Below are 55,940 nucleotides of genomic sequence, written 5' to 3' on the forward strand. Positions count from 1 at the left end.
GGAGGGGCTAAGCGGCAATGCAAAGGGGCCCTTGGGTCCATCGCGGCAAGATGCTTTCGCGATGGACCCAAGGGCCCTCAAGTATTTGGAATAATGGTCGGGGAGAGAGGATTCGAACCTCCGGCCCCTGCCTCCCGAAGACAGTGCTCTACCAGGCTGAGCTACTCCCCGACCGATGCTGGAACGCCGAAGCGTCCCGGGGCAGGAGCGCGCCTATATAGGGCGATTCTTCAGGTGGCAAGGGCCGATTTCGACTTTATGCCGCGCGGCGCAACGAACCCAGGCTTTCCCCGCCTTCCTGGGCGGTAACGCGAAAGTGCGTGACGAGCCGCGCCATGGCTTCCGCCTCGCTGGAAAGGTGCCGCGCGGCTGCGGTTCCTTCCTCGACCATGGCCGCGTTCTGCTGCGTCGCCGAATCGAGACGCGCGACGCGCTCGTTGATTCGGCCGATTTCGGAGGCCTGGTCCTGTGAGACCGAGGCGATGCGTTCGATCGCCTCGTTGATCTCGGCGATGCCCGAAACGATCGTCATGAGCGATTCGCCCGATTGCCCGACCAGCTTGACGCCGCGCGAGACTTGCTCGGTGGATGTGCTGATCAAGGCCTTGATATCGTTCGCGGCGTCGGCCGAACGCTGGGCGAGAGCGCGCACTTCGGTGGCGACCACCGCAAAGCCCTTGCCTGCCTCGCCGGCCCGGGCCGCCTCGACGCCCGCGTTGAGCGCCAGCAGGTTGGTCTGGAAGGCGATGCCATCGATGAGCGCGATGATCTTGCCGATCTCGTCGGCCGAGCGCTCGATCTCGCTCATTGCGAAGACGGCGCTTTCGACGACCTCGCTTCCGGTGAGCGCGTCGCTGCGGGCCTTTGCGACGTTACCTTGCAGTTCGTTCGCCGAGGAGGCGTTGTCGGACACCGTGACGTTGAGTTGGCGCAGCGTATTGGCGATGTCCTCCAGGGTCGAGGCCTGTTGCTCGGTGCGCAGGGCCAGGTCGTCGGTCGCGGTCAGGATTTCGAGTGAACCGGTCTCGATCTGGTTGGCCGACTGGGTCACGTCGCGCACGATGCGGTCGAGGTCGGTGGCGGCGGTGTTGAAGTCGCCGCGCAATCGGTCGTAGCTGGGCGGGAAGGCGCTGGTGAGCCGCAAGGACAGGTCGCCGCTGGCCAGCGAGCGCAAACCCTGTCCGATCTGCTCGATCACCACGCGCTGGTTTTCGGCGGCGAGCCGGCGTTCCTCGGCGGTGATCTCCTCGGCGCGTTCGCGGGCATTCTGTGCGGCGGCCTGCTCGACGACCAGCACCTCGAAGTTGCGCGCGATCATGTAGAGGACGGCGGTCTCGGCCACCACGATCACCGCGTGGACGATGACCCGGCCGATGTCCGACCCGTCGGGGAACACCAGCGAAGGCGCGATCAGGTTGGTCGAGAGGTGATGGACGGCGGTGACGCCGGCGGCCAGGACGACCGGGCGCCAGTCCGCCAGCAACATGAGCATCGCGATCGCGGCGAAGAAGATCATGTGCAGGTCGAGCATCCAGTGATGTCCGGTCCACTGCCAGAGCATGATGGCCGGGTAGAGCGGGTAGGCGAAGCCGAGTGACAGGCGTGCCTGCAACCCTTCGGAGCCGCGAAAGGTCAGCATCGTGGGGACGATCGAGACCGCCACGGCCAGAACGAGAGGCAGAAAACCACTGCCGGCGAGAAACGTCGAAACGGCGATGAGGAAAACGCAGATCCATCCGATTGCGACCAGGCTTGCAGCGCCTTTGCGGCGCAATTCGTCGAGTTCATTCATGATCTTTGGGCCATCTTGTTCTTGGGAGGAGTACCGCAGAGAAATTCGGGAACGGCGAAGAGCAGCGCACCGCTGCGCAGGGCCGCGCCCGAAACGTTGTGATCGGGAAGGCGCAGGAAGAACGCGCCGCGATAGGGGCCGGGCGCGAGAAGTGCGGCCCCTTGCGCGCGCGCCCAGGCGATCGTCCCCGCCGCGCTCCTGGCGCCGATCGGAAGGTAGAGCGCCGTGCCGCCGTCGACCGGGGACAGGGCCATGAGCAGGACGCCCGTCGCGACGAACCCCTGGAGGGCCAGTGGCCCCTTAAGCCAATGTCGTATCGTCTTCGTGTCTCGAGCCTTCATGCGCGTCGTCTAGCGTACGGGGCACTTCAACGGCCCCAAAGGGCCGCTATGGGGCAACCCTTAGACCGCACGCGCGATTTGATGACGCGTCCGCCAATGCCCCGGTCGGGGCAAATGGGTGGCCCCGGACGAACGATGTTTGTAGGACCTGAGGCATGGAATCGATTCTCGCTCCCGCTTCGCCCACCGCCGCCGTTTCGACGCCGGACTCCGGATCACGGCATTGGGAGTGGCAATACCTCGATCTCATGCGGCACATCTGGGAAGCGGGCGATGAACGGATCGATCGCACCGGGGTGGGAACGCGTTCGGTGTTCGGCGCCACGATCCGTTTCGATCTCGCCGGCGACGCGATGCCCTTGCTCACCACCAAGCGGGTCTACTGGAAGACCGCGACGCGCGAGCTGCTCTGGTTCCTTACCGGTGACACCAACATCCGCGCGCTCTGCGCCCAGAACGTGCAGATATGGACCGACTGGCCGCTCGATCGCTACCGCCGCGAGACTGGCGAGGACATCAGTCGCGAGGCCTTCTCGCAGCGCATCGTGGAGGATGCGGCTTTCGCGAAAGCGTGGGGCGATCTGGGGCCTGTCTACGGCAAGCAGTGGGTCGACTGGCCGACGTACCAGGCGGTGGGCGAGGGTCTCTATCGGCAAGGGCCGGGGATCAACCAGGTTGCGCAGGTGGTCGAGAGTCTGCAATCCAATCCGGGTAGCCGGCGCCACATCATCGAGGGCTGGAACGTGGCCGAGCTCGACGCGATGGCACTGCCGCCCTGCCACAAGACCTACCAGTTCCACGTCGCCGACGGACGCCTCTCGTGCCTGCTCTACCAGCGCAGCTGTGACCTGGGCCTCGGCTTCGCCTTCAACATGTGGTCGCTCGCTGCGCTTACGCGAATGATGGCGCAGCAATGCAACCTTGAGCCCGGTCACGCCGTTTGGACGGGAGGTGATGTCCATCTTTACCTCAACCACGGCGAACTGGTGGAGGAGCAGTTGGCTCGCGAGCCCGAAGGCGGCGCCACACTGACTTTCGCGCGCAAGCCGGCTTCGATCTTCGACTATGGAATCGAGGATTTCCGGGTCGAAGGCTATGCGCCCCAGGGCCACATCGCGGCCCCGGTCGCGGTCTGAGCGGGAGCCTTACGAGGTCTGATTGACATTGCCACGGTTTGAAATATTATGACTTAACCGTGGAATTTTGATGCACTGCAGCGAATAAGCGCAGGCGCCTGTTCTCACGGTCCGTATTTGGCGGGAGAGAACACGATGGTCGATCACAAGGCATCAGGCAGCATGGCGCGCGGCAACCTGCCGCCGCTCGAGATGCACGTGCCCGAACCCCGCTTCCGGCCGGGCGATCCGGTCGATTATTCCTGGCTCGACATTCCGCCCGCCGGGGCCTTGCCGCGCTTCGACGAGGCTTGCGAGGCCCGCGACACGCTTCCCGCGACAATGGGCATGATCCGCGTGCTCGACGAGGAACACGCGGCGGTCGGCCCCTGGGACCCGCGTCTCGATGCGGAAACCTTGCGGCGGATCTTGCGCACGATGGCGCTGACCCGGGCCTTCGATGACCGGATGTACCGCGGCCAACGCCAGGGCAAGACGAGCTTCTACATGAAGTGCACGGGCGAGGAGGCGGTTTCGGTTGCCCACGCCTTCGCGCTCGCCGGCGATGACATGGTGTTTCCCAGCTATCGCCAGCAAGGCATTCTGATCGCGCGCGACTACCCGCTCGTGGAAATGGTCAACCAGATCTATTCGAACCGTGCGGACCGGCTGAAGGGGCGCCAGCTCCCGATCATGTACTCGGCGCGCGATTACGGCTTCTTCACTATCTCGGGCAATCTTGCGACGCAGTTTCCGCAAGCGGTCGGCTGGGCCATGGCGAGCGCGATCAAGGGCGACACCCGCATCGCGACGAGCTTCGTGGGCGAGGGTTCGAGCGCGGAAGGCGACTTTCACGCGGCCATGACCTTCGCGGCGGTCTACAACGCGCCGGTCGTCCTCAACGTCGTCAATAACCAGTGGGCGATCTCGAGCTTCTCCGGGTTCGCGGGCGCCGAGCGCTCGACGTTTGCGGCGCGCGCGGTGGGCTATGGCATCGCGGGGCTTCGCGTCGATGGCAACGACGCGCTCGCGGTCTATGCGGCGACGCAGTGGGCCGCCAACCGCGCGCGGGCCAACAAGGGTCCTACGCTTATCGAGCACTTCACCTACCGCGCCGAAGGGCATTCGACTTCGGACGATCCGGGCGCCTACCGCTCGGCGCACGAGCGCGAGGAATGGCCGCTCGGCGATCCGGTGATGCGCCTTGCACGCCATCTCATTGCGCTGGGTGAATGGGACGACGAACGCCACGCCGCGATGGACCGCGAAGTGGCCGAGGAGGTCCGCGCGGCGGCCAAGGAGGCGGAAAAGAACGGCATTCTCGGCCACGGCTTCCACCATCCGTTCCACACGATGTTCGAGGACGTCTTCGAGGAGCTGCCGTGGAACCTGCGCGAACAGGCCGAACAGGCCATTCGCGAGCGCGCGACGAAATGGCCCGATCGCGCGCCGCCAGGCACGGAGGAAAAGGCCAGGGAACGGGGAGAGGGCGCATGATCGAGGAAGAAGCGGTGAGCCTGCACGAGAGCCCGGCGCGCGCGATGAACATGATCGAGGCGATCAACGATGCGCTCGGCATCATGATGGGGCACGACCCCGACGTCGTCGTCTTCGGCGAGGACGTGGGCTATTTCGGCGGGGTGTTCCGCGCTACCGCCGGACTCCAGGCGAAGTACGGCAAGACCCGCGTGTTCGACACGCCGATCAACGAATGCGGCATCATCGGCGCGGCGGTGGGCATGGCGGCCTATGGCCTGCGCCCTGTGCCCGAGATCCAGTTCACCGACTATATCTATCCCGGGCTCGACCAGCTGATCTCCGAGGCGGCGCGGCTGCGCTACCGCTCGGCGGGCGAGTTCACCGCGCCGATCACGGTCCGCTCGCCGTTCGGGGGCGGCATCTTCGGCGGCCAGACGCACAGCCAGAGCCCCGAGGCGCTGTTCACCCATGTCTCGGGCCTCAAGACGGTGATCCCGTCCACCCCCCACGACGCCAAGGGCCTGCTCATCGCCGCGATCGAGGACAATGATCCGGTCATCTTCTTCGAGCCCAAGCGGATCTACAACGGGCCCTTCGACGGCTATTACGACCACCCGAGCAAGACCTGGAAGAACCACCCCGGCGGCCAGGTTCCCGAGGGCTACTATTCCATCCCGCTCGGCAAGGCGCGCAAGGTGCGCGAGGGGCAGGCCATGACCGTGCTGGTCTACGGCACCATGGTCCACGTCGCGGAGGCGGTGCTCGCAGAAAAGGGCGTCGATGCCGAGATCCTGGACCTTCGCACACTCTGGCCACTCGATATCGAGGCTGTGGAGAAGTCTGTCGAAAAGACGGGGAAATGTCTCGTGATCCACGAGGCGACCCGCACTTCGGGCTTCGGTGCCGAACTCGTCAGTCTCGTCCAGGAGCGCTGCTTCTACCACCTCGAAGCCCCGATCGAGCGCGTGACCGGTTTCGACACGCCTTATCCCCACAGTCTCGAATGGGCCTATTTCCCCGGCCCCGTACGCATCGGCGAAGCGGTCGATCGCCTGATGAAGGAGTGATCCCCATGGGACGTTACACATTCCGCCTGCCCGACATCGGGGAAGGCATCGCCGAAGCCGAGATCGTTGCCTGGCATGTTGCTGTGGGCGACCGGGTCGAGGAGGACGGTCGTCTCGCCGACATGATGACCGACAAGGCCACGGTCGAGATGGAAAGCCCGGTTTCGGGCGTCGTGGTCGAAGTGGCGGGTGAGACCGGCGATACGATCGCGATCGGCGCGCCGCTGGTCGTGATAGAAATCGAGGGGGAAGTTGAGGAAGACGACGCTCACATTGGGGCCGCGGATGCGGAGCCGGTGGCTGCGGTTGCGGTCGAGCCTGTCGCCACGCGCGACCCCGAAGTCGAATCGGTAGCCCCGACGCCGGCAACTCCGACGCCATCTGTCCCGGCATCACCAAAGGTTGCGCCGAGCCCTTCGTCCAGGGTCATGGCCAGCCCCGCCGTACGCAAGCGCGCGGCGGACCTGGGCATCGCCTTGTCCGAGGTGCGCCCCGCCAAGGATGGACGCGTGCGCCACGGCGATCTCGACGCCTTCCTGTCCTACAACGCGGGCGGCGGCTTCCAGCCGGTCGCGGCGAAGGGGGCGGACGAGCAGGTCCGGGTCATTGGCCTGCGCCGCCGGATCGCGGAGAACATGGCCGCGTCCAAGCGGCACATTCCGCACTTTGCCTATGTCGAGGAATACGACGTGACCGCGCTCGAGGAAACGCGGGCACAGCTCAACGAAGGGCGAGGGGACCGGCCAAGGCTGACCATGCTCCCGTTCCTGATCGCGGCGATCTGCAAGCTTCTTCCGCGCTACCCGATGCTCAACGCGCATTACGATGACGAGGCCGGTGTGGTGACGCGCTATGGATCGGTCCATTTGGGAATGGCCGCGCAGACGCCGTCGGGGCTCATGGTCCCGGTCATCCGTGACGCGCAGGGGCGCAACTTGTGGCAGCTCGCCGCCGAGATCCGGCGCCTTGGCGACGCCGCACGCGAGGGCAAGGCCACGTCGGCAGAGCTGTCGGGCTCGACGATCACGGTGACCTCACTCGGGCCGATGGGCGGCGTTGCGACGACGCCCGTGATCAACCGCCCCGAAGTCTGCATCATCGGCCCCAACCGCATCGTCGAACGGCCGATGTTCGTGAAAGGCGCCGACGGCGTCGAGCGGATCGAGAAGCGCAAGACGATGAACATCTCGATGTCCTGCGATCACCGGGTGGTCGATGGGTGGGACGCGGCGAGCTTCGCGCAGGATCTCAAGAAACTGATCGAGGCGCCTGCGCTGATTCTGGTCGGCTGAACCGGGAAAAATGCAGGCCGGAAAGGGCGCTCGGCACGGCGCGCGGGATGCCTGAACGGACCTGGCTGTGGATATCATGACGGATTTCTGCGGCTCTCGGGGGGAGGGGGAAGCAAAGGGCACAAAAAAATGAAGGTGTCCGTGCAATCCAGTTGACAGGCCCGGCTCCCTGTCATAGTTGCGCGGCTCCCAAGCGGACGCACCGCCCAAGTATGCGGGTGTAGCTCAGTTGGTTAGAGTGTCGGCCTGTCACGCCGAAGGTCGCGGGTTCGAGTCCCGTCACTCGCGCCACTTGGGAGATGCTTCGTTCCTGCCTCGTGCAGGACGGGGTTTTCCGGGAAACCGGAGGAAAATTAAGGGGTCGGTTCGCCGGCCTTTTTTAATCGCTGCGCGGGTGTAGCTCAGTTGGTTAGAGTGTCGGCCTGTCACGCCGAAGGTCGCGGGTTCGAGTCCCGTCACTCGCGCCACTTCCTCACCGAAGTGGCCATGCAACGCGCAAGAGGCCGGGGTAACACCCGGCCTTTTTCCTTTTCGGCCTGATATTTTCCGTTTCTGCAAGAGGATGCCCTGCGATGGCCTCGTTCGCGAATCAGACCCTGGGAATCGACTTCGGCACCACCAATTCGGTCATGGCGCTTTCGGGCAGCGAGACTTCGGCGCAGATGATCCGTTTCGCCGCGCCTTCGGGTGACAGCTCGGTGTTCCGCTCGGCCTTGTGCTTCTGGCAGGAGGAAGGTGTGCGCGGCGGCCTTGCGCATGAAGCGGGGCCCTGGGCGATCGAGGAATTCCTGGAATACCCGCAGGGTTCGCGCTTCATCCAGTCGTTCAAGTCGGTTGCCGCCAATCCCGCCTTCGAGACCGCGGGCATCTTCGAGAAGCGCTTCCGCTTCGAAGAAATGGGCGAAGTGTTCCTCCAGCATCTCCTGGGCCATGCGGGCGATGCCCTTGGCGAGTTGCCCGAGCAGGTCGTGGTTGGCCGTCCGGTGCGCTATGTCGGCGCGCGCGCCGACGCCGCGCTGGCGCGCACGCGCTACGATGCGATGTTCAAGGCGCTCGGCCGTCCGGTGCACTATGTCTACGAACCGGTCGGTGCCGCGTTCAGCTTCGCCTCGCGCCTGTCCGATCCCGCCACGCTGATGGTGGCCGACTTCGGCGGGGGTACCAGCGACTTCTCGATCGTGCGTGTCGAGGCGCCCGGAACCGCGCAGCGGTGCACGCCGCTTGCCGCGGCGGGGATCGGTCTTGCCGGCGATCGCTTCGACTTCCGGATTATGGATCACCTCGTTCTGCCGCAGCTGGGCAAGGGCGGTACTTACCGCTCGTTCGACAAGGTGCTCGAGATTCCGCCAGGCCACTTCACCGATTTCGGAGACTGGTCGCGGCTCGCCATGATGCGCAACAAGCGTACGCTCGAGCAACTCAACAAGCTGAAGCAGAGCGCGACTGACCCGGCCGCCATCGCGCGGATGATCGCGGTCGTCGAGAACGAGCTCGGTTTCGGACTTTACGAAGCGGTCGGCGCGCTCAAGAAGGCGCTGTCGGGTGACGAACATGCTACCCTCGATTTCGAGAGCGAGGACTTGCACATCCACGCCGAGGTCAGCCGCGCCGACTTCGAGAGCTGGATCGCGCCCGACCTCGCGCGCATCGGCGAAACCGTGGACGAAGCGCTAGCCAAGGCCGCGCTCGCGCCTTCGGACATCGATCACGTTTTTCTCACCGGTGGTTCGTCGCTGATTCCGGCCGTGCGCGCGCTGTTCGAGGCGCGTTTTGGCGAGGAGCGGCTGGCGAGCGGGGACGAGCTGACCTCGATCGCCCATGGTCTGGCGATGATCGGTCAGTCGGGCGATCTGGCGCAGTGGTCGGCGGACGATACGTCGGCGGGTTGATCCGTCCGGAGGGCCAGAACGGCGGCAGCTAGCCCCAGCGACCCGTTTCCATCCAGATAAGGTAGCGCTTGAGCGGGAAGATCCACACGATCCCGAGCACGATGTAGACTGGCATCTGCAGCAGAGCGTGCCACTGCGCGATCATGGGATGGACGTAGCGCGCGATGAGCAGGCCGTAGACCAGAAGCGCAGCGAAAAGCGCCAGCACGCCCACGGGAATGCGCCAGGTTGGTGTCTCGCGCATGTCAGTCCATTGCCCCATGATAGATGCGCGTGGGCGTGACCACGGCGCTCAGCGGCTGGTCGTGGCCCTCGATCGGAAGTTCCTCGGCCAACTGGCAATCCCAGGCAAGACCGATGGCGCGCGTGCCGGGGTGCGAGGCGAGCCAGCGGTCGTAATGCCCGCCACCTTGTCCGAGCCTATGGCCTTCCTGCGTAAAGGCGATGAGCGGGACGATCACGACTTCGGGCGCTGCGAAGTTGGCCATGCCGCTCGGCTGGAGCATGCGGTAGGGGCCTTCTTCCAGTTCGCCATCGTCGAAAGGGTTGTCCCAGGTCCGGAATTCCATCGCCGAACTGCGCGAGGCGAAGCGGGGCAGGGCGACCTCCCGGCCGTTCTCCGCAAGCCAGCGTGCCCAGCCGAGCGAAGGGGCCTCGGCTCCCAGCGGATAATAGAGGCCGACCGCGCTGCCGTGGGGGATCATCTCGACGACGGGGGCAGGTGGGCGATTGAGGATCAGCGCGCGCAAGTTCTGCGGCAGCGCATCGACATGCTCGGCCCGCGCCTCGCGGAAGGCCTTGCGCAAAAGCGCTTTCCTGCCGGTCAGGGAATTGGGGGGTGACGGGTCCACCATGGGTCGTTTTCCTAGAAATCCTCTGACGCCTCAACGTCAGGTGGGGACCATGTGCGTCGGACCACGGTCCGGGCAGGGACAGCCCCCTTGGATTGCTTATAGCCTCAGGGATGTTCGAACGGCTCGTGCCGGGCAGATCCCGTCATAGGCCTAATTAGAGATCGTTGGCCTCGCCCTCAAGTGGGCATTCAAGAAGCTGGGCAAGTTTTTCCATCGTTTCGGCGATACGCAGCAGGCGTTGGGTGTCCCGCGACGCGTCGGGCGCTGGCGCGGGCGGGGTCGGGGGCAGCTTGCCGGCGCGTTTCAATTCGTCGTTCTCGTCGGCGAGCAGCAGCGCTGCGAAGAGGAGCATGCGTGCCTCGGACAGGCCGCGCGCCTTGGCGGCGACCACTTTACTCTCGATGGCTTCGCCGAGCAGGCGGATGTGGTCTTCCTGGCCCGGCGTGCAGCCGACGACGAATTCGCGCCCGCCGATCGTGAGGCTGACGTTGTTCATGGCGCGCTGCGTGCAATGAGCGTGTCGAGTTCGCCGAGCGTGCTTTCGACCGTCGCGCGCAAGGCAAGGTGACGACGGGCAAGGGCGTCGTGCGTGTTGATCCGATGCTCGGCAGCAGCTTCGAGCCGGGTAAGCGCCGCCTCGAGCCGCGCGATGGCCGCCGCGTGCGGATCGGCGCCCTCGTCCTTGCCCCTGACGGGATCTGTCTCTTCCATGGATTTGTGGCTAGAGCACTGTCGTCATAACGCAATCGCCAAGGCCGAATTGTTCACAACGGCATAGATACACTGAAAGAGTAATCGGTCGGGTGGAGGCACCAATTCGCGGGAGCTGAACTTGACGCGAAGCGGGCTCGCCCTAAAGGGGGTCGGCAAGTTCGAATCACAGTGTAATAATCCGTTTTCCGGAGCCCGTCTGATGACCCTTGCCCCCGATCGTCTCGCCCCGATGGCCAACGCCATTCGCGCGCTTTCCATGGACGCGGTCCAGGCAGCGAATTCGGGCCACCCCGGCATGCCGATGGGCATGGCCGACGTGGCCACGGTTCTCTATGCCAAGTACCTCAAGTTCGACCCGAAGAGCCCCAAGTGGGCCGACCGCGACCGCTTCGTGCTGTCGGCGGGGCATGGCTCGATGCTGATGTACTCGCTGCTCTATCTGACCGGCTACGAGAGCCCGACGATCGACGACATCCGCAATTTCCGCCAGATGGGCAGCCCCTGTGCGGGCCACCCCGAGAACTTCCTGCTCGAAGGCGTCGAATGCACCACCGGCCCGCTGGGCCAGGGCGTGGCGATGGCGGTCGGCATGGCGATGGCCGAGCGCCAGCTCAATGCCACCTTCGGTGACGAACTCGTCGATCACAACACCTGGGTGATCGCGGGCGACGGCTGCCTCATGGAAGGCATCAACCACGAGGCCATCGGCCTTGCCGGCACGCTGGGGCTCGGCAAGCTCAAGGTCCTGTGGGACGACAACGACATCACCATCGACGGCAAGACCGGCCTGTCGACCTCGGAAGACATCCCTGCGCGCTACCGCGCCTCGGGCTGGGACGTGTTCTCGTGCGACGGTCATGATTTCGCCGACATCGAGCGCGCGCTGGGCGAAGCGGCCGCCTCGGACAAGCCCTCGCTCGTCGCCTGCAAGACGATCATCGGCAAGGGCGCGCCCAACAAGCAGGGCGGCTCGGGCGTCCACGGTTCCGCACTCGGTGATGCCGAAGTCGCTGCCGCCCGCGAATTCCTGGGCTGGAGCGCCGAGCCCTTCGTCGTGCCCGACGAGATCCTTGCCGACTGGCGCTCGCTGGGTGCCAAGGGTGCCGAGGCCCGCGAAGCCTGGGAAGCGCGCAAGGTGTCGCACCCCGAAGCTGCCGAATTCAGCCGTCGCATGGCTGGCGAGCTGCCCGAGTCCGACGATGTCGCCCAGACCTTCGCCGGCTGGCTTGAGGGTGACAGCAAGATCGCCACGCGCAAGGCTTCGGAAAACTGCCTCAACGTGCTGGCGCCCGCGCTGCCCGAGATGATCGGCGGCTCGGCCGACCTTACCGGCTCGAACAACACCAAGGCCAAGTGCCAGGAACCGTTCACGGCCGACAACTACGCGGGCCGCTACGTCTACTACGGCATTCGCGAGTTCGGCATGGCCGCGGCGATGAACGGCATGGCGCTGCACGGCGGCGTGATCCCCTACGGCGGGACGTTCCTGATCTTCTCGGACTACTGCCGCAACGCGATCCGTCTCTCGGCTCTGCAGCAGGTCCGCGCGATCTACGTGCTGACCCATGACAGCATCGGCCTTGGCGAGGACGGCCCGACCCACCAGCCGGTCGAGCAGGTCATGTCGCTGCGCCTGATCCCCAACCTCTACGTGTTCCGCCCGGCCGATGTGATCGAGACGGCGGAATGCTGGAACATCGCGGTGCAGAGCCAGGACACGCCTTCGGTCCTGGCGCTCAGCCGCCAGAACCTGCCGCAGCTGCGCACGTCGGGCGAAATGCTCTCGGCGCGCGGCGCCTACACGCTGCGCCACGCCAAGGCCGACCGCAAGGTCATCCTCATCGCCACCGGTTCCGAGGTCGAACTGGCCTGTGCGGTGCGCGACGAACTCGAAGCCCAGGGCATCGGCGCGGACGTCGTCTCGATGCCGTGCATGGAGCTCTTCGAGGCGCAGGAACAGGCCTACAAGCACGAGATCCTGCCGCACGACCCTTCGATCCTGAAAGTCTCGATCGAGGCGGGCTCGACGCTGGGGTGGGAACGCTACACCGCGATCAGCCGCAACGGCGGCCTCAACATCGGCCTGGACCGTTTCGGCGCGTCGGCCCCGGCCGAGGATCTTTTCGCACGCTTCGGCTTCTCGGCCGAATCCATCGTGCCCAAGATTCTCGATAAGCTCAGCGTCTAAGAGGAGATTTGCATATGGCGACCAAGGTTGCGATCAACGGTTTCGGACGTATTGGGCGGCTTGTCGCTCGCGCCATTCTCGAGCGCCCCGACTGCGGTCTGGAACTGGTCTCGATCAACGATCTGGCCGACACCAAGTCGAACGCTCTCCTCTTCGGCTTCGACACCACCCACGGCCGTTTCCCCGGCACCGTGGAAGCGGGTGAAGGCAAGATCACCGTCAACGGCAAGGACATCATCGTCACCGCCGAGCGCGATCCCGCCAAGCTGCCGCACGCCGCGCAGGGCATCGACATCGTTCTGGAATGCACCGGCATCTTCCAGTCGAAGGAAGCCTCGCAGCCGCACCTCGATGCCGGTGCCAAGCGCGTGCTGATCTCGGCTCCCGCCACCGGCGTCGACAACACCGTCGTCTTCGGCGTGAACCACGAGAGCCTGACCGCCGACCACATCGTCGTGTCGAACGCCTCGTGCACCACCAACTGCCTGGCGCCCGTCGCCAAGGTGCTGAACGACACCGTGGGCATCGAGCGTGGCTTCATGACCACGATCCACTCGTACACCAACGACCAGCGCATGCTCGACCAGATCCACAAGGACCTGCGTCGCGCCCGTGCGGGTGCGGCCAACATGATCCCGACCACCACGGGTGCTGCCCGTGCGGTCGGCCTCGTGCTGCCCGAACTCAAGGGGAAGCTCGACGGTTCGTCGGTGCGCGTGCCGACCCCCAACGTCAGTCTCGTCGACCTGTGCTTCGTCCCCAAGAAGGACACCACGGTCGAAGAGATCAACGCTGCGCTCAAGGCCGCTGCCGAAGGTCCGATGAAGGGCGTGCTCGCCTATACCGACCAGCCGCTGGTTTCCTCGGACTTCAACCACTACCCGGCCTCGTCGACCGTCGACAGCCTGGAAACGGCGGTCATGGAAGGCAAGTTCGTGCGCGTCGTCTCGTGGTACGACAACGAGTGGGGCTTCTCGAACCGCATGCTCGACACCGCTGGAGCGATGGCGAAGTTCCTCTGAACGTGAATGGGGCGACAGGCACTCTGGTGGGCATCGCGAGGCGGCTGAAGTCTCGCGCGCCGATGGAGCCATTGGAGTCTGTCGCCATTACGGTCGCCGCGGGAATCCAGGGGGATTTCCGCGGCGCTGTACGTCCGGGCAAAATTCCCAGGCGACAGGTCGCGCTGATCGAGGTGGAAAGCTGGCAGTCCGCGATGGACGAGCTGTCCCTCTTCGAGGGCACGGCTCTGCCCTGGTACGCGCGCCGTGCGAACTTGTGCGTGGAGGGGCTGCGCCTTCCGCGCGCCGCGGGATGCGTGATCGCGATCGGCGAAAGCTGCCGGATCGAGACGACCATGGAATGCGATCCGTGCAGCCGCATGGACGAATTGACGCCGGGCCTGATGGCCGCGCTGACGCCGGACTGGCGCGGCGGTGTGCTGGGCCGGGTACTGTGTGACGGACCCGTTTCCGTCGGTGACCAGGTGAGGATACTGTAATGACCGCTTTCAAGACGCTCGATGACCTTGGTGACGTGTCCGGCAAGGTCGCACTGGTGCGCGTGGACCTCAACCTGCCGATGAACGACGGCCAGGTGACCGACGACACGCGCATTCGCGCCGCCGTGCCCACCATCAACGACCTGTGCGCCAAGGGCGCCAAGGTCCTCCTGCTTGCCCACTTCGGCCGCCCCAAGGGTGAGCGCAACTCGATGATGTCGCTTTCGATGGTCGTCGGGGCGGTCGAGAAGGTGATCGGCAAGGAAGTGATGTTCGTGCCCGAGATCGCGGGCGACGTGGTCGCCCAGGCGATCGGCATTCTCAAGGGCAGCGATGTCGCCATCCTCGAGAACACCCGCTTCTGGAAGGGCGAGGAAAAGAACGACCCCGAACTGGTCAAGGCGATCGCCGCCAATGCCGATTTCTACGTCAACGATGCCTTTTCGGCCGCGCATCGCGCGCACGCCACGACCGAGGGCCTCGCACACGTTCTTCCGGCCTACGCGGGCCGCTCGATGCAGGCCGAGCTCGAGGCGCTTGACAAGGCGCTGGGCACCCCGGTGAAGCCGGTTGCGGCGCTCGTCGGCGGGGCCAAGGTCTCTTCCAAGCTCGACGTGCTGACCCACCTCGTGACCCAGGTCGATCATCTGATGATCGGCGGGGGCATGGCCAACACCTTCCTCGCGGCCAAGGGCGTGGACGTGGGCAAGTCGCTGTGCGAGCACGACCTTGTCGACACCGCCAACGCGATCCTCGCCAAGGCCGACGCGAGCGGCTGCACCGTGCACCTGCCCTACGAGGTCGTCGTCTCGAAGGAATTCGCGGCCAACCCTGACAGCCTTCGCACTTGCAACGTGCACGAGGTGGCATCGGACGAAATGATCCTCGACGCCGGGCCGCTGGCGGTCGAAGCTCTGGCCGACGCGCTCAAGACCTGCCGCACGCTGGTGTGGAATGGCCCGCTCGGCGCGTTCGAGATGGAGCCCTTCGACGCCGCGACCGTTTCGCTTGCGCGCACGGCCGCGGCGCTCACCATCGAGGGAACGCTGACTTCGGTCGCCGGAGGCGGGGATACCGTTGCCGCGCTCAACCATGCGGGTGTCGCCAAGGACTTTTCGTATATTTCGACGGCGGGCGGCGCCTTCCTCGAATGGATGGAAGGCAAGGAACTTCCCGGCGTCGCGGCGCTTTCGGTCTGATCGGACCGGCGCGGGCAGTACGCGTCCGGCCAGTCCCGAAAGGACGCCCCGAACAAAGTCGTCTGCGCCAGCCCGGCAATGTCTGGGGCGAACGCTGCGGGTGTGCGCTTCACCGCGCCAAGTGTTCGCGATGATGTATTCGCGAAGAGGCGAACTGTTGCTGCGGCAGAACGACCCGGGGGGCTTTTTGCCGCAGTTGCGAAATTCCCGGGTGGGCTCTAGCCTGCCTTTCACACGACGCATGACTTGAGGAGGAGTTTTATGCAGGTTTCGGAAATGACGGCCAAGATGGCCGACGGTGACGGTTTCATCGCCGCGCTGGACCAGAGCGGCGGGTCGACCCCCAAGGCGCTCAAGGGCTATGGTATCGAGGAGGGTGCCTGGTCGAGCGATGAGGAAATGTTCGGCCTGATCCACGAGATGCGCAGCCGCATCATCTCCTCGCCCGTGTTCACCGGCGAGAAGGTCATCGGGGCCATCCTGTTCGAACGCACGATGGACGGAACCGTTGGCGGCGTGCCCACGCCCGCCGCGCTGATCGCCAAGGGGATCGTGCCCTTCATCAAGATCGACAAGGGCCTGGAGGACGAGGCCAACGGCGTGCAGATGATGAAGCCGATGCCCACGCTCGACGCGCTGCTCGAGCGTTCGCGTGCGCTCGGCGTGTTCGGCACCAAGGAGCGTTCGGTTATCCATTCGGCCAACGCCGAAGGCATCGCCGCCGTGGTCAAGCAGCAGTTCGAAATCGGCGAGCAGGTGATCTCGCATGGCATGATGCCGATCATCGAACCCGAAGTGAACATCAAGAGCGAAACGCGCGCCGAGTGCGACACGATCCTCGCGGCCGAGATCCTCAAGTGCCTCGATGCCCTCGATGAGGGCAAGAAGGTCATGCTCAAGCTTTCGCTGCCGATCGTGCCGGGCACGTTCGACGCGCTCGTCGACCACCCCAAGGTCCTGCGCGTCGTCGCGCTGTCGGGCGGCTATTCGCGCGACGAGGCCTGCGAGGAGCTGGCCAAGAACAAGGGCATCATCGCCAGCTTCAGCCGTGCGCTGCTTAACGACCTGCGCGCGCAGATGAGCGATGCCGAGTTTGACGCCGCGCTCAGCGAAGCGATCGACGCGATCTACGCGGGTTCGACCCAGAAGGTCGCGGCTGCCGCGGCAGCCTGATCGCATTGCTAACGACGTGATCTGGCGGGGCGTCCTCGGGCAGAGGGCGCCCCGTTTGCTTTGTGCGCTTCCCATGGCCCGCGCTTTTTTCTAAGGCACACGCCATGAACGAAGAAGCCGACGTCGATCGCGAGCCCACGCTGCTCTATCTGATCTCCCCGCTCGAAGTGGGGGGCGACTTTCCCGCGCGTCTGGCGCGGGCTCTCGACGCGGGTGATGTCGCGGCCTTCCAATTTCGGGTGAAGGACGTGGACCAGCACGAGGCCGCACGGCTGGCCGAGCCGCTCCAGGCGATCTGCGCCGAGCGCGAGGTGGCCTTCATCGTCAACGACTCGATCAGCCTTGCCAAGCGCCTCAAGGCCGATGGCGTGCACCTGGGCCAGGACGACGGCACGGTCGAGGAAGCGCGCGAGGCGCTGGGCAAGGACGCGCAGATCGGCGTTACCTGCCACGACAGCCGCCATTTCGCGATGGAAGCGGGCGAGGCGGGAGCCGACTACGTGGCCTTTGGGGCCTTCTTCCCGACGACGACCAAGCAAACCAAGCACGTCGCAGGCACTGACCTGCTCGAGTGGTGGCAGGCGATCTTCGAGATTCCCTGCGTCGCGATCGGTGGGATTACGCCCGAGAACTGCGGGGATCTGGTGCGCGCAGGGGCCGACTTCATCGCGGTTTCGGGCGCGGTGTGGAACGGCGACGAGGCCGCCGCCGTCGCCGCCTTCAAGGCGGCCATCGCCGAGGCCATGGCCTGATTTGCGGGCTTTCGGTGGGGGTGGCTCAGGCCATGCCCGCCGTTCCCTCGAGCACGAGCCGGACCAGTTCAGCCTTACCGCGCACGCCCAGCTTGGCGTAAATGCGCTTGGAATAGTTGCGCGCGGTCTCGACGGTGAGGCCCATCGCCCGCGCGGCTTCGGCGATTGTCAGGCCTTGCGCGAGTTTCAGCGCCAATTCCGCTTCGCGCCGGGGCAGTTCGTGCACCGCGCGCAGCCTTTCGGCAGCTTGCTGTGACAAGTCGCGCGGCAGCGTGAACAGCGCCAGGAATTCGCCGGAAAGGCCGGCCGTGTGATCGTCCTGGGCACCGTCGGACGTGGATGGCGGCGGCGACAGGGGAACGAGCAGCGCCTCGATACGTGGCGTCTCGCTCAGCAGGCACGGCACACCCTGCTGAGCCGGGTCATGGTCGAACGATTGGATCGCGGACGACAGGGCTTTCTCACCCGTGCGAGACAGGCCCAGCAGGCGCTCGCCGGCGCGCGGGACGTGATCCTTGTGCTGGGACCACCATGCCGCCGTTTCCGGTGCGCAGGCGATGAGCCGCGCGTCGCGGTCGAATGCCATCCAGCCATTGCCCGAGCGGGCAAGGCCCGTGGCGCTGATCCGGGCGTTGCGTCGCTCCAGCTCCAGTTCGCTGGCCGAGCGCATCGCCTCGGCGACATAGGGCGCCAGGGTGGAGAGCAGGGCGCTGTCGCTGGCGCGGCAGGCGCTGGTGCGGGCAAGGACCAGCCAGACGTTGAGGCGCGGCTCGGCAAGCACGCGCACGATGCGTTCGTCGGCAAGGCCCAGCTCGCTCATCTGGCGGCGCCTTTCGGCGCGCAGCACCGGATCATGGTCGACCATTTCGCCGATTGCGTAGACGCGTCCCGGGCGCAAGCTGTCGTAGTCGGCGCGCTCGAGAGCGAAGAGGGTGGTCATCTTGCCTTGCAATTGCGCGTAGGCGAGTGGATCGCCGGCGCTGAACAGCGTCATTTCGCCCTGGCTCGCCTCGCCCCGGCGGACCAGCAGGGCGACGCAGCGTGCCTCGGTGCGGCGGCGAACCCGTTCAAGAAACGACGAAAATGGCGGATTTTCACGCATTCCGCTCAGGAGCGGAAGGATCAGGTCCGTTTCGTCGATGCTGGTGAGGGCCATACCCTCCCATATGGGAGGTTCGCGTCCCTGTCATCCCTGTAGTTTCACCCGTGTTCCGTTTGGAGACGCGGGAAACCGACCGACGCGCCGGCGCGCGAAGAGGGAGTTCGATGAAGAAACTTACGCATCTTGAGCGACTGGAAGCCGAAAGCATCCAGATCATTCGCGAAGTGGCCGCCGAGGCCGAAAAGCCCGTCATGCTCTATTCGGTCGGCAAGGACAGCGCGGTCATGCTGCACCTCGCGCGCAAGGCTTTCTACCCCTCGCCGCCGCCGTTCCCGCTGCTCCACGTCGACACGACCTGGAAGTTCAAGGCGATGTACGAGCTGCGCGACAAGATGGCCGAGATGTCGGGCATGGAACTGCTCGTCTACAACAACCCCGAAGCCAAGGAAAAGGGCATCAACCCCTTCGACCACGGCTCGCTCCACACCGACATGTGGAAGACCGAAGGCTTGAAGCAGGCGCTCGACAAGTACGGTTTCGACGCCGCCTTCGGCGGTGCCCGCCGCGACGAGGAGAAGAGCCGCGCCAAGGAGCGCATCTTCTCGTTCCGCACTTCCTCGCATGGCTGGGATCCCAAGAACCAGCGCCCCGAGCTGTGGAACCTCTACAACGCCAAGAAGGCGCGCGGCGAATCGATCCGCGTCTTCCCGATCTCGAACTGGACCGAGCTCGACGTGTGGCAGTACATCCGCCTCGAGAACATTCCCATCGTGCCGCTCTACTTTGCCGAAAAGCGCCCGACTTTCGAGTGGGAAGGGGGCCTGTTCATGGCCGATGATCCCGAGCGTCTCGAGAAGGTGCTGGGCTACATGCCCGAGATCACCGAGAAGTCGATCCGCTTCCGCACGCTCGGCTGCTTCCCGCTGACCGGTGCGGTGGAGAGCAAGGCGGCGACGCTGACCGACGTCATCCAGGAGACGCTCCTCACCACCACCAGCGAGCGTCAGGGCCGCGTGATCGACAAGGACGCCGGCGGTGCCGGCATGGAAGTCAAGAAGCAGCAGGGGTACTTCTGATGGCGACGATCGAAAACACCGAAGCCAACTACGTCGTCGACAAGCTGATCGCCGAGGACATCGACAGCTACCTCGACCAGCATGAGCACAAGACCATGCTGCGCTTCATCACCTGCGGCAGCGTGGACGACGGCAAGTCGACCCTGATCGGTCGCCTGCTCTACGATTCGAAGATGATCTTCGAGGACCAGCTCGACGCGCTGGCAAACGATTCCAAGAAGGTGGGCACGCAAGGCCAGGAGATCGACTTCGCGCTTCTCGTCGATGGCCTTGCGGCCGAGCGCGAGCAGGGCATCACCATCGACGTCGCCTACCGCTTCTTCAACACCGAGAAGCGCAAGTTCATTGTCGCCGACTGCCCGGGCCACGAGCAGTACACGCGCAACATGGTGACTGGCGCCTCGACCTCGGACCTCGCGGTCATCCTGATCGACGCGCGCAAGGGCGTGCTCGTCCAGACGCGCCGCCACAGCTACATCTGCAAGCTCTTGGGCGTGAAGAACATCGTCCTCGCGGTCAACAAGATGGACCTCGTCGACTACAGCCAGGAGGTCTTCGACAAGATCCTCGCCGACTACACCGAGTTTGCGGGCTCGATCGGGATCGAGAGCTTCACCGCGATGCCGATTTCGGGCTTCAAGGGCGACAACATCACCTCGCTCTCGCCCAACATGCCCTGGTACACCGCGCCCAAGTACGCGGGCGTGCCGCTCATCGAGCACCTCGAAACCGTCGAGGTCATGACCTCGGACGATGCCGACAAGCCCTTCCGCATGCAGGTGCAGTGGGTCAACCGTCCCAACCTCGACTTCCGTGGCTTCTCGGGCCAGATCGCGACGGGCGTGGTCAAACCGGGTGACAAGATCCGCGTCCTGCCCTCGGGCAAGACCAGCACGGTCAGCAAGATCGTGACCTTCGACGGCGATCTGGAAGAAGCGGTCGCTGGCCAGTCGGTCACGGTCTGCTTCGCGGACGAGATCGACTGTTCGCGCGGGTCGGTGATCTCCATCGCCGATGCGCCGCCGCAGACCGCCGACCAGTTCGAGGCGACGTTCGTGTGGATGGCCGACGAGGCGATGGTGCCCGGCCGCGCCTACTGGATGAAGATCGGCACGCAGATGGTCTCGGCCTCGGTTGCCGAGCCCAAGTACGAGATCAACGTCAACACGATGGACGAACTGGCGGCCAAGACGCTGGAACTGAACTCGATTGGCGTGGCCGAGCTGACCACCGACAAGCAGATCGTCTTCGAACCCTATGCCGAGAATCGGCAGCTTGGCGGGTTCATCCTGATCGACAAGATGACCAACGCCACGGTGGCGGCGGGCATGATCAATTTCTCGCTGCGCCGTTCGCAGAACGTGCATTGGCAGGCGGTCGACATCACCCGCTCTCAGCACGCCGGTCTCAAGAACCAGAAGCCGGCCGTGCTGTGGTTCACAGGGCTCTCGGGTTCGGGCAAGTCGACGATCGCCAACATGGTCGAGAAGAAGCTGCACCGGATGAACCGGCACACCTTCCTGCTCGATGGCGACAACGTGCGCCATGGCCTCAACAAGGATCTTGGCTTCACCGAGGCGGATCGCATCGAGAACATCCGCCGCGTGGGCGAAGTCTCCAAGCTGATGACCGATGCCGGCCTCATCGTGATCACCGCGTTCATCTCGCCCTTCCAGGCCGACCGCGAACTGGTGCGCTCGATGCTGCCCGAAGGCGAGTTCTTGGAGGTCTTCATCGACACCCCGCTCAAGGTGGCCGAGGCGCGGGACGTCAAGGGCCTCTACAAGAAGGCGCGTGCCGGCGAACTCAAGAACTTCACGGGTATCGACAGCCCCTACGAAGCGCCACGCAGTCCCGAGATCCGGATCGACACCACGCGGCTTTCGCCTGAGGAAGCGGCTGACCTGATCGTCGACACGCTGCTGGGAGACGTTTGATGACGATGGCGGACGGCGATCTCGCCGCTCACCTCGCGCACGTGGCGGGCAAGATCCTGCTCGAAGTGCGCGAGTCGGGCATGTTCGAGGGCAAGTCGCTGGGCAAGGCCGGCGACCAGACCGCGAACCAGTTCCTCGTCCACGCGCTGCGCCAGCAGCGCGCCGAGGACGGTCTGCTCTCCGAAGAGGAGAAGGACAACGCCGAGCGCCTTTCCAAGGAGCGGGTGTGGATCGTCGATCCGGTTGACGGCACCCGCGAATATGGCGAGGCGCGCGCGGACTGGGCGGTCCATGTCGGCATGGCGGTGAACGGCGCGCCGGTGCTGGGGGCGGTGGCGCTGCCTGGGGCGGGTGAGGTGCTGCGCTCGGACCAGCCGGGCGAAATCCCGCCCGCGCCGGAAAAGCTGCGCATGGTGGTCAGTCGCACCCGTCCGGCCAAGGAGGCGACGGGCGTGTGCGAGGCGATCGGCGGCGAACTGGTGCCGATGGGCTCGGCCGGGGCGAAAGCCATGGCCATCCTGCGCGGCGAGGCGGACATCTACCTGCACTCGGGCGGCCAGTACGAATGGGATAGTTGCGCACCGGCGGCCGTGGCGCTGGGCTGGGGCCTTCACGCCTCGCGCATCGACGGCAGCCCGCTCGTCTACAACCAGCAGGACGTCTATATGCCGGACCTGCTGATCTGCCGTAAGGAGCACGCCGAGATGGTGCTCGAGAAGGTCAAGGCCTTCCTCTGAGCCGCGACCTTGCGTCGCGACGCCAAACATAGACGCCGGCGAGGTCAGCCCTTGCCGGCGTTTGCATAGATGCGGTCGAGGAAGTCGCGCATCTGCTCGAGCTCCTCATGGCTGAAGCCCTTGAAGATCTTTTCCTCGCTCTCGGTCGCGATCTGGCCGATCGTTTCGAGGAGTGGGCGCGCGGCATCGGTGACGTGCACCGCGCGCGCACGGCGGTCGTCCTCGCGGTCGGCGCGTTCAAGCAGGCCCTCGGTGCACAGCTTGTCGATCAGCCGCCCGGCCGAGGCTTCCGAAATGCCCAGGTGTTCCGCCAGCGTGCGTTGCGTCGCACCGGGATAGCGCGCGGCGATGCCGATCATCGTCCATTGCGAGAGGCTGCCGTTGAGAGCGGAGACCTTGCGGTCGAAGTTGTTGCGCAGGAGGCGGGCCAGAACCGTCAACCGAATGGAGATCTGACGTTGGATGGTATCGCCCTTGAAGAAGAGCGATTTCATCGTCTTGCAGGTGCTCTGGCACATTGCGTCCGTCTTCAAGCAACTATCCTTGTCCAATGTCGCGCGCGGCCTCCGTTCGCCGGGCCCCGGCGCGTGGGGCTGCTTCGGTGCTCGCAAACGCCTGATTGCCTCTCCCGGTCAGCAAGCACAAGAGCGCTGGCAGGGACTGATCGGCTTGCACAGGCCTTCGACCTTGGCGCGCGAGGCGTCAAGCGGGTAGCCCCGGCTTGACGTTTTGTAACCGCCGCGCGTGCCGCACGGATCGAGGGGTGCGGCTCTACGGGGTGTTGGGCGCGTCGGGGCGGGGCTGGCTCGCCTGGTCCCCGCCGAGCACGCGGTAGAGCGTGATGCGGTTGGAGGCGAGCGCCAGGCGCGTGGCGATCTCGCTCTGGCGGGCGGTGTAGAGGCTGCGCTGGGCGTCGAGATTGTCGAGCGAACTGGCAATTCCGCGCTTGTAGGTGGCCTCGATCAGGTTCGCGTTGTCCTGCGTGACCTCGGTATAGGCCCGCGCGGAGCGCAGCCGTTCGGCAATCGTGCCCTGGTCGGCAAGCGCGTCGGCTACCTCGCTGAAGGCGGTCTGGATGGCCTTTTCGTAGGTCGCGAGCGCCGCGTCGCGCTGCGCCTTGGCGACTTCGACATTGGCCTTCTTTCCGCCTGCGTTGAAGATCGTCCAGTCGGCATCGCCGCCCAGCGTGGTCGTTTCCGAGGCGCTCTTGAAGAGGTCCGAGAGCGAGGTGCTGGCAAAGCCCAGGAGCGCGGTCAGCGAGATCGTCGGGAAAAGCTGCGCGCGCGCGACGCCGATGTCGGCGTTGGCGGCCCGCAGGTCATACTCGGCTTCGAGCACGTCCGGGCGATGCAGCAGGACGCGGGTGTCGGTGCCGGCCGGCACTTCACCCAGGCTCTCGTTCACGCGGGCGATGCTGGTGGGCAGCAGCGCAGGATCGATCTCGGCGCCGACGAGCAGGCGAAGCGCGTTGACGTCCTGCGCAAGCGCGGTCGTCTGCGAGGCCAGGTCGCTCTTTGCGGTCTCGAGCACCTGCTGGGCCTGGCGCAGCTCGGTGCGGGCCGCGACGCCGCCCTTGAGACGTGCTTCGGACAGGCGCACGCTATCTTGCGCATTGCTTGCCGTTTCCTGCGCAATGCGCAGAAGTTCGCTGTCCGCCGCGTAATTGGCCCAGGCTTGCGCAATGTCGGCCACGAGGCCAAGGCGCACGGTGCGCGCCGCCGCTTCGGTGGAAAGCGCGGTGGCGCGTTGCGCGGCGGTCGCGTTCGCGAGCTTGCCGAACAGGTCGAGCTCGAAGCTCGAGATGCCGCCCGTCAGCGAATAGGACCAGCCGTTGAGGCCGAAGCCGCCGCCGGTCTCGCTGTCGGTCGCCGAACCCGAAGTGCCGACCGTCGGGAACTGGTCGGCGCGGGTGACGCGCACTTGCGCACGCGCGGCCACGATGTTCGCCGCCGCGACGCGCACGTCGCGGTTGTTGACCAGCGCGCTCTCGATCAAACTCTGCAGGCGCGGATCCTGGAAGATGTCCTTGTAGGACACCACCGGAAGTCCGGCCTCGCTGTGCGCGAGATAAGCGTCGCCGCGCGGCCAGGAGGCGGGCACCGGGCTTTCGGGCTGGACGTACTTGGGAGCCATCGAACAGGCACCCAGCGCCAGGGCACAGGCGAGGCCGGTGCTGCGCTTCAGGCTCGCGAGGCGGTTCATGCGGCGTCTCCCGAGCGGTTGCCTTCGTTGCGGACGCGGCGCTCCTGGAGGTAGGTGCGCGCCTTGGCCAGACCATCGCGCACGCTGCGGCGCACGATCACGAAGAAGAGCGGAATGAAGAAGATGGCGAGCATCGTCGCGGTCAGCATGCCGCCGATCACCGCGGTGCCGATGGCGATGCGGCTGTTGGCGCCAGCGCCCGTGGCGGTGGCGAGCGGAAGCACGCCGAAGATGAACGCGAAGCTGGTCATCAGGATCGGGCGCAAGCGGATGCGGGCGGCTTCGATAGCTGCCTCGATCACGCGCATGCCCTGCTTCTCCGCCTGCTCGGCGAACTCGATCATGAGGATCGCGTTCTTGGCGGCGAGGCCCATCGTGGTGAGCAGGCCGATCTGGAGGTAGACGTCGTTCTCGAGGCCGCGCAGCGTGACGGCGAGGATCGCGCCGAGGAGGCCGAGCGGGATGATCATGATCACCGCGATCGGGATCGACCAGCTTTCATAGAGCGCGGCAAGGCACAGGAACACCACCAGCAGAGACAACGCGTAGAGCAAGGGCGCCTGCCCCGAGGAGAGGCGTTCCTGGTAGGACGATCCGGCCCAGGCCACGCCCACGCCGGGGATCTGGCTGGCGAGCGCCTCCATCACGTTCATCGCGGTGCCCGAGCTGACGCCCGAGGCCGCGCTGCCCGAGAATTCGTAAGCCATCAGGCCGTTGAAGCGCGAGGTCGAGCTGGGTGCGGTCGACCAGCTGGTGTGCGCGAAGGCGGAGAAGGGCACCATCTGGCTGTCGGAGCCGCGCACGAACCACTTGTAGAGGTCTTCGGGGCGCGAGCGGGCCGTGGCCTCGCCCTGCACGTAGACGCGCTTGACGCGGCCCTTGTCGATGAAGTCGTTGACGTACGTGCCGCCCCAGGCGGTCGCCAGCGTGGAATTGACGTTGGCGGGTGTCAGCCCGAAGGCGGTGAGGGCGCGGGTGTTGGTGTCGACCTTGAGCGTCGAGACGTCGGGAAGGTCGGACAGGCGCACGCTCGAGAGCTGGTCGTTGGTCGTCGCCGCTGCGAGCAGCGTGTCGCGTGCCTCCTCGAATTGCTCACGCGAGAGGCCGGACTGATTCTGCAGTTCCATCGTGAAACCCGATGACTGGCCAAGGCCGCGAATGGCGCCCGGGACGAGCACGAAGACCTGTGCGTTGCGCAAGGCGCTGAAAGCCTTGTTGGCGCGTTGCACGATGGCGTTCGCGGACTGGTCGGAGCGGGTGCGCATGTCCCAGTTGGTGAGACGCACGAAGCTGGAACCCGAGTTCTGGCCGGACCCACCCGGACCGCCGCCCGAGATCGTGAAGATGCCGTCGACGTTTTCCTTTTCCTGCGTGAGGAAGTACTTCTCCACCTCGCGCTGGACCTTTTCGGTCTCCGAGCGGGGCGTGCCCGCAGGCAGGCGCCACTGGACCATCACGTCGCCCTGGTCCTCGTTGGGAAGGAAGCCGGTGGGCAGGCGCACGAACAGCGCGTAGGTTGCGACGCAGGCCAGAAGGAACAGGCCCAGCCAGCGCCACTTGTGTTCGACGACCGTCTCGACCTTGCGGGCATAGGCGTTGCTGAGGCGCTCGAAGCCGCTGTTGAAGGAGGTGTGGAACTTTTCCCAGCCGCGCGCGACGACGGGAAGGCGGCGCTCGATGAACGTGCGCTTGCGATCGGGCGCGCGCGACTTGCCCTTGAGGAGTGTTGCGCACAGCGCCGGGCTCAAGACCAGCGCGACGAGGACGGAGAGCCCCATCGCGGCCACGATGGTGAGCGAGAACTGGCGGTAGATCACGCCGGTCGAGCCGCCGAAGAAGGCCATCGGCATGAACACCGCCGAGAGCACCAGGCCGATCGCGATCAGCGCGACCTGGATTTCCTTCATCGATTCGATGGTTGCGTCGCGCGCGCTCATGCCCGGATTTTCCTCGAGCAGGCGCTCGACGTTCTCAACCACGACAATGGCGTCGTCGACGAGCAGGCCGATCGCCAGCACGAGCCCGAACAGGGTCATCGTGTTGAGCGAGAAATCCATGACATAAAGGATGCCGAAAGTGCCGAGCAGCACGACCGGGACGGCGATGGCCGGGATCAGCGTCGCGCGCCAGCTTTGCAGGAACACGAACATCACGATGACGACGAGGCCGATCGCCTCGAACAGTGCCTTCTCGACTTCCTCGACCGAGAGCTTGATGAATTCGGTGCTGTCGCGGCCGTAGAAGAAGGTCACCCCATCGGGAATGTTCGGGGCGAGCTGGTCCATCTTGGCCTTGACCCGCTCGGCCGTGGCAAGCGCGTCGGCGCCGGGCGAGAGCGAGATCGCGATGCCAGCGCCGGGGTGCCCGTTGAAGCGGGTGACGATGTTGTAGCTTTCGGCGCCCATTTCGACGCGCGCGACGTCACCCACGGTGACGGTCGACCCGTCGGTGTTGGTCTTGAGCACGATCTCGCGGAACTGTTCGGGCGTCTGCAGGCGCGAACCGGCGGTGACGGTCGCGGTCAGGGACTGGTCGTCGGGTGCGGGAAGGCCGCCGATCGAACCGGCGGCAACTTCGGTGTTCTGCGCGGTGATGGCCGAGGTCACGTCGCTGGGCATCAGCTTGACCGCGGCGAGCTTTGCCGGGTCGAGCCAGACGCGGATCGCGTGCGGCGCGCCGAACACGTCGACTTCGCCCACGCCCTCGATGCGCGAGAGCGGGTCCTGGATGTTGGACGAGAGGTAGTCCGAGACATCCTGGTTCGAGCGGCTGTCGGTTTCGTCGAAGACCGCGATGACCATCAGCTGGTCGGGGTTCGACTTGGTGACCTTGACGCCCTGGGTCTGCACCGTCTGGGGCAGGCGCGAAAGCGCGGACTGGACCTTGTTCTGGACCTGGACCTGCGCGATGTCGGGATCGGTGCCCTTGGCGAAGATCGCGCTGATCGTGGCACGCCCGCTGTTGGTGGACTGCGAGCTGAAGTAGAGCAGACCGTCGATTCCGGTCAGGTTCTGCTCGATGACCTGGGTGACGCTGTTCTCGATCGTCTCGGCCGAGGCGCCTGTGTAGGTCGCGCTGATGTTGACCTGCGTGGGTGCAATGTCGGGATACTGCTCGTTGGGCAGGAACATGAGCGCGCCGAGGCCGGCGAGCATGACGACGATGGCAAGGACCCACGCGAAGATGGGCCGGTCGATGAAGATGCGTGACATGTCCTGCTCAGCCGCCCTGCTTCGCAGCCGAGGGCTTTTCGACCTTCTGCGGTGTTTCGGCAGGGACCGCCTTCACGGCCGTGCCCTGGCGCAGGCCGTTTAGGCCCTGGACGATGATCTTGTCTCCGGCCTTGAGGCCGTTGGTGACCACTGAATTGGCCTTGAGCGTCCGGTTCGCCTCGACGTTGCGGCGCGCGACCTTGCCGTCGCTGCCTACGACCATGATGTAGGCCGAGCCGTCGAAGTCGCGCTGGATGGCGCCCTGGGGGACGAGGAAGGCGCCTGGCGAATTGGCCTGGTTGAATACGGCGCTGACGAACATGCCGGGCAGCAGCACGCCGTCGGGATTGGGGAACTGCGCGCGCAAGGTGACCGTACCGGTGTCCTGGTCGACGGTGACTTCGGAGAACTTGACCGTGCCGGGCAGCGGATATTCGCTGCCGTCGTCGAGCTTGAGGCGGACTTCGGCGCTGCCGGGCTCGACCCCGCCGGTGCGCAGCTGGCGGCGCAAGGCCATGAGTTCGGACGCGGACTGCTGCATGTCGACGTACATCGGGTCGGTGCGCTGGATCACCGCGAGCGCATCGGTCTGGCTGGCGCTGACGAGCGCGCCGACGGTCGAAAGGTTGCGCCCGATCGTCCCCGAGATCGGGGCGGGAACGGTCGCGAAGCGCAAGTTGATGCGTGCGGTGTCGAGCGTTGCGGCGTTCTGGGCGATCGCGGCCTTGGCGACGCGCGCGTCGGCCAGCGCGTCGGTATAGTCCTGCTTGGCGACCGCCTCCATGTCGGCCAGCGGCTTATAGCGATCGGCCTTGGCCTGTGCGGCAGCGGCGGAGGCCTTTGCACTCGCGAGGTTGGCCGAGGCCTCGTTGACCGCCGCGCGGTAGAGGCTGGGGTCGATCTGGAACAGGGGCTCGCCGGCGCGGACGGTCGTTCCCGGCGTGAAATAGATCTTCTTGATGACGCCCGCGACCTGGGGGCGCACTTCCGAGGTCTGGAAGGCCACCGTGCGCGCCGAGAGCGTGACGGGCACCGGGACCGAGCTTGGCTGGGCGACAATGTAGCCCACCGTCGTCTCCTTGCCGCCCTTGCCCGCCATCGAGGCCTTGTCGCTGCAGGCAGCGAGGGGAAGCGTCACCAGGGTGATTGCGGCAATGGCCGAGCTATAGGGCTGGGCAAGACGGGGAAGCAGGGAGAGGGTCACGCGGATAACCTTGTCGCAAAGGAAAGCGCCGTATTCTAAGAAATTGCATCCAACGCAAGGCTTCGAGCGTGGAATGCGACAAATTACGACGCCTTCTCCAGCAGGCGGGCACGCCGACCGGAGCGGAGGGGGGATTTCGGGCACGCTAGCGGCATTCCAAGGCCATGGCCATGGCTCTGGAAAGGTTTGCCACGGGAACACCTTGCGGCGTCCTGATCACTATATCGAATCGTTGCCTTCGATAGCGATCGGTGTGCAGTTTTTTTGCTGGCTTCCTGAGGGGGAGGAAGAGGTCTTCCGCGCTTGGGGAAGTGGTGCCCGGGGGCGGATTCGAACCACCGACACTGCGATTTTCAGTCGCATGCTCTACCAACTGAGCTACCCGGGCGAGGGCTTGATCCGGCTTCGTAAGTTGCCGCTGATCAGCTGGTTGCGGGCCTATGGCGAAGCGCGCGGACCTTTGCAACCCTAAAATGACGAGTAATTTTCAATCATCCTGTGGATTGTTTGAAAACCCGTCGCTTTCCATCGCCGAAAGGTCCGGAGGGCCCGGGATGGCGTAGCCGTCGTCCAGCCATTGCAGCAGGTCGCGGTCGCGGCAGCGCTTGGAACAGAAGGGTGAATGGTCGGCCTGGCGCGGTTTGCCGCAGATCGGACACTTGCGCCGCGTGTTCGAGGAAGGGGGATTCGTCATGCCGACAGGGCCTGCGCGAATCCCGCGCAGAGGGCAAGGCCTGCATCCGGCTCCCAGCGTAGCGTGCGTCCAGTCCGCCGGGCGAGTTCGGCTTCCCATTGCGGCGTCACCACCTTGATCACGGCCGGATGCGCGCGCAGCAGGAGCACGCCCGGTTCGCGAACCTGCTCGGCACGGCGTAAGAGAAGCCGTGCGGCCGAGCCGACCCGATCGCCACGCACGCGGTGGAGGAGCGAGGGCCCCTCGCAGCGCGCGACGAGCTGAACGAAGCCGAAGCCGTTCATCGCGGTCGCCTGGTGGGGCCAATGGTCGAGCGCTTCGGCCAGTGCGGTGTCGACGGCGCGGCGCTCGTCCTTGCGTTCGATCGTTGGGAAATCGATGCCGATCGAACCATTGAGTGCGAATCGGCCGATCGCCCCGGCGATCGCGGGGATCGCCGCGCGCGCAAGGGCGGCGGGGGGCAGGGTCCCGTCGACGTCGATGAGCGTCATCGCGGGCGTGGGGCTGACCAGCAAGGCACCGCCCTGGAAGGCGACATGCCCCTCGAGCGCCTCCGAGACGATCTCGGGCCAGGGGTCCTCGGGAAATTGCGCAAGGTGGCGCAGGTTGAAGCCGTCGGCGCGCAGGATGTCTTCGGGTGAAGGTGCCGGCGCGAGGGGGCGATCGGTGGGGCGGGCCTGGGCGCGCTTGGTGCGGCCACCCTCCTGGATCGCGCTGCGGGTGACGACCACGCGAAGGGCCGCGCCCTCGCTCGCGCTTGGGGCCAGACCGTCGATGAGAGCTTCCTCGCCCGAGGGCAGGCGCACGGTGCCGCGCCGGGCGCCGCTCTGGCGCGAGATCAGCACGGCATCGGTTACTTCGCCGGCGCGCCTCTCGCCTTCGAGGAACAGCTGGGCGGCGAGCACTTCGCCCGCGTTGACGAGAACGGCGCGGGTTTCACCGATGCCGTTCTCGATCAGCCATTCGAGCATGGCGTGTTCAGCCGAGCGGGAAACCGGCGGCCTTGAGCAGCGCGCGGGTTTCGAAGAGGGGAAGGCCGACGACGGCCGAATGGCTGCCCTGGATCCAGGCGATCAGGCCTTCGGCTCGGCCCTGGATGGCATAACCACCCGCCTTGCCGTCCCAGTCGCCGCTGGCGATGTAGGCGTCAATTTCCTCGGCCGTCAGGGGTTTGAAGCGTACGATCGTCTCGCTCAGGCGCTCGTGCAGCGAACCGTCGGGATGCTTGAGCGCGACGGCGCTCAGCACGCGGTGGCGCCGCCCGGACAGGAGCGCGAGGCAGGTGCGCGCGGTGGCCTCGTCCTCGGCCTTGGGCAGAATGCGTCGCCCGCAGGCGACGACGGTGTCACCCGCAAGAATGAAGGCATTGTCTGCCTGGACCGCACGCGCTTTTTCGCGGGCCATGCGCTGGGCATAGACACGCGGGATTTCGCGGGGCTGCGGGGTTTCATCGATGTCGGCGGCCGAGATGGCATCGGCGACCAGCCCGAGCCGCGCGAGGAGTTCGCGGCGGCGCGGGCTGGCGGAAGCAAGGACCAGTTGCCGCGAAGGGGCCGCCCTGGCAGCGTCGGTCATGCGAAGGTGCGGATCAGGACGAGTAGCCGCCGGGGCCACCGCGACCCGGCATGAAGCGGTACGTGATGCGACCCTTGGTGAGGTCGTAGGGGGTCAGTTCGACGAGCACTTCGTCGCCGACGAGCACGCGAATGCGGTTCTTGCGCATCTTGCCCGCAGTGTGGCCGAGGATCTCGTGGCCGTTTTCCAGCTCGACGCGGAACATGGCGTTGGGAAGGAGCTCGACAATCCTGCCGCGCATTTCGAGAAGTTCTTCTTTCGCCATTGGCGATCAATATCCAATCGTTTTGGAGGGTGTTTGCGGCGCGACATAGCCATCAACCGGCCAAAATGGAAGCCTTCTCGGAACCAGGGCCCGGATCAGGACATATTCATGTCACCCTGCCCATTGATCTTGCGACAATCTGATACGGCAAGACGGCTTGTTCGAGGAAGCAAGTCGCGGCAGCAGGGTGGGCTGGGAGAGGGCAACTTCTTGGCGGAGGAAACCAATTGCGACTTACTTATCTGCTTGTCCTGGCGACGAGCGTTTCGACACCCGCGTTGGCTGCGGGGGCCGGAAACGCTCCCCCGAGTGCGACGGGGACGCAGGCGAGCGACGAGGATGAGGAACGGGACGATACCAAGGCTGCGGTAGGTCCCGCGGCGCTGACCGGCAACGAGATCATCGTGACCGGAAAGAGCGTGCTGCCGGGCTCGGTCGATACCCCTTACGCGCCGATCCAGACCTTCGAGGAAGAGGACATCGCCGCCTATGGCGCGTCCTCGATCGAAGAACTGCTCGATGCGATCTCGCCCCAGACGGGCAGCGGACGCGGCCGCGACAGCGGGCGTCCGGTGATCCTCGTCAACGGCAAGCGCATCACCAGCTGGCGCGAGATGCGCGACATTCCGCCTGAGGCGATCAAGCGCATGGAGGTCCTTCCCGAGGAAGTGGCGCTCCAGTTCGGCTATCCGGCCGACAAGCGCGTGGTCAACATGATCCTCAAGGACAGCTTCGCGGCGGTGACCGGTTCGGGTGAGTACAATCGTCCGACGCGCGGCGGTTTCGACAACTACGAACTGGAGAGCGGCATCTTCAAGATCGCCGGGCCGCGTCGCTACAACTTCACCACCAAGCTGACCGAAACCTCGATGCTCACCGAGGACGAGCGCAACGTGGTGCGCGAGGACGGTGAGATGCCGACGGTCGCGGGTGACCCCGACCCGCGCCGCTACCGAAGCCTTGCCGATCGCGAATCGGAATTCGAGGTCAACGGCACGATGACGCAAGGGGTGGGCGAGGGCGGCCTCGACGGACAACTCACAGCGAATGTCTCCTACGACCGGACGGTGTCCAATTCGCTCTCGGGGCTCGACACGTTCGTGCTCGAATCGCCCGATGGTGCGACGGCGACGCGCACCTACGACGATCCGCTGGCGACGCGTGTCTCGGCGGACACCTTCTCGGCGGGGCTGGGTTACAACACCCAGTTCGGTGCCTGGCAGTTCAGCGTGACCGGGGATGGCAGCTATGCCGACACCGAGACGCGCACCGATCGTAACCGCGACATGTCGGCACTTCAGGACGCGGCACTTGCCGGGGACTTCGCCATCGACGGCGTCCTGCCCTATCTGCCCGGCGCGGGCGTGGACGTCGCCCGCAACCGGGCGCTTACGCTCAGTTCGCTGGCAACGCTGGCGGGCAGCCCGTTCGAACTGCCGGCTGGCCCCGCCAATCTCACGATCAAGGGCGGCTACGATTATTCGCATACCCGAAGCGACGATACCGCGAGCGACCTCGGCGCGATCACGCTGTCGCGCGGAGACGTCTCGGGCGGCGCCAACCTGACGCTGCCGCTGACGAGCCGCTCGGGCTACTTCCTCGACGCGATCGGCGACCTCTCGCTCAACCTGGGTGGGGGCCTCAATCACCTCTCCGACTTCGGCACCCTGACCAACTGGACCGCCGGGCTCAGCTGGTCGCCCAGCGATGCGCTGACGTTCCAGGCGACTTATCTCGTCGAGGAAGCGGCCCCCACGCTCGCGCAACTGGGTGCTCCGCTGGTCACCAAGTACAACGTTTCGGTCTACGACTTCGTCAACTCGACGACGGCGCTGGTGACCACGACGAGTGGCGGCAATCCCGATCTCCAGAAGGAAAAGCGCCGCGACTGGAAGATCTCGGCGAACTGGAAGCTGCCGATCCTCGATCGTTCGAACCTTCTCGTCGAATACTTCCACAACCGCTCGAACAACGTGAGCGAGAGCTTCCCGACGCTGACCTCGGCGGTCGAGGACGCCTTTCCCGATCGGGTGACGCGCGATGCCTACGGCAATCTCGTGGCGATCGACCGGCGTGCGGTGACTTTCGACGAGGTGACCAGTTCGAGCATTCGCTGGGGCGTGAATTTCGGAGGCCGGCTTGGCGCCTCGTCCGCGGACGAAGCATCGCGCGGGAGCGGACGGGGCGGCGCTCCGCGAGGCCCGCAGGCCGGCGCCGAACCGGGCCTTGCACCTGCCGGTTCGGCGCCGTCGGGGCCGGGTGGGGCGATGTTCGATCCGGAACGCTTCGCTGCCATGCGCAAGGCCCTGTGCGCGCCCGTTGCCGAAGGGGGCGAACCCGATCTTTCCGCTCTGCCCGAGGGGATGCGCGCGCGGCTCATGGGCGCGGACGGCAAAGTCGACGCTGCGCGCCTTGATCGGATGAAAGCGCGGATCTGCTCGGCCGAGGGGGCGACGCCGCCCGCATTCGATCCCGCGCGTTTCGCCGCGATCCGCGCCGCGCTGTGCAAGGACGAGGGCGTTCCCGACATCTCCACGTTGCCCGAGCCGATGCAGGCGCGCCTGCGCAAGGAAGACGGCAGCATCGACATGGAACGCGTCCAGGCGATGCGCGCGCGCCTGTGCGCAACGGCAGCAGGTGGTGCCGGAACGCCCGAGGGGGCTCCGCAGGCCGCGCAAGCGGCAGATGGCCGCTCCGCTCGTCCGGCGGGCGGTGGTGCGCCGTCTTTCGGCGGTCGCCGTGGCCCTTCGGGGGGGCGCTGGAACGTCTCGATCTACCACACCTACCGTTTGTCGCAGGACGTGCGGATCGGCCCGGGCAGTCCGGTGCTGGACGAGCTCGCGGGCGACGCGCTTACCGCCGGCGGCGTGCCGCGCCACGAGATCGAGGCCGAGGGCGGGCTGTTTCTGAACGGCATCGGCTTGCGTTTCAAGACCACCTGGAATGGCCCCGCCCACGTCAACGGGAGCGGTGCCCCGGGCAGTTCGGACTTGCGCTTCGGGGCCTATACGGTCGCGAACCTCAGGCTCTTCATCGATCTGGGGCAGCGCGAATCGCTGGTCACGAAGATGCCCTTCCTGAAGGGTAGCCGCCTGTCGCTGACCGCTGACCGGATCTTCGATACGCGCCAGAAGGTCACCAACAGCGCGGGCGAGATCCCGATCGCCTACCAGGGTGCCTATCGCGAGCCGCTTGGTCGGGTGGTGGGCATCGATTTTCGCAAGATGTTCTGACGCGCCACGTAGCTGCGGATAGGCGAGGGAGCAGGGCTGGAGAAGCGCGGTCCTGCTCCCTATCTAGCCTTGCATGTCGCGAACACCGGCCGGAACTCCGGATACACCCCAGGGCACCGAACGCTTCAACGAGGATCGGGCCACCTCGACCCTGCGCGGGAGCGACAAGCCCGACCTGCAGGCGGGTGTCGAGGTGATCCGCGACACCGTGCGCACGCTGCCTTCGCGTCCGGGCGTCTACCGCATGCAGGATGCGCGCGGCGAGGTGCTTTATGTCGGCAAGGCGCGCGTGCTGCGCAACCGCGTCGCCAACTACACGCAGTGGGAACGGTTGCCCTCGCGCCTCCAGCGCATGGTCAGCCAGACCCGTTCGATGACGATCGTCACGACCAATTCGGAAGCCGAGGCGCTGCTTCTGGAAGCGCAGCTCATCAAGCGCTTCCGCCCCGCCTACAACGTGCTCCTGCGCGACGACAAGTCGTTCCCCTTCATCCTCTTGCGCGCCGATCACGACTATCCGCGGATCATGAAGCACCGCGGCGCGCGCAAGGCCAAGGGCAACTACTATGGCCCGTTTGCCAGCGCGGGTTCGGTCAACACAACGATCAACGCGCTGCAGAAGCTGTTCCTGCTGCGCAGCTGCACCGACAGCTTCTTCGCGCGGCGCGACCGGCCTTGCCTGCTCTACCAGATCAAGCGCTGTTCGGCGCCTTGCGTCGGGCGCATCGACGCGGCGGGCTACGACGAACTGGTACGCGAGGCCAAGGACTTTCTGGGCGGCAAGTCGAACGCGGTGCAGCGCAAGATCGAGGCCCAGATGGCCGAGGCGGCCGAGGATCTCGACTTCGAACGCGCGGCGATGCTGCGCGACCGGCTGCGCGCGGCGACGTTCATCCAGGGCAGCCAGGCAATCAACGCCGAGGGGCTCGACAGCGCCGACATCTTCGCGCTCGCGGTCAAGGACGGGCAGGTCGGCATCCAGGCCTTCTTCATCCGCGGCGGGCAGAACTGGGGGCATCGCGCCTTCTTCCCGACTCACACCGAGGGGCTCAACGAAGAGGAAGTCCTGCAAAGCTTCCTGACGCAGTTCTACGAGGAAGTCCCCCCTGCGCGGGTGATCCTCGTCGATCGCGAAATTCCCGAGAATGAGCTGCTTTCCGAGGCCTTTCGCGAAGTGGCCGGGCACAAGGTGGAGATTTCGGTGCCCCAGCGTGGCTCGCGCCGCCGCCTCGTCGAGCAGGCGACGCGCAACGCCGTCGAGGCGCTCGAGCGGCGGCTCGCCGAACGGGGCACGCAGGCGCGGGTTCTGCGCGAGATGTCCGAATTCCTCGAACTGCCCGAAATACCCCAGCGCATCGAGGTCTACGACAACTCGCATATCCAAGGCACCAAGGCGCTGGGCGCGATGGTGGTGGCGGGGCCCGAGGGCTACATCACCAACCAGTACCGCAAGTTCAACATCAAGTCGGCGCAGACCAACGACGACTACGCGATGATGCGCGAGGTCATGACCCGCCGCTTTGGCCGTGCGATGGAGGAGGACCCCGACCGGGAGAGCGGCACCTGGCCCGACCTCGTCCTGATCGACGGCGGCAAGGGGCAGATGAGCGCGGTCAAGGAGGCGCTCGAGGAGCTTGGCGTCGAAGACGTGACGCTGATCGCGATCGCCAAGGGGCCGCATCATGGCCGCGAGGGGCGCGAGGTGTTCCACTTCCCCGATGGACGCGAGAAGATGCTGCCGGTCAATTCACCGGTCTTGTTCTACCTCCAGCGCCTGCGCGACGAGGTCCACCGCTACGTCATCGGTGCGCACCGTGCCAAGCGCAGTCGGGCGATCACCGCCAGCCCGCTCGACGAGATCCCGGGCATCGGTCCCGCGCGCAAGCGCGCGCTGCTCCTGCATTTCGGGACGGCGGGCAAAGTGCGTGCGGCCAGCCTCGAGGATTTGCAGCGGGCGCCTGGCGTCAGCGCCACGGTGGCGCGCACGATCTACGATTTCTACCACCCCAGCGGGTGAGGGGGCACTAGCGCTTCGCCGCGCCCAGCTTGCGCAAGGCCCGCCAGGCCATCGCCTTTCCGGCGTTGCGTGCGGGCCAGCGTCCCGGCGCGCGCGGGGTGATGCCGATGCGCCGGAGCACGCCGTTGAAGGCGCGCGCGTCGGCCTCGGCAAAGCTCCAGTCCGAGCGCCAGGTGATCGAGAGCGAGACCGAGGGTTCCGCTCCGTTGCGCACGAAATGCGGCGCCATGACCGGCACGTAGACGGCATCGCCGGGACCCAGCGCGAATTCGCGACCGTGTTCGAGCAAGGCGTTGTCCCAGGGCAGCTCGCGCCCGCCGCCGGTATGATAGGTCTCGTGCACGGTGTCGGGTGCGAAACGGGCATCGCCGGCGGGGAACTGGGTCATGACCTTCGAGCCGCGCACCTGCATCAGGATATTGTGCTCGGGATCGAAGTGGTAGGGCGTGACGCCGCCCGCCGAGGTCACGAAGACGAAGCCTTGCAGCTTCATCATCGCGCCCGTGCGCGGTTCGATGACGGCGCGCAGTTCGTCCAGCAAGGCTTCGATTAGCGCGGCGTAGGCCGGGTCCTGTTCGATATTCTTGATGACGGCCCAGGAGCGGCTGACCTCGATCGAGCGGATCGTCTCGCCGATCGCGATGCCGGTGGGGGCGGGCTTGCCGTCGACGCCGATCGGCTGGTCGGCGGCGTTCCATTCGAGCGAGGCGGGAGGCAGGCGCTCGGCAAGGGCGGCGAGCGCCTCGAGTTCGAGCAGCGGATGACGCCCGAGGCGATGGCGCAAGACGTGCGGGGTTTCGGGATAGGCCGCTGCAAAGGTCTCGCGGGTCTCCTCGGTAAAGGCGAGCGGGACGCTGGTTTCGGGGCTGGGCGGGGTCATGCCGGTGGCATCTTCGGCTTGCGCTTCATTTCGGCGGCCACGATGCGGCGAAACGCGGCGCGGCGCAAGGGTCCGCCCAACGCGACGGAGAGGCGCGCGATGCCACGTCGTTCGCGCCAGAGGTGGTCGATCATCGGGTGGTGGGCACTTGCGCAACTGTCGATCCAGGCGAGCTCGGGGTCGTCGAGCGCGCTGAGATTTTCCTGCTGGAGGAGGACGCCGGGCGAGAAGCGGGCGTAGCCCTCGTCGAACGCGGTCTTGTAGGAGAAGGCGGCGTTGCCGCTGCGCAAGCTGGCGAGCATGGCGATCGGCCGACCATCGAGAAGGAGGCTGCGCCGCTCAAGCGCGCCGTGGTCGGCCGCGCCCTGCAGGACCTCGTGAAACAGCGCGGCGGTTCGTTCATTGCAGGCGAGCGCCGAACCCGCCGCGCCTTTCCAACCCGCCTTTTCCAACGCGAGGAAGGCCGTGCACCAGGTTTCGAGGTCCTCGTCGCCGCGCTGGACGTGGTGAGCCAGGGCGCCTTCTTCGGCAAGGCGATTGGCCTGGCGGCGCAATTCCTTGCGCTTCTTGGTGGAAAGGGCCTGCGCGAGATAGGCCTGCGGGGAGAGGTCGGAGGCCAGCATCGCGCGGGCCTCGGCATGGACCTGCTCGACCTGCCGCCCCTCGTAGCGGGCGACCGCCAGAAGTGCGACGTGGACGGGCCCATCCATCACCATTTCGCGCAAGTGAAGGAACAAGGCGGTACCTGCCTTGCGGTCAGCCCAGTCGAGCACGGCGCGCCAGAAGGCCACTTCCGCGCCCGCGCGAACCAGAGGAGTACCGCAAAAGCAGTTTTCGTGCAGCCAACTCGCAAGATGCGGCAGCGGCCAGCGGTAGTAGCGGCCGCTGGCAACCATCGGCAGCAGCCCGGCAAGCCTCCCGTCCTGCTCGAAGCGCAGGACGCGGACGCTCGCGCCCTTTTCGAGATGGCGCAGCGAGGGGAGCAGGTACCAGCTTTCGAAGAAGGGATTGGGTTCACTGGCTGTGCGCGCGAGCTCGTCCCACTCGTCCCGCCGTGTTTCGAATTCGCGCCAGTCGAGGCTTTCGATCCGGTCCGGTAGTGCCGCGCCGCGCGCGTCGGGGGCACCGGTGCGGGGCGGTGGCTCGAGGAAGGTGGTGGCGTCGTCGAAGGGCACCAAGGCGATCAATCCGAGCGTCGAGACCGCGATTTGCCCGCGGTCGAGGGAGCGTGCCGCGATTTTACCCGCAGAACCTTCCGCAGTGCAACAAGGCCGTGCCTTCCGGCTCCGAATTGGTACGCTTCGGAGCCGGAAAGCGTGCGATCAGCCTGCCGCGAGCGCCGCCAGGAGCAGGAGCGCGACGATGTTGGTGATCTTGATCATCGGGTTGACGGCCGGTCCTGCGGTGTCCTTGTAGGGATCGCCCACCGTATCGCCGGTGACCGCGGCCTTGTGGGCTTCCGATCCCTTGCCGCCGAAGTTGCCGTCCTCGATGTACTTCTTGGCGTTGTCCCAGGCACCGCCACCAGATGTCATCGACAGAGCCACGAACAGCCCGCCGACGATGACGCCGAGCAACAGCGCACCGAGCGCGGCGAAGCCGTTCTCGCGTCCCGCGACCAGCGTGATGACGAAATAGACCGCGATCGGGGCCAACACCGGCAGCAGCGAGGGGACGATCATCTCCTTGATAGCGGCCTTGGTGACAAGATCGACCGTGCGCGCGTAGTCGGGCTTGGTCTGGTAGGTCATGATGCCGGGATTGGCCTTGAACTGCTCGCGCACGTCGCGCACCACGTCGCCCGCCGCGCGGCCCACGGCGGTCATGCCCATCGCCCCGAAGAGGTAGGGCAGCAGCGCACCGAGCAAAAGCCCGACGATGACGTAGGGGTTCTCGAGGCTGAAATCGACATCCAGCCCGGGGAAAAACTCCTTGAGGTCGGTGGTGTAGGCCGCGAAGAGCACGAGTGCGGCGAGGCCCGCCGAGCCGATGGCATAGCCCTTGGTGACCGCCTTGGTGGTGTTGCCCACGGCATCGAGCGCGTCGGTCTTTGCGCGCACGCTGTCGTCGAGTCCGGCCATTTCGGCGATGCCGCCGGCGTTGTCGGTGACCGGGCCATAAGCGTCGAGTGCGACGACCATGCCGGCGAGCGCCAGCATCGCGGTTGCCGCATAGGCAATGCCGAGCAGCCCGGCGATCTGGTAGGCGACGACGATGCCCGCGACGATCAGCAGCGTGGGCAGGGCGGTTGCCTCAAGGCTGATCGCAAGGCCCTGGATCACGTTGGTGCCGTGCCCGGTGACCGAGGCTTTGGCGATCGACTTGACCGGCCGGTACGCGGTTCCGGTGTAGTACTCGGTGATCCAGATGATGAGCCCGGTAATGGCGAGGCCCACGAGCGCGCTGTAGAACAGGTCGTAGGCGTGAATGGTGCGTCCGGCGATGTCGAAGTCGGTCGCCATGCCACCGAGCGAATAGGAGATCGCCAGCCAGATCGCCGGGACCGAGAGAACGGCCGAGACAAGGAAACCCTTGTACATCGCACCCATGATGTTCTGGCTGCGGCCCAGCTTGACGAAGAAGGTGCCGATGATCGAGGTGACGATGCACACGCCCCCGATCAGGAGCGGGAGAGCCATCATCGGCATCAGTTTCTCGCCGATGCCGCCCAGCAGCAGCGCGGTCAGGACCATGGTGGCACCCACCGTCACGACATAAGTCTCGAACAGGTCGGCGGCCATGCCGGCGCAATCGCCCACGTTGTCGCCCACGTTGTCGGCGATGACGGCGGGGTTGCGCGGGTCGTCCTCGGGAATGCCGGCTTCCACCTTGCCCACGAGGTCCGCGCCGACGTCGGCGGCCTTGGTGAAGATGCCGCCGCCCAGACGCGCGAAGATCGAGATCAGCGAGGCGCCGAAGGCAAGCCCGGTGAGGCCGTTGATGACGGTGCGGTCCTCACCGCCCACGCCATGTCCGGCGGGTCCGGTCAGGTACCAATAGAACACCGCGATCGCGAGAAGGGCGAGCCCCGCGACGAGAAGGCCGGTGATCGCGCCCGCGCGGAACGCAAGGGTCAGGCCCGCCTGAAGTCCGTCCTGCGCGGCCGAGGCCGTGCGTACGTTGGCGCGCACCGAGATGGTCATGCCGATGAAACCCGCCGTGCCCGAAAGCACCGCACCGATGACGAAGCCGGTGGCCGAGATGGCGCCGAGGGTGAGCGCGAGGATCGCTGCGACAGCCACGCCCACGATGGCAATGGTGGTGTACTGGCGCTTGAGATAAGCCTGTGCCCCCTCCTGGATGGCGGCGGCGATTTCCTGCATCTTGGCATTTCCGGCGTCGGCGCCGAGCACGTGCCTGCTGGTGATGAAACCATAGAGAATGGCCATCAGTCCCAGGACTATTGCAACCGTGAGTGTGTTCACGCGATTGTCCCCTTCCCACTGTTTTTATCGTTTTTCCGGTGGGTTTTCTCCACCCGGATACGACAAGGGCTACGCCTGAGGCGCAAGACTGGCAAGGAGGATGTCTAACATGGGAAGCGGAGGTGCAAACTGACGCGGGTCAAGTCTGAACCTTAGTGTTCGTAACCCAGTCGTTCGGGAAGCGCTAGCGCTTCGCCATCGTACGCGAGGTGGAGGCCCGGGCTGGGCGTAATGCGACCGACCCGCGTGAGGAGCGCGCCCGCCTCCTCGGCGAGACGCTCTATCTCTGCGGCGTCGCGGGGAGCGGCAGTGAAGAGGAGACCATAATCGTCGCCCGCGCAGACCGCCTCCATGAGCGCGGCCGTGTCCTCGCCCGCGATTGCGCGAAAGGCGGGCGAAAGCGGCACGCGCGCAAGGTCGAGGTGGGCACCGAGGGCGCTTGCCTCGGACAGGCGCTTGAGATCGACGAGCAGCCCGTCGGAGATATCCATCATCGCGTGGACATGGGGGGCGAGCCTTGGGCCGAGCGCGGTTTGGGGCATCGGACGGCGGTAGCGCTCCTCGAGCCACGCGACCTCGGGACCTTTGCCGTTCCTCGTGCCAAGCCTGAGGGACAGGCCCGCGCCGGAATCGCCGATCGTCCCACTCACCCAGACTTCGTCGCCGGCCCGCGCCATGGTCCGCGAAGGCACGTCTAGGTCTCTGGGGCCGAGGCCGAGCGCGGTCAGCGAAAAACTGCGCGCACTTGCTTGGGGCATGCGCACGCTGTCACCGCCGAGCAGGGGCAGCGCGAAATGGCGGCAGGCCTCGCCCAGTCCCTCGAGGAAGGCCTTGTCCCAGGCCTCCTCACCGAGGGCATGCGAATAGAGGCAGCCGAGCGGCTCGGCGCCTTTTGCGGAAAGATCGGAGGCATTGACCGCGACCAGCTTCCAGGCGACGTCCCGGGCGGGATCGTCGGGGAGGAAATGGACGCTTTCGACCAGCGTATCGAGCGTGAGGACCAGCCGCTCGCCGCCGAGGTTCAGCACGGCGGCGTCGTCGGCAAGCCCGCGCGCGGCGGGATTGGTGGCCAGGCCGCGCAGCGCGGCGATGAAGACGCTTTCCTTGGTCATCGCCGCGACATTGCCGGGGCCGCCGGGCCCCGGTCAATGTGATTTGCCGTGATCAGCGGACCGACTTGGCGACGGCGTCGAGCACGCCGTTCACGAACTTGGCCTCGCGCTCCTCGAAGAAGGCATGCGCAACGTCGACATATTCGGTGATCACAGCGCCGGTCGGCACGTCGGCGCGCGCCATCAGCTCGTAAGCACCTGCGCGCAGGATCTGGAGCATGGTCTTGTCGAGGCGCTCGAGCGACCAGCCCGAAGCCAGCTTCTGGGAAAGCACCGCGTCGATTTCTTCGCGGCGGGCGACGGCGCCCTTCACGATGTCGTCGAAGAAAGCGACGTCGGCCTTCTCGAACTTCTCCTCGTCGATTTCCATGCCCAGGCGATGGCGGTGGAATTCGTCGAGCAGGGTGGCCATCAGCGTGCCTTCCATGTCGAACTGGTAAAGCGCCTGGACGGCGGAAAGACGAGCGGCCGCGCGGGCCTTCTTGGATGCGGACATTACTTTTCAAGCCTTACGGAAACGGAGCGGGCGTGCGCGGGAAGACCTTCGGCCTCGGCCAAGGCGACGGCGGCGGGGCCGATCGCGGCCAAGGCTGCCTCGTCGAGCTGGATGAAGCTGGTGCGCTTCATGAAGTCGAGGACCGAAAGGCCCGAGGAAAAGCGCGCGCGGCGCCCGGTGGGAAGAACGTGATTGGGGCCGGCCACATAGTCGCCGACGGCCTCGGGAGTCATGCGCCCGAGGAACACCGAGCCGGCGTGGCGGATCTGCGCGAAGATCGCTTCGGGATCATCCGTGGCGATCTCGACGTGCTCGGCTGCGAGCCGATTGGTGAGTACGGGGGCCTCGTCGAAGCTCTCGACGACGATAATGACGCCGTTCGCATCCCACGAGGTGCGCGCGGTCTCCTGCGTCGCCAGCTTGGAGAGTTCGCTTTCGACGGCTTCGGCGACGGCATCGCCATAAGCGGCATCGTCGGTGATCAGGATCGACTGCGAGGTCGGGTCATGCTCGGCCTGGCTGAGGAGATCGGCGGCAATGCGCACCGGATCGTTCTTGGCATCAGCGATCACGAGGATTTCGCTGGGGCCGGCCACCATGTCGATGCCGACCACGCCGTAGAGCTGGCGCTTGGCTTCGGCGACCCAGGCGTTGCCGGGGCCGGTAATGACGTCGACCGGCGCGATCTTGTCCGTGCCATAGGCAAGCGCGGCCACGGCATGCGCGCCGCCCACGCGCCAGACTTCGTCGACCCCGGCAAGGTGCGCGGCGGCCAGAACCAGCGGGTTGACCTCGCCGCCCGGCGTGGGCGTGACGACGACGAGCCGCTCCACGCCTGCAACCTTGGCGGGAATGGCGTTCATCAGCATCGAGGAGGGGTACGCGGCGCGGCCACCGGGCACGTAGAGCCCGGCCGCATCGACCCCGCGCCAGACCGCGCCGAGGCGCACGCCTTGCGCATCGATGTAGTCGCGGTTCTCGGGCATTTGCGCTTCGTGGTAGGCGCGAATGCGGTTTGCAGCGGTTTCCAGAGCGGCACGCAAGGCGGGATCGAGCGCGTCGAAGGCGGCCTTGCAGGTGCCTGCGTCGATCTGCCAGCCGGTCGCGTCGAGATCGTGGCGGTCGAACTTCGCAGTCAGTTCGGCGAGCGCCTGGTCGCCGCGCGCGCGCACGTCGGCAAGGATCGCGGCAACGTCGGCGGCAACGTCGGTCGCGCTTTCGCGCCGGTCATCGACGACGCGTGCGAAGGCGTCCTCGAAGCCCGGATCGCGGGTGGAAAGCCGCAGCATCAGGCGGCTTCCTTCTCGGCCGCGACGAGCGCGCGAAAGGCCTCGACCAGCGCGGCCACGCGCTCGTCGGTCTTGAGCGCGGCGCGGTTGACGATGAGACGTGCCGAGATGTCGAGGATGCGGCTGGTCTCGACGAGGCCGTTTTCCTTCAGCGTGCGGCCCGTCGAGACAAGGTCGACGATGCGGCTGGAGAGGCCGAGCGTGGGGGCCAGTTCCATCGCGCCGTTGAGCTTCACGACTTCAGCCTGCACGCCCATCTTCTCGAAGTGGCGGCGCGTCAGGTTGGGGTACTTGCTCGCGACGCGCAAGTGCGAGGGAAGCGTGTCGGTCTGCTCGCCCACCATCTCGGCGACCGAGAGGCGGCAATGACCGATGTTAAGGTCGACCGGCGCATAGAGGTCGGGGTAGTTGAACTCCTCGACGACGTCCGAACCGACGATGCCGACTTGCGCCGCGCCATGCGCGACGAACGTCGCGACGTCGAAAGCGCGCACGCGGATCAGGCGCATGTCGCTGTTTTCGCACGCGAACGAAAGGGCGCGCGACTTCTTGTCATGAAACTCGGCGTCGGGCACGACGCCCGCGCGTGCCATCAGCGGCAGAGCTTCATCGAGAATACGCCCCTTGGGCACGGCAAAGATCAAAGGTTTCGGCATGGTGCGCGCATTTAGGCGCGCGCGCGGGAAAGGGCAACCGGCAGAACGCCGCGATTTTTTCGCGCGCGCCGATCGCCTTGTCCCATCACGGCGGCCTACTCGCCCGGAGCGCGGGCCTTGATGGCGAGCGCATGGACGCGCTCACCGGGAATGTCGCCGAGCGCGGCGTTCACCAGGCGCTGGCGTTGCAGGCGCGAAACGCCTGTGAATTCAGCGCTTTCGATGTGGATGGTGAAGTGCGATTCGCCGCTCTGGTCATCGCCCATGTGGCCGGCGTGGTGGGCCGAATCGTTGATCACCTCCAATTGGGTGGGGGCGAAGGCAGCGGTCAGGCGCTGGGCGATTTCCTGGGCGATGGGTCCGGTCATGGTCTTCCATTTAGGGTGCACATGTCCCATCTTAAAGCCGGTGAGACAGCATAGATTTCATGGAAGGTTCGATTCCGGCGGGCGCGAATGCAGCTGGCCGGGGTGCGAGGAGGCGGGCGAGTTCCGGGCTCCGGGCGCGCGTACGTCCAGCTTCGACGGGCCCGGCGACTACCGCTGGTTCTGTCTCGAGCACGTGCGCAAGTTCAACGCGGGTTACGATTATTTCGAAGGCATGGCGGCGGAGGAAATCTTGCGCGCGCAGTCGCCGATCTACGGCTGGGAGAACACCGCGCGTGCCTTCCGTCCGGGCGAAGCGGTCGACGGCGCGCCGCACTGGGCCAACTTCTCCGATCCGCTCGAGGCGATCCAGTCGCGCGCCCGCGCGCATGTGCGCCGTCGCAGGGGCGAAATGGCCGAGGAGATGCGTGCCGATGCGCGCTTCACCCCTGCCGAGCGCGGGGCGCTGAGAGTGCTCGGGCTCGAACTCGACGTCGACGCCAAGACCTTGCGCATGCGCTACACGCGGCTCCTTCGCCAGTACCACCCCGATCAGAACGGGGGCGATCATGGCCACGCCGAAAAGCTCCAGCAGGTGGTGGAGGCCTACCAGCTTCTCAAGAAGGCGGCGGCTTTCGGGTGACGGAGGCGCCGTGGGGGGCTCATCGCTCCAGCACGGCCTTCCAGCGCGCCGCGTTTTCCGCCCCGAACACGCGCACCACGTCCTTGCCGCGGTAGAACGCCTCGAAGGCTTCGGCGCCCTCGGGGATCACGACCCAATCCTGCTTCGCCTTTGTGAAGATGTGCAGGTCCGGGACGAGGCCACGCGTTTCGTCGAGGGTGCCCGCGCGCACGAAACGGGCCTTGTCGCCGGCCTGGTGGAACGTCGACCAGACCGAGACCCGGCAGTGCGGGCAACGGGCGTTGGCCTGGCCGTGGCCGCTCAGGGTAGCCATTTCGACCACTTCCGGGGCTTCGCCAAGCAATGCGACATTGGCTGTCTCGATCACCAGGTTGAGCGCGAAAGCGCTCCCGCTCTGGCGTTGACAGGCGTGGCAGTGGCAGCATTTGAGGACAATCGGCTCGGCTTCGAGGCGATAGCGGATCTTGCCGCAATCGCAGCCGCCTTCGGCACCCGCAAATGTCATGTCGTGCACCCGCCGGCGTCGAGAGGGATCGTGGCCATCGTCATTTCCTTTCAGTCCCGATCGGGTGCGCCAGGCGGGAACCAGGCGCGGTAGGGGCGTGCTTCCTCGACGCAGCGGGCAACGGGCGGGCGGGCCAGCAAGTCGCGGCGCCATTCGCGCAAGTGCACCAGCGCATCGGGTATCGGATGGACCCAGTCGGCGTAGAACAGCGAAGGTGCGGCCGCGCATTCGACGAGCGTGATCCGAGGTTCGCGCGGATTTGCGCGGAGCCATTGCTCAAGCCAGGCGTACGTCCGGCCGAGCCGCGCCTTCGCGTCCTCGATGCGCGCGGTCTCGGGCGCGCCACGGTTGCGCATATGCTCGACGACCACCGCGTTCATGGGGGTCATCACGTAGTTGTCGAAGACCCGGTCGAGCATGCGCGCGGTGTTCGCCAGATGCGGGTCCTCGGGCACCAGCTCGCGCGCCGAGCCGTGGGTGAGCGCAAGGTGCTCGATGATGACGCTGGCCTCGAACAGGAGTTCGCTTCCGTCCTTGAACACCGGGAACTTGCCCGCCGGACCGGCCGCGCCCACGAGCGCGGCGTTGTCCGGATGATCCCCGTCGACCATCCGGAAGTCGAAGGCGATGTCAAAGGCGTAGAGCGCGATCAGCGCCTTCCAGGTATAGGACGAGAAGGGGTGGCCAAAGAGTTCGAGCGACATGGTTTTTGCAGAACCTTGGTGTTGCCGTGGCGGCTATTTGCTCGATTGCGCGATGAGGGCGCCGTCGATGGCCTTGGCTTCCTGGTACGCCGGGCGTGCCTGGCAGCGCTCGGCATAGGCGGCGAAGGCGTCGTTGGGAGGCAGGAGGCCGAAGTTGAGCCCCCAGTCGACCGACGAACCGACGTAGACGTCGGCCATCGTGAAGCGATCGCCGCAGACCCATTCGCGTTCGGCCAGGAAGGCCGTGAATGCGCCGATGAGACGTTCGAAACTGCCGAAGCTGACGAGGCCTTCTTGCTTGGGCCCCTTGGGTTCGAAGCCGAGCGCCTTGGCGGTGAGCGCCTGGTCGACCGGCCCGGCGCAGAAGAAGGTCCAGCGATAGTAATCGGCCATCTGGGTGTCGTCGGGCAGTAGCTCAGCCTCGGGGTGCATCTCGGCCAGGTAGAGGCAGATCGCGGCGGCCTCGGTCACCACCCGCGGTCCTTCGTTGGCGTGATGGATAAGCGTGGGCACTTTGCCCATCGGGTTCGCGTCGAGGAAATCGGCGCTCTTGGCGCCCCAGTCGACCAGAACCTGGTCGTAGTCGGCCTCCACTTCGTGCAGGGCCCAGCGGGCGATCTGACCGCGCGACATGGGGTTGGTGTAGAACGTGTAATCCGTCACGAACCGCTCTCCTCGAGTGTGCCGGTCGCCGGTTGCGGCGAGTCCGGTTGCAGAGAGGCTGGGCGATGGAAGGGGCGGCGTCAATCGTGTTACGGCAGGGCGTTGGCGACGTCGTGCCGAGCCGGTTCGAAGCTTCGCTCGCCCAAGGTCCGAATTGGAGCGGGTTGAGGTGGAGTGGGGGCGTGGCTCCGGTTACCAAACGCAACCATGGCGCTCGACGACACCGCTTGCTCCTCTGCCGCGCTTCGCGGCACATCGATCGAGGCCTTGCGCCATGGCCGCTGGTACGGCGATGCCTGTGGTTGCGCGCTGACGATGGAACTGGTGGGGGAACGCTGGTCGCTGCTCATCGTTCGCGAATTGCTGCTCGGGCCGCGTCGCTTCAACGAAGTACGCGCCGCGCTTCCGGCCCTCTCGGCCAAGACGCTGAGCGAGCGACTCGCGACGCTCGAAGTTGCAGGAATCGTCCGGAGCGATCGGCTAGAGCGTGCCAATGGTGCGCGTGGCTATGGTCTCACCGCTTGGGGGCAGGAACTGGCTCCGGTGCTCCAGGCGATGGTGCGCTGGGCGCAAGCTTCGGTGATACGCAATGCGGCCTTGCCGATGACCCCGGTCTCGCTGATGCTGGCGCTGGTGGCGCGGCTTCGCCCCGAACGGATCGGTGGCCTGGATCTTTGGATCGCCTTCGACATCGCCGAGCAGCGCTTCGCCGGACGCCTGTTGCCCGGTGGTCTCACGATCCACCCCGGAGGTGACGCGCTGCAGGCGCCGGACTTGCGTTTCGCGGCCCGCAGCGCCACCGATTTTGCACCGGTCTTCTTCGAAGGGGCGCCACTCGGCAAGGATGGCCATAAGCTGATATGCGAGGGCGATCCGCAACTGGCCAGCCGTTTCGTTGCGCTGTTCGCCCGGAAAGCTGACGAAACCAGCACCTGAAGCGCGCAAATGCGTCAAAAGGTTGCCTGGTTCGGTCCGCCAAGGCGCAAAGCATGTTGCGGTGCGATGCGCTGTCCTTTAGGCGGGTGTGGCGATGACAGAGACTGCGATGACCCAAGCCGAAAACCGCGAAGCCACCGTGCTCGCCGCCCCCGATATCGAACTCGATGTCCGCGAGACCTTCGGGATCGACATCGACATGAAGGTTCCCGCCTTTTCCGAGGCGGACGAACGCGTGCCCGATTTCGACCCGACTTACGTGTTCGATCCGGATACCACGCTCGCGATCCTTGCCGGGTTTGCCTACAACCGTCGCGTGATGGTGCAGGGTTACCACGGAACCGGCAAGTCGACTCACATCGAGCAGGTCGCCGCACGCCTCAAGTGGCCGTGTATCCGCATCAATCTTGACGCGCACATCAGCCGTATCGACCTGATTGGGCGCGACGCGATCGTGCTGCGCAACGGCATGCAGGTCACCGAGTTTCGCGAGGGACTGCTGCCCTGGGCGCTCCAGCACCCGGTCGCGCTCGTCTTCGACGAATACGACGCGGGCCGCCCGGACGTGATGTTCGTGATCCAGCGCATCCTCGAGACCGAAGGCAAGTTGACGCTGCTCGACCAGAACCGCGTGATCCGCCCGGACGCCAACTTCCGCCTCTTCGCGACGGCGAATACCGTGGGCCTGGGCGACACCTCGGGGCTCTACCACGGAACCCAGCAGATCAACCAGGGCCAGATGGACCGTTGGAATCTGGTCGTGGGCCTGAATTACCTGCCGTCCGAAACCGAAGTCGACATCGTCACCAAGAAAGTGCCGCAGGTCGCTCCGGACGTGATCGCCCAGATGGTCAAGGTCGCCGATTTTTCGCGCCAGGGCTTCATGAACGGGGATATCTCGACCGTGATGAGCCCGCGTTCGGTGATCACCTGGGCGCAGAATTCGGCAATCTTCAACGACGTGGGCTTCGCCTTCCGTCTCTCGTTCCTCAACAAGTGCGACGAGACCGAACGCATGCTCGTGGCCGAGTACTACCAGCGCGTCTTTGGCAAGGATTTGCCCGAAAGCGTGGTTGGCAAGGCTTGAAAATTCGGAGCGGGGGGCAGCAGCGCGCCGCCCCCGCCCGAGGTATAGACACCGCCTGGATCAGAATCCGGTAGAAATCCGGAGTATGCGGCAGGAGGTTGTCCAGCACGCGCAGGTATAACCCAATTCTCACTATAAATGTGGGATGGGTACCGTGAAGTCCACTTCTGCGCAGGCGCTGTGCGACAAGATTCTGGTCGAGCAAGTGCGTAGCCTGTTTGCCAACACGGTGCCGGCGACCTTTATGCTCGTGGCATTCGGCATAACAGGTGTGATCGCCTACAGCGGGCGTCCGTCGCGCGCGATGGAAGTTATCGGAACAATTGCGTTCCTGGGCTGCGCAACGCGCCTCGCAGTCACCCTGCTTCTGCGCGATCACGCGTTGACGGCTCCGCTCGATCGTCGCGCAGCGCGAAGGCTGGAGATGATCTTTGCAGGGCCTTACCTGACGTTTTCGACTTTTCTCGGGCTATTTGCAGCGCTGGCTTTCCTGCGTCATCCCCCGCAGATTCACATCGTCACGATTTGCCTTGTCATGGGCTATGGTGCGGGCGTTGCGACCAACTGCGCCCTGCGTCCCTGGCTGGCCATTTCCAGCATGTCGCTTGCGGTCGTTCCCATGGTCACCGTTTCGTGCCTTGCCAACGATCCCGCCTATGTCGCAACTGCACTCATTACCTTGGGTTTTCTCGCGGCAGGCGGCCAATCGGTGATCGTGCGGTGCCGGGCCTACGAACGCGAAATTGGTTTGCGCCTGAGGGCTTCGCTCCTGGCCCGGCACGACGCTTTGACCGCTTTGCCCAATCGGCTGGCTCTGGCCGAATATTTCCGCGAGGCGGTGCTGACAGCGCCACAGCGTCTGCTGGCCGTTCACTTTCTCGACCTTGACGGATTCAAGCTTGTCAATGACGCGCATGGCCACGCGGTGGGCGACGCGTTGCTCGCTGACGTAGCCGAGCGCCTGCGCGGGGCGGTGCGCGCGGGCGACATTGCGGCGCGCCTTGGCGGCGACGAATTCGTGATCGTTCAGTTCGGTCTCGATTCGCCTGCCGAAGCCGACGTTCTCGCGCGGCGTATCTCCGCCGCGATCCGCGCGCCATTCGACATTCAAGGGCTTGCCCTGACGATCTCGACGAGCGTTGGTACGATCGTCAGCGAGGGCACGGACCAGGAGCTGGAAAGGCTGCTCGAGCAGGCCGATGCCCGCCTCTATGACGCCAAGAGCAAGAGACGGGTGGCCTATCTGCAGGTCGTGCCCGCCTGACCGGTCGACACGACCTGCGGTCAGGCGGGCCGCCGATCACAGCGGCGTCGCGGCGGTGAACGGCTTGGACTTGCCCTCTTCGTCGACCGAAACCATCGTGAAGCGGGCGGTCGCCGCGTGGTTGCGCGCGCCGGTGAGCAGTTCTTCCGACCACATCTGCACCTCGACGAGGAGCGAACTGCGCCCGGCCATGCGCACGCGGGGGATAAGCTCGATCATCGCGCCTTCGCGGATCGGCGAGGTGAAGTCGATGCGGCTGGAGGAGGCCATTACCACGATCTCGCGCGTGAAGCGCGTGGCCGCGATGAAGGCGGCCTTGCCCATCATCTTCATGGCATCACCGCCGAAAAGGTTGCCGTGGTGGTTGGTCGAGGTGGGGAAGACCATCTCGACCATGCGCAAGGGGGCGTTCTCGTCCTCGATCGCGGGGCGCGGTGGCATCGGGGGCAGAGGAAGACGGGTCTCCGGCCCCTTTCGGGCCACCATCGTGAAGAGGCCGCGGGTGAGCGTGCGGCGCTCGCCCGAGACCAGCGCCTCGGCGGTCACCGTCACTTCGACGTCGAGCGAGCTGCGCCCCACGCGGGTGAGCTGGCCACTCACTTCGACGATCTCGCCCGAAAACCCGGGCGCATTGAAATCGATCCGTTCCGAGCAGGCCGTGACGAACGGTGCGCGGCCGTGGCGGGTTGCGGTGAGGAAGGCCACTTTGTCCATGTGGGCGAGCGCCACGCCGCCGAACAGCGTGCCATGGTGGTTGGTGTCGCCCGGAAAGATCATGTCGATGAGCTGCACCGAGGAGTCCGCAAAGGTTTGCGTGTCAACGAGCTCGGGCGGAGTGTGGAAATCGGAGGACATAGCTTTTCCCGCATTGGGCAAGGAGGTGGAACAGGACGCACGCCGCCGCGCGGGCGCTGGCAGCCACCCGCTCGAAGCGAACGGCCAGACCGGGCACCCCGCCGGTGGTCGTTATCGCGTCGCGGGCAGGTCTCCTGGCTCTCGGGTCACGGCAAGGGAGCAGGCCTTCCCGGCTGCCGAAGCGGCCAGTGGCACGCGGGTGTTCCCAGGCTCTCCGATTACAGTTGCGGGGGCAGCGCCGGATTCCATCCCGTCAATGGGGATGTCACCGTCTTCCCGTCTTAGCTCCGGCGTGGCCGAGGCCAGCCGGAGAACCTGCGACCTGAATGTCTTGTGAGCAGTTGCAGCATTCGTCAAGATGGCGTGCGTGTGCGCTCTTGCCCTTCGGATAGCGCGGTGGTCAATCTTCGGGGTAGGTGGCGCGGACGAAGTAGAGACCATCGGGCGGGGCGTTAAGGCCAAGTGCCTGCCGGTCCTTCGCCGCAAGAGCCGCGCCGACCTGATCCTCGGCCCAGCGGCCCATGCCCACGAGCGCAAGGCAGCCGACCATCGAGCGCACCTGGTGGTGTAGGAAGCTACGCGCTTCGGCCTCGATCAGGATCATCTCGCCCTCGCGCCGCACGTCGAGCCGGTCGAGCGACTTCAGGGGGCTCTGCGCCTGGCAATGGACCGAGCGGAACGTCGTGAAATCGTGCCGTCCGACAAGCGCCTGCGCGGCGCGGTGCATGGCAGCCTCGTCGAGCGGCCTGGATACCTGCCAGGCCTTTCCGCGCTCGAGCGTGAGCGGGGCGCGGCGATTGGCGATGCGGTAGATGTAGGAGCGCGCGATGCACGAGAAGCGCGCGTGCCAGTCGTCGGGCACCACCTCGCAGGCGGTGACGGCGACCGGTGCGGGGCGCATCCGGGCGTTCAGCGCCTCCATCAGGCGGAACGGCGTGAAGGGCTTCGCGATCTCGATATGCGCGCGCATGGCGAGGGCATGGACGCCCGCGTCGGTCCGCCCGGCGGCGTGCATGATGACATTCTCGCCGGTAATCGCGTGCGCGGCATCCTCGACCGATTGCTGAACCGAAGGGCCGTGCGACTGCCGCTGCAGCCCCATGAACGGCGCTCCGTCGAATTCCAGGGTAAGCGCGAAGCGGGTCATGCGATCGCGGTTCCCGTGGGCACGGGGCGGCCGCGCAGCAAGTCGCAGGTGTCCATGGCCGGTTTGCCCGCGCGCTGGATGCGCGTGACGCGCAGTGCGAGCGAACCGCAGGCGATGGTGAGCGCATCGTCGAGCGTGACGCCAGGCGTTCCCGAGCCTTCGACCACTTTAGCGGCAAGGACCTTGTAGCGCTCACCCTCGAGTTCGAAGAAGGCGCCCGGCGCGGGCATGAAGGCGCGCACCTGCCGTTCGATCACATCGGCTCCCTGTGAAAAATCGATCCGCGCCTCGGCCTTCTCGATCTTCTTGGCGTAAGTGACTCCCTCCTCGGGCTGGGTCACCGGGCGGTGGAGGGCCAGGTCGCGCAAGGTTCCGACCATGAGCTGCGCACCGCGTTCGGCCAGTTCGTCGGTCAGCTCGCCGGCGGTCTTGCTCTCGATCTGCGTGCGCAGCGTCGCCAGCATGGGCCCGGTGTCGAGCCCGGCCTCCATCTGCATGATGGTGACCCCGGTGGTGGGATCGCCCGCAAGGATCGCGCGCTGGATCGGTGCGGCCCCGCGCCAGCGCGGCAGGATCGAGGCGTGAATGTTGAGGCAGCCCAGGCGCGGCGCATCGAGGATTGCCTGCGGCAGGATCAGCCCATAGGCGGCGACGATCGCGACGTCCGCCTCGAGCGCGGCGAAGGCGTCCTGCTCCTCGGCGCCGCGCAGCGAGACCGGGGTGCGCACCTCGAAACCACGCGCCTCGGCGGCCTTGTGCACCGGGGTCGGCGTCAGTTCGCGCCCGCGCCGTCCGCCGGGGCGGGGTGGCTGCGAATAGACGGCCACGATGGTGTGCCCGGCCTCGGCCAGCGCTTCGAGCGCGGGGACCGCAAAATCGGGCGTTCCCATGAAGATGATACGCATATTGTGGGCAACTCCCTCGATCGACGGGCCAGCGGGCTTCCGTCGGCAGCGGGGAGGCCCTATCTCTCATCCCATGGCATCGCAAGAGATCGAGACGCTGACCGCGGCGCTGGCCCGCCTTCCCGGGCTCGGTCCGCGTTCGGCCCGGCGCGCGGTGCTCTGGCTGATCAAGCGGCGTGAAACCTCGCTCGTCCAGCTCGTGGAAGCGCTTGCCGCCGTGCGCGAGAGCCTCGTCGAGTGCACGGTCTGCGGCAATGTCGATACCAGCGACCCTTGCGGCATCTGCCGCGATCCGCGGCGCGACCAGCGCGCGCTGTGCGTGGTGGAAGAGGTGGCCGATCTCTGGGCGCTCGACCGAGCGCACTTGTTCACTGGCCGCTACCATGTGCTGGGTGGCCGGCTCTCCGCGCTCGATGGTGTGCGGCCGGAGGACCTTGCGATCGACAGCCTTCTCGCGCGGATCGAGGAGGGCGGGATCGACGAGGTGCTGCTCGCCATGAACGCCACGCTCGAGGGCCAGACGACCGCACACTACATCGCCGAAAAGCTGGAGAACAAGCCGGTGCGTCTGACCCAGCTCGCCCACGGCCTGCCGGTCGGCGGCGAGCTCGACTATCTCGATGAGGGCACCCTGGCGCAGGCGATACGCGCGCGCCGTCCCGTCGTATGAACACGGTACGAATGCGGCGATTACAGTCATCACCAACGCAATCTTGCGAGAATCGCGTGTCGGCATTATCTGCAATCCATGGCTATCCGCGAAATCCTTGAAGTTCCCGATCCCGTCCTCAAGCAGGTCTCCAAGCCCGTCGAAGTGTTCGACGATGCGCTCAAGACCCTTGTCGAGGACATGTTCGAGACGATGTACGATGCCCCCGGCATCGGTCTTGCCGCCATCCAGGTCGGCGTTCCCCTGCGCGTGCTGGTGATCGATCTCCAGCCCGACGATCCCGACGCCGAACCCGAAGTGTGCAACCATGGCGGGCACCAGCACACCCACCAGCCCACGATCAGGGAGCCCCGGGTCTTCATCAATCCGGAAATCCTCGATCCCTCCGAGGAGCACACGGTCTATCAGGAAGGTTGCCTCTCGGTTCCCGAGATCTACGCCGACGTCGAGCGTCCCTCGACCTGCCGCGTACGCTACCAGGACCTTGACGGCGCTACCCACGAAGAGGCGATGGACGGCCTTCTGGCCACTTGTCTCCAGCACGAGATGGACCACCTCGAGGGTATCCTGTTCATCGATCACCTCTCGCGCCTCAAGCGCCAGATGGCGCTGCGCAAGCTCGAGAAACTGCGTCGCGCGGCCTGATTGATCCGGACCTGAGGAAAACCGTCAGCGAGGGCTGGCGTTCCTGAATTGTTCTAACTAGGATGGCGGCATGGAACTTACCATTGCCGCCATTCTTGCGCTTGTCGTCGGCCTTTTCGCAGGCTGGTTTTTCGGATCACGCCCCGTTGCCGAGGCGCGGCGCCTAGTGGCCGAGCGCGAACGCGCGGCGGCCGAGCTCGACGAACGGTTTAGGGCGGCGATCCGCGACCTTGCGGGCGCGGAGGAGCGCGCCGCGCGTGCGGACGAACTTTCGCGCGCCGTGGTCGACGAGCGCCGGGCCCATGCCGAGCAGATGGACCATCTGCGTCGCGAATCGGGGGCTGCGCTCGATGCGCTGCGCCATGAGGCGACCGTGCGTTACGACGCCGCGCGTGCGGGTTACGACCGCGAGCTTGCCGCGCTACGCCAGAACCTGCACACGACCTCCGACGAACTCTCTACGCTGCGCGAGAAGACCGCCAATTTCGAGGAGCAGAAGCGGCTCCTGATCGAGGCGCAGGAAGCGCTGCGCAAGGAGTTCGAGAACGCTGGGGCCAAAGTGCTCGAAGGTGCGCAGGAGGCCTTTCTGCGCCGGGCGGGCGCGCGTTTCGAGGAAAGCGAGAAGGCCAGTGCCGAGCGGATTGCGACGCTGCTCGCGCCGGTCGGCCAGCGCCTCAAGAGCTACGAGGAGCAGGTCGCTGCTCTCGAACTCAAGCGAGTCGATGCCTTTGGCCAGCTCAATGGCCAGATCGAGGCGCTGCGGGTCGGACAGGAGCAGGTGCGCGCCGAAGCGGTGCGGCTGGGTAATTCGCTGCGCAATGCCCCCAAGGCGCGCGGGCGCTGGGGTGAGCAGCAACTCAAGAATGTGCTCGAACAGTGCGGCCTCACCGAGCACACCGACTTCGTGACCGAGCATTCGATCAACACCGAGGACGGACGCCTGCGTCCCGACGCGATCGTGCGGATTCCAGGCGAGAAGCAGCTCGTGATCGACGCCAAGGTCTCGCTCAACGCCTACCAGGACGCCTTCGAGGCCGAGGACGAGACAGCGCGCGTGGGCTTTCTCGACCAGCATGCGGCTTC

The 55,940-nt window shown here is 65.9% G+C and carries 52 protein-coding genes, 4 tRNA genes and 1 riboswitch (1 of these 57 running past the window's edge); of the genes, 25 read left to right on the top strand and 31 right to left on the bottom strand.

Annotation, left to right across the window (positions count from 1 at the left end):
* Positions 1-94: 94 nt before the first annotated feature.
* The 3 genes from HT136_RS14435 to HT136_RS14445 all read right to left on the bottom strand — a co-directional run bounded on the left by HT136_RS14435 (position 95) and on the right by HT136_RS14445 (position 2,133).
* Positions 95-171: transfer RNA gene (locus HT136_RS14435), tRNA-Pro, on the bottom strand.
* 85 nt (positions 172-256) lie between these two features.
* A complete protein-coding gene (locus tag HT136_RS14440) occupies positions 257-1,792 on the bottom strand; it encodes a methyl-accepting chemotaxis protein (RefSeq protein WP_214200510.1) in 1,536 nt (511 codons plus the stop codon).
* On the bottom strand, positions 1,789-2,133 hold the full coding sequence (locus HT136_RS14445; protein ID WP_214200511.1) for a hypothetical protein: 345 nt from the start codon (positions 2,131-2,133) through the stop codon (positions 1,789-1,791). Before HT136_RS14445 ends, HT136_RS14440 begins: the two co-directional genes overlap by 4 nt.
* A gap of 155 nt (positions 2,134-2,288) precedes the next feature.
* Here HT136_RS14445 and thyA point away from each other — a divergent pair, with 155 nt between their 5' ends.
* The 7 genes from thyA to HT136_RS14480 all read left to right on the top strand — a co-directional run bounded on the left by thyA (position 2,289) and on the right by HT136_RS14480 (position 8,975).
* On the top strand, positions 2,289-3,269 hold the full coding sequence (gene thyA / locus HT136_RS14450) for a thymidylate synthase (protein WP_214200512.1): 981 nt from the start codon (positions 2,289-2,291) through the stop codon (positions 3,267-3,269).
* Positions 3,270-3,404: 135 nt separating this feature from the next.
* Positions 3,405-4,745: a thiamine pyrophosphate-dependent enzyme gene (locus tag HT136_RS14455; protein ID WP_246543732.1), complete on the top strand. Its 1,341-nt coding sequence runs from the start codon at positions 3,405-3,407 to the stop codon at positions 4,743-4,745.
* Positions 4,742-5,794 (top strand): alpha-ketoacid dehydrogenase subunit beta, encoded by a 1,053-nt coding sequence (locus HT136_RS14460; protein WP_246543733.1) that lies wholly within the window; start codon positions 4,742-4,744, stop codon positions 5,792-5,794. The genes HT136_RS14455 and HT136_RS14460 overlap by 4 nt, the downstream gene beginning before the upstream one ends.
* Before the next feature lie 5 nt (positions 5,795-5,799).
* Positions 5,800-7,086 carry a dihydrolipoamide acetyltransferase family protein gene (locus HT136_RS14465; RefSeq protein WP_214200513.1) on the top strand — a complete coding sequence of 429 codons (1,287 nt, stop codon included), beginning with the start codon at positions 5,800-5,802 and terminating at the stop codon, positions 7,084-7,086.
* A gap of 214 nt (positions 7,087-7,300) precedes the next feature.
* A tRNA-Asp gene (locus HT136_RS14470) sits at positions 7,301-7,377 on the top strand.
* 99 nt (positions 7,378-7,476) lie between these two features.
* Positions 7,477-7,553 (top strand) — tRNA-Asp (locus tag HT136_RS14475).
* Between the two features lie 105 nt (positions 7,554-7,658).
* Positions 7,659-8,975 carry an Hsp70 family protein gene (locus tag HT136_RS14480; protein ID WP_214200514.1) on the top strand — a complete coding sequence of 439 codons (1,317 nt, stop codon included), beginning with the start codon at positions 7,659-7,661 and terminating at the stop codon, positions 8,973-8,975.
* Positions 8,976-9,003: 28 nt separating this feature from the next.
* On the opposite strand, the gene HT136_RS14485 is transcribed toward HT136_RS14480, so the two are convergent.
* The 4 genes from HT136_RS14485 to HT136_RS14500 form a co-directional block, all read right to left on the bottom strand.
* Positions 9,004-9,219, bottom strand: a complete 216-nt coding sequence (locus HT136_RS14485) for a DUF2842 domain-containing protein (protein ID WP_214200515.1) — start codon at positions 9,217-9,219, stop codon at positions 9,004-9,006.
* A gap of 1 nt (position 9,220) precedes the next feature.
* Entirely contained in the window at positions 9,221-9,829 is a 609-nt protein-coding gene (locus HT136_RS14490; protein WP_214200516.1) for a 5-formyltetrahydrofolate cyclo-ligase, read from the bottom strand.
* Between the two features lie 154 nt (positions 9,830-9,983).
* Positions 9,984-10,325: a cell division protein ZapA gene (locus tag HT136_RS14495; protein WP_214200517.1), complete on the bottom strand. Its 342-nt coding sequence runs from the start codon at positions 10,323-10,325 to the stop codon at positions 9,984-9,986.
* A complete protein-coding gene (locus tag HT136_RS14500; RefSeq protein WP_214200518.1) occupies positions 10,322-10,540 on the bottom strand; it encodes a hypothetical protein in 219 nt (72 codons plus the stop codon). The genes HT136_RS14495 and HT136_RS14500 overlap by 4 nt, the downstream gene beginning before the upstream one ends.
* A gap of 202 nt (positions 10,541-10,742) precedes the next feature.
* Here HT136_RS14500 and tkt point away from each other — a divergent pair, with 202 nt between their 5' ends.
* The 6 genes from tkt to thiE all read left to right on the top strand — a co-directional run bounded on the left by tkt (position 10,743) and on the right by thiE (position 17,356).
* The gene (gene tkt, locus HT136_RS14505) at positions 10,743-12,731 is read left to right on the top strand and encodes a transketolase (protein WP_214200519.1); all 1,989 of its coding nucleotides are present in this window, start codon (positions 10,743-10,745) and stop codon (positions 12,729-12,731) included.
* Between the two features lie 14 nt (positions 12,732-12,745).
* Complete coding sequence (gene gap, locus HT136_RS14510; RefSeq protein WP_214200520.1) at positions 12,746-13,753, top strand: type I glyceraldehyde-3-phosphate dehydrogenase; 1,008 nt, start codon at positions 12,746-12,748, stop codon at positions 13,751-13,753.
* Between the two features lie 62 nt (positions 13,754-13,815).
* Positions 13,816-14,232: an MOSC domain-containing protein gene (locus HT136_RS14515; RefSeq protein ID WP_214200688.1), complete on the top strand. Its 417-nt coding sequence runs from the start codon at positions 13,816-13,818 to the stop codon at positions 14,230-14,232.
* A complete protein-coding gene (locus tag HT136_RS14520) occupies positions 14,232-15,431 on the top strand; it encodes a phosphoglycerate kinase (RefSeq protein WP_214200521.1) in 1,200 nt (399 codons plus the stop codon). Before HT136_RS14515 ends, HT136_RS14520 begins: the two co-directional genes overlap by 1 nt.
* A 261-nt stretch (positions 15,432-15,692) precedes the next feature.
* Positions 15,693-16,604 carry a fructose bisphosphate aldolase gene (locus HT136_RS14525; RefSeq protein WP_214200522.1) on the top strand — a complete coding sequence of 304 codons (912 nt, stop codon included), beginning with the start codon at positions 15,693-15,695 and terminating at the stop codon, positions 16,602-16,604.
* 104 nt (positions 16,605-16,708) lie between these two features.
* Entirely contained in the window at positions 16,709-17,356 is a 648-nt protein-coding gene (gene thiE, locus HT136_RS14530; protein WP_214200523.1) for a thiamine phosphate synthase, read from the top strand.
* A 25-nt stretch (positions 17,357-17,381) separates the two neighbouring features.
* On the opposite strand, the gene HT136_RS14535 is transcribed toward thiE, so the two are convergent.
* Positions 17,382-18,512 carry a helix-turn-helix transcriptional regulator gene (locus HT136_RS14535; RefSeq protein ID WP_214200524.1) on the bottom strand — a complete coding sequence of 377 codons (1,131 nt, stop codon included), beginning with the start codon at positions 18,510-18,512 and terminating at the stop codon, positions 17,382-17,384.
* A 59-nt stretch (positions 18,513-18,571) separates the two neighbouring features.
* Between HT136_RS14535 and cysD the strand changes: the two genes are divergently transcribed.
* The 3 genes from cysD to HT136_RS14550 are packed head-to-tail and all read left to right on the top strand — an operon-like array spanning position 18,572 to position 22,208.
* Positions 18,572-19,534, top strand: a complete 963-nt coding sequence (gene cysD, locus HT136_RS14540) for a sulfate adenylyltransferase subunit CysD (RefSeq protein WP_281423433.1) — start codon at positions 18,572-18,574, stop codon at positions 19,532-19,534.
* On the top strand, positions 19,534-21,471 hold the full coding sequence (cysN, locus tag HT136_RS14545; protein WP_214200526.1) for a sulfate adenylyltransferase subunit CysN: 1,938 nt from the start codon (positions 19,534-19,536) through the stop codon (positions 21,469-21,471). The genes cysD and cysN overlap by 1 nt, the downstream gene beginning before the upstream one ends.
* Positions 21,471-22,208, top strand: a complete 738-nt coding sequence (locus HT136_RS14550) for a 3'(2'),5'-bisphosphate nucleotidase CysQ (RefSeq protein ID WP_214200527.1) — start codon at positions 21,471-21,473, stop codon at positions 22,206-22,208. Before cysN ends, HT136_RS14550 begins: the two co-directional genes overlap by 1 nt.
* 44 nt (positions 22,209-22,252) lie before the next feature.
* Here HT136_RS14550 and HT136_RS14555 read toward each other — a convergent pair whose 3' ends face one another.
* The 9 genes from HT136_RS14555 to infA form a co-directional block, all read right to left on the bottom strand.
* Positions 22,253-22,741: a MarR family winged helix-turn-helix transcriptional regulator gene (locus HT136_RS14555; protein WP_246543735.1), complete on the bottom strand. Its 489-nt coding sequence runs from the start codon at positions 22,739-22,741 to the stop codon at positions 22,253-22,255.
* 238 nt (positions 22,742-22,979) lie between these two features.
* Entirely contained in the window at positions 22,980-24,410 is a 1,431-nt protein-coding gene (locus tag HT136_RS14560) for an efflux transporter outer membrane subunit (RefSeq protein WP_214200528.1), read from the bottom strand.
* The gene (locus tag HT136_RS14565; RefSeq protein ID WP_214200529.1) at positions 24,407-27,622 is read right to left on the bottom strand and encodes an efflux RND transporter permease subunit; all 3,216 of its coding nucleotides are present in this window, start codon (positions 27,620-27,622) and stop codon (positions 24,407-24,409) included. Before HT136_RS14565 ends, HT136_RS14560 begins: the two co-directional genes overlap by 4 nt.
* A 7-nt stretch (positions 27,623-27,629) precedes the next feature.
* Entirely contained in the window at positions 27,630-28,826 is a 1,197-nt protein-coding gene (locus HT136_RS14570; RefSeq protein ID WP_485020546.1) for an efflux RND transporter periplasmic adaptor subunit, read from the bottom strand.
* Between the two features lie 312 nt (positions 28,827-29,138).
* Positions 29,139-29,214, bottom strand: a tRNA-Phe gene (locus HT136_RS14575).
* A gap of 99 nt (positions 29,215-29,313) precedes the next feature.
* Positions 29,314-29,520 carry a DNA gyrase inhibitor YacG gene (gene yacG, locus HT136_RS14580; protein ID WP_214200530.1) on the bottom strand — a complete coding sequence of 69 codons (207 nt, stop codon included), beginning with the start codon at positions 29,518-29,520 and terminating at the stop codon, positions 29,314-29,316.
* Positions 29,517-30,491, bottom strand: a complete 975-nt coding sequence (locus tag HT136_RS14585) for a ribonuclease (RefSeq protein ID WP_214200531.1) — start codon at positions 30,489-30,491, stop codon at positions 29,517-29,519. The genes yacG and HT136_RS14585 overlap by 4 nt, the downstream gene beginning before the upstream one ends.
* Before the next feature lie 7 nt (positions 30,492-30,498).
* A complete protein-coding gene (locus tag HT136_RS14590) occupies positions 30,499-31,095 on the bottom strand; it encodes a Maf family protein (protein WP_214200532.1) in 597 nt (198 codons plus the stop codon).
* 13 nt (positions 31,096-31,108) lie between these two features.
* A complete protein-coding gene (gene infA, locus HT136_RS14595) occupies positions 31,109-31,360 on the bottom strand; it encodes a translation initiation factor IF-1 (protein ID WP_039392992.1) in 252 nt (83 codons plus the stop codon).
* 227 nt (positions 31,361-31,587) lie between these two features.
* Here infA and HT136_RS14600 point away from each other — a divergent pair, with 227 nt between their 5' ends.
* Both HT136_RS14600 and uvrC read left to right on the top strand, forming a co-directional pair.
* Positions 31,588-34,593 (top strand): hypothetical protein, encoded by a 3,006-nt coding sequence (locus HT136_RS14600; RefSeq protein ID WP_214200533.1) that lies wholly within the window; start codon positions 31,588-31,590, stop codon positions 34,591-34,593.
* Positions 34,594-34,666: 73 nt separating this feature from the next.
* Entirely contained in the window at positions 34,667-36,610 is a 1,944-nt protein-coding gene (gene uvrC / locus HT136_RS14605; RefSeq protein ID WP_214200534.1) for an excinuclease ABC subunit UvrC, read from the top strand.
* A 7-nt stretch (positions 36,611-36,617) separates the two neighbouring features.
* Here the strand turns inward: uvrC and HT136_RS14610 are convergent, their stop codons facing one another.
* The 8 genes from HT136_RS14610 to HT136_RS14645 all read right to left on the bottom strand — a co-directional run bounded on the left by HT136_RS14610 (position 36,618) and on the right by HT136_RS14645 (position 44,836).
* The gene (locus HT136_RS14610) at positions 36,618-37,490 is read right to left on the bottom strand and encodes a JmjC domain-containing protein (protein WP_214200535.1); all 873 of its coding nucleotides are present in this window, start codon (positions 37,488-37,490) and stop codon (positions 36,618-36,620) included.
* Positions 37,487-38,665, bottom strand: a complete 1,179-nt coding sequence (locus tag HT136_RS14615) for a GNAT family N-acetyltransferase (RefSeq protein WP_214200536.1) — start codon at positions 38,663-38,665, stop codon at positions 37,487-37,489. Before HT136_RS14615 ends, HT136_RS14610 begins: the two co-directional genes overlap by 4 nt.
* Positions 38,666-38,812: 147 nt before the next feature.
* Positions 38,813-40,879, bottom strand: coding sequence for a sodium-translocating pyrophosphatase (locus HT136_RS14620; protein WP_246543750.1), 2,067 nt, complete (start codon positions 40,877-40,879; stop codon positions 38,813-38,815).
* 188 nt (positions 40,880-41,067) lie between these two features.
* Complete coding sequence (thiL, locus tag HT136_RS14625; protein ID WP_214200538.1) at positions 41,068-42,027, bottom strand: thiamine-phosphate kinase; 960 nt, start codon at positions 42,025-42,027, stop codon at positions 41,068-41,070.
* 52 nt (positions 42,028-42,079) lie between these two features.
* The gene (gene nusB, locus HT136_RS14630) at positions 42,080-42,523 is read right to left on the bottom strand and encodes a transcription antitermination factor NusB (protein WP_214200539.1); all 444 of its coding nucleotides are present in this window, start codon (positions 42,521-42,523) and stop codon (positions 42,080-42,082) included.
* Positions 42,523-43,812, bottom strand: a complete 1,290-nt coding sequence (gene hisD / locus HT136_RS14635; RefSeq protein ID WP_214200540.1) for a histidinol dehydrogenase — start codon at positions 43,810-43,812, stop codon at positions 42,523-42,525. The genes nusB and hisD overlap by 1 nt, the downstream gene beginning before the upstream one ends.
* On the bottom strand, positions 43,812-44,468 hold the full coding sequence (hisG, locus tag HT136_RS14640) for an ATP phosphoribosyltransferase (protein WP_214200541.1): 657 nt from the start codon (positions 44,466-44,468) through the stop codon (positions 43,812-43,814). Before hisG ends, hisD begins: the two co-directional genes overlap by 1 nt.
* 95 nt (positions 44,469-44,563) lie before the next feature.
* Positions 44,564-44,836 (bottom strand): BolA family protein, encoded by a 273-nt coding sequence (locus HT136_RS14645; RefSeq protein ID WP_214200542.1) that lies wholly within the window; start codon positions 44,834-44,836, stop codon positions 44,564-44,566.
* 40 nt (positions 44,837-44,876) lie between these two features.
* Between HT136_RS14645 and HT136_RS14650 the strand changes: the two genes are divergently transcribed.
* Entirely contained in the window at positions 44,877-45,476 is a 600-nt protein-coding gene (locus tag HT136_RS14650) for a DnaJ domain-containing protein (protein ID WP_214200543.1), read from the top strand.
* A 19-nt stretch (positions 45,477-45,495) separates the two neighbouring features.
* Here HT136_RS14650 and HT136_RS14655 read toward each other — a convergent pair whose 3' ends face one another.
* The 3 genes from HT136_RS14655 to HT136_RS14665 are packed head-to-tail and all read right to left on the bottom strand — an operon-like array spanning position 45,496 to position 47,348.
* Positions 45,496-45,981, bottom strand: a complete 486-nt coding sequence (locus HT136_RS14655; RefSeq protein ID WP_214200544.1) for a GFA family protein — start codon at positions 45,979-45,981, stop codon at positions 45,496-45,498.
* A 50-nt stretch (positions 45,982-46,031) separates the two neighbouring features.
* Positions 46,032-46,685, bottom strand: coding sequence for a glutathione S-transferase family protein (locus tag HT136_RS14660; RefSeq protein ID WP_214200545.1), 654 nt, complete (start codon positions 46,683-46,685; stop codon positions 46,032-46,034).
* 33 nt (positions 46,686-46,718) lie between these two features.
* Positions 46,719-47,348 carry a glutathione S-transferase family protein gene (locus HT136_RS14665; RefSeq protein WP_214200546.1) on the bottom strand — a complete coding sequence of 210 codons (630 nt, stop codon included), beginning with the start codon at positions 47,346-47,348 and terminating at the stop codon, positions 46,719-46,721.
* A gap of 207 nt (positions 47,349-47,555) precedes the next feature.
* Here HT136_RS14665 and HT136_RS14670 point away from each other — a divergent pair, with 207 nt between their 5' ends.
* The 3 genes from HT136_RS14670 (at position 47,556) to HT136_RS26525 (ending at position 50,635) form a co-directional block, all read left to right on the top strand.
* The gene (locus HT136_RS14670; protein WP_214200547.1) at positions 47,556-48,284 is read left to right on the top strand and encodes a winged helix-turn-helix transcriptional regulator; all 729 of its coding nucleotides are present in this window, start codon (positions 47,556-47,558) and stop codon (positions 48,282-48,284) included.
* Between the two features lie 109 nt (positions 48,285-48,393).
* Positions 48,394-49,371, top strand: a complete 978-nt coding sequence (cobS, locus tag HT136_RS14675) for a cobaltochelatase subunit CobS (RefSeq protein ID WP_425516896.1) — start codon at positions 48,394-48,396, stop codon at positions 49,369-49,371.
* A 154-nt stretch (positions 49,372-49,525) separates the two neighbouring features.
* Positions 49,526-50,635 (top strand): diguanylate cyclase domain-containing protein, encoded by a 1,110-nt coding sequence (locus HT136_RS26525; protein ID WP_343222197.1) that lies wholly within the window; start codon positions 49,526-49,528, stop codon positions 50,633-50,635.
* A 36-nt stretch (positions 50,636-50,671) separates the two neighbouring features.
* Here HT136_RS26525 and HT136_RS14685 read toward each other — a convergent pair whose 3' ends face one another.
* From HT136_RS14685 to fmt, 3 genes are all read right to left on the bottom strand, one after another.
* Positions 50,672-51,490: an acyl-CoA thioesterase gene (locus HT136_RS14685; RefSeq protein WP_214200550.1), complete on the bottom strand. Its 819-nt coding sequence runs from the start codon at positions 51,488-51,490 to the stop codon at positions 50,672-50,674.
* A 107-nt stretch (positions 51,491-51,597) separates the two neighbouring features.
* Positions 51,598-51,824, bottom strand: a riboswitch (cobalamin riboswitch).
* Positions 51,825-51,890: 66 nt separating this feature from the next.
* Positions 51,891-52,637 (bottom strand): tRNA pseudouridine(38-40) synthase TruA, encoded by a 747-nt coding sequence (gene truA / locus HT136_RS14690; protein ID WP_214200551.1) that lies wholly within the window; start codon positions 52,635-52,637, stop codon positions 51,891-51,893.
* The gene (gene fmt / locus HT136_RS14695) at positions 52,634-53,542 is read right to left on the bottom strand and encodes a methionyl-tRNA formyltransferase (protein ID WP_214200552.1); all 909 of its coding nucleotides are present in this window, start codon (positions 53,540-53,542) and stop codon (positions 52,634-52,636) included. The genes truA and fmt overlap by 4 nt, the downstream gene beginning before the upstream one ends.
* A gap of 73 nt (positions 53,543-53,615) precedes the next feature.
* Between fmt and recR the strand changes: the two genes are divergently transcribed.
* The 3 genes from recR to HT136_RS14710 form a co-directional block, all read left to right on the top strand.
* Positions 53,616-54,212, top strand: a complete 597-nt coding sequence (recR, locus tag HT136_RS14700; protein ID WP_214200553.1) for a recombination mediator RecR — start codon at positions 53,616-53,618, stop codon at positions 54,210-54,212.
* Positions 54,213-54,290: 78 nt separating this feature from the next.
* Complete coding sequence (def, locus tag HT136_RS14705; RefSeq protein ID WP_214200554.1) at positions 54,291-54,857, top strand: peptide deformylase; 567 nt, start codon at positions 54,291-54,293, stop codon at positions 54,855-54,857.
* Positions 54,858-54,927: 70 nt separating this feature from the next.
* A protein-coding gene (locus HT136_RS14710) for a DNA recombination protein RmuC (protein WP_214200555.1) crosses the window boundary here: on the top strand, positions 54,928-55,940 show its 5' portion. The gene runs 526 nt beyond the window's last position; only the first 1,013 of its 1,539 coding nucleotides appear in the window; the start codon lies at positions 54,928-54,930; its stop codon lies off the right edge, out of view.

It is taken from the genome of Novosphingobium profundi (assembly GCF_018491765.1).
Classification (GTDB): Bacteria; Pseudomonadota; Alphaproteobacteria; order Sphingomonadales; family Sphingomonadaceae; genus Novosphingobium; species Novosphingobium profundi.

Coding starts and splice junctions, on each gene's coding strand:
- HT136_RS14440 (WP_214200510.1), bottom strand. CDS start 1,792: ATGAATGAACTCGACGAATTGCGCCGCAAAGGCGCTGCAAGCCTGGTC.
- HT136_RS14445 (WP_214200511.1), bottom strand. CDS start 2,133: ATGAAGGCTCGAGACACGAAGACGATACGACATTGGCTTAAGGGGCCA.
- thyA (WP_214200512.1), top strand. CDS start 2,289: ATGGAATCGATTCTCGCTCCCGCTTCGCCCACCGCCGCCGTTTCGACG.
- HT136_RS14455 (WP_246543732.1), top strand. CDS start 3,405: ATGGTCGATCACAAGGCATCAGGCAGCATGGCGCGCGGCAACCTGCCG.
- HT136_RS14460 (WP_246543733.1), top strand. CDS start 4,742: ATGATCGAGGAAGAAGCGGTGAGCCTGCACGAGAGCCCGGCGCGCGCG.
- HT136_RS14465 (WP_214200513.1), top strand. CDS start 5,800: ATGGGACGTTACACATTCCGCCTGCCCGACATCGGGGAAGGCATCGCC.
- HT136_RS14480 (WP_214200514.1), top strand. CDS start 7,659: ATGGCCTCGTTCGCGAATCAGACCCTGGGAATCGACTTCGGCACCACC.
- HT136_RS14485 (WP_214200515.1), bottom strand. CDS start 9,219: ATGCGCGAGACACCAACCTGGCGCATTCCCGTGGGCGTGCTGGCGCTT.
- HT136_RS14490 (WP_214200516.1), bottom strand. CDS start 9,829: ATGGTGGACCCGTCACCCCCCAATTCCCTGACCGGCAGGAAAGCGCTT.
- HT136_RS14495 (WP_214200517.1), bottom strand. CDS start 10,325: ATGAACAACGTCAGCCTCACGATCGGCGGGCGCGAATTCGTCGTCGGC.
- HT136_RS14500 (WP_214200518.1), bottom strand. CDS start 10,540: ATGGAAGAGACAGATCCCGTCAGGGGCAAGGACGAGGGCGCCGATCCG.
- tkt (WP_214200519.1), top strand. CDS start 10,743: ATGACCCTTGCCCCCGATCGTCTCGCCCCGATGGCCAACGCCATTCGC.
- gap (WP_214200520.1), top strand. CDS start 12,746: ATGGCGACCAAGGTTGCGATCAACGGTTTCGGACGTATTGGGCGGCTT.
- HT136_RS14515 (WP_214200688.1), top strand. CDS start 13,816: ATGGAGCCATTGGAGTCTGTCGCCATTACGGTCGCCGCGGGAATCCAG.
- HT136_RS14520 (WP_214200521.1), top strand. CDS start 14,232: ATGACCGCTTTCAAGACGCTCGATGACCTTGGTGACGTGTCCGGCAAG.
- HT136_RS14525 (WP_214200522.1), top strand. CDS start 15,693: ATGCAGGTTTCGGAAATGACGGCCAAGATGGCCGACGGTGACGGTTTC.
- thiE (WP_214200523.1), top strand. CDS start 16,709: ATGAACGAAGAAGCCGACGTCGATCGCGAGCCCACGCTGCTCTATCTG.
- HT136_RS14535 (WP_214200524.1), bottom strand. CDS start 18,512: ATGGCCCTCACCAGCATCGACGAAACGGACCTGATCCTTCCGCTCCTG.
- cysN (WP_214200526.1), top strand. CDS start 19,534: ATGGCGACGATCGAAAACACCGAAGCCAACTACGTCGTCGACAAGCTG.
- HT136_RS14550 (WP_214200527.1), top strand. CDS start 21,471: ATGACGATGGCGGACGGCGATCTCGCCGCTCACCTCGCGCACGTGGCG.
- HT136_RS14560 (WP_214200528.1), bottom strand. CDS start 24,410: ATGAACCGCCTCGCGAGCCTGAAGCGCAGCACCGGCCTCGCCTGTGCC.
- HT136_RS14565 (WP_214200529.1), bottom strand. CDS start 27,622: ATGTCACGCATCTTCATCGACCGGCCCATCTTCGCGTGGGTCCTTGCC.
- yacG (WP_214200530.1), bottom strand. CDS start 29,520: ATGACGAATCCCCCTTCCTCGAACACGCGGCGCAAGTGTCCGATCTGC.
- HT136_RS14585 (WP_214200531.1), bottom strand. CDS start 30,491: ATGCTCGAATGGCTGATCGAGAACGGCATCGGTGAAACCCGCGCCGTT.
- HT136_RS14590 (WP_214200532.1), bottom strand. CDS start 31,095: ATGACCGACGCTGCCAGGGCGGCCCCTTCGCGGCAACTGGTCCTTGCT.
- infA (WP_039392992.1), bottom strand. CDS start 31,360: ATGGCGAAAGAAGAACTTCTCGAAATGCGCGGCAGGATTGTCGAGCTC.
- uvrC (WP_214200534.1), top strand. CDS start 34,667: ATGTCGCGAACACCGGCCGGAACTCCGGATACACCCCAGGGCACCGAA.
- HT136_RS14610 (WP_214200535.1), bottom strand. CDS start 37,490: ATGACCCCGCCCAGCCCCGAAACCAGCGTCCCGCTCGCCTTTACCGAG.
- HT136_RS14620 (WP_246543750.1), bottom strand. CDS start 40,879: ATGGCCATTCTCTATGGTTTCATCACCAGCAGGCACGTGCTCGGCGCC.
- thiL (WP_214200538.1), bottom strand. CDS start 42,027: ATGACCAAGGAAAGCGTCTTCATCGCCGCGCTGCGCGGCCTGGCCACC.
- nusB (WP_214200539.1), bottom strand. CDS start 42,523: ATGTCCGCATCCAAGAAGGCCCGCGCGGCCGCTCGTCTTTCCGCCGTC.
- hisD (WP_214200540.1), bottom strand. CDS start 43,812: ATGCTGCGGCTTTCCACCCGCGATCCGGGCTTCGAGGACGCCTTCGCA.
- hisG (WP_214200541.1), bottom strand. CDS start 44,468: ATGCCGAAACCTTTGATCTTTGCCGTGCCCAAGGGGCGTATTCTCGAT.
- HT136_RS14645 (WP_214200542.1), bottom strand. CDS start 44,836: ATGACCGGACCCATCGCCCAGGAAATCGCCCAGCGCCTGACCGCTGCC.
- HT136_RS14655 (WP_214200544.1), bottom strand. CDS start 45,981: ATGACATTTGCGGGTGCCGAAGGCGGCTGCGATTGCGGCAAGATCCGC.
- HT136_RS14660 (WP_214200545.1), bottom strand. CDS start 46,685: ATGTCGCTCGAACTCTTTGGCCACCCCTTCTCGTCCTATACCTGGAAG.
- HT136_RS14670 (WP_214200547.1), top strand. CDS start 47,556: ATGGCGCTCGACGACACCGCTTGCTCCTCTGCCGCGCTTCGCGGCACA.
- cobS (WP_425516896.1), top strand. CDS start 48,394: ATGACCCAAGCCGAAAACCGCGAAGCCACCGTGCTCGCCGCCCCCGAT.
- HT136_RS14685 (WP_214200550.1), bottom strand. CDS start 51,490: ATGTCCTCCGATTTCCACACTCCGCCCGAGCTCGTTGACACGCAAACC.
- truA (WP_214200551.1), bottom strand. CDS start 52,637: ATGACCCGCTTCGCGCTTACCCTGGAATTCGACGGAGCGCCGTTCATG.
- fmt (WP_214200552.1), bottom strand. CDS start 53,542: ATGCGTATCATCTTCATGGGAACGCCCGATTTTGCGGTCCCCGCGCTC.
- recR (WP_214200553.1), top strand. CDS start 53,616: ATGGCATCGCAAGAGATCGAGACGCTGACCGCGGCGCTGGCCCGCCTT.
- def (WP_214200554.1), top strand. CDS start 54,291: ATGGCTATCCGCGAAATCCTTGAAGTTCCCGATCCCGTCCTCAAGCAG.